The sequence below is a fragment of the Streptomyces sp. NPDC093801 genome (assembly GCF_040701585.1).
GTDB lineage: Bacteria > Actinomycetota > Actinomycetes > Streptomycetales > Streptomycetaceae > Streptomyces.
Genome location: NZ_JBFBDP010000001.1, coordinates 112,509 through 168,742 on the forward strand (window position 1 = coordinate 112,509; position 56,234 = coordinate 168,742).

At 74.7% G+C, this 56,234-nt stretch carries 50 protein-coding genes and 1 pseudogene (2 of these 51 cut by a window edge); 25 read left to right on the forward strand and 26 right to left on the reverse strand.

Translation table 11 applies throughout. The annotated features are described in order from the left end of the window. Positions 1–1,059: the 5' portion of a DUF6596 domain-containing protein gene (locus AB0469_RS00510; RefSeq protein WP_366449064.1), read on the reverse strand. It extends 159 nt beyond the left edge of the window; only the first 1,059 of its 1,218 coding nucleotides appear in the window; the start codon lies at positions 1,057–1,059; its stop codon lies off the left edge, out of view. A gap of 10 nt (positions 1,060–1,069) precedes the next feature. Then, complete coding sequence (locus AB0469_RS00515; RefSeq protein ID WP_366449065.1) at positions 1,070–1,477, reverse strand: YciI family protein; 408 nt, start codon at positions 1,475–1,477, stop codon at positions 1,070–1,072. 209 nt (positions 1,478–1,686) lie between these two features. On the opposite strand from AB0469_RS00515, the gene AB0469_RS00520 reads away from it, so the two are divergent. The 3 genes from AB0469_RS00520 to AB0469_RS00530 all read left to right on the forward strand — a co-directional run bounded on the left by AB0469_RS00520 (position 1,687) and on the right by AB0469_RS00530 (position 5,043). Further along, complete coding sequence (locus AB0469_RS00520) at positions 1,687–3,129, forward strand: amidase (protein WP_366449066.1); 1,443 nt, start codon at positions 1,687–1,689, stop codon at positions 3,127–3,129. An 83-nt stretch (positions 3,130–3,212) separates the two neighbouring features. Then, entirely contained in the window at positions 3,213–3,644 is a 432-nt protein-coding gene (locus AB0469_RS00525; RefSeq protein ID WP_366449067.1) for an ester cyclase, read from the forward strand. Between the two features lie 127 nt (positions 3,645–3,771). Then, positions 3,772–5,043, forward strand: a complete 1,272-nt coding sequence (locus tag AB0469_RS00530) for a pyroglutamyl peptidase (protein WP_366449068.1) — start codon at positions 3,772–3,774, stop codon at positions 5,041–5,043. Positions 5,044–5,202: 159 nt separating this feature from the next. Here AB0469_RS00530 and AB0469_RS00535 read toward each other — a convergent pair whose 3' ends face one another. Further along, positions 5,203–6,687, reverse strand: a complete 1,485-nt coding sequence (locus tag AB0469_RS00535) for a cellulose binding domain-containing protein (protein ID WP_366449069.1) — start codon at positions 6,685–6,687, stop codon at positions 5,203–5,205. A gap of 284 nt (positions 6,688–6,971) precedes the next feature. On the opposite strand from AB0469_RS00535, the gene AB0469_RS00540 reads away from it, so the two are divergent. Continuing rightward, the gene (locus AB0469_RS00540) at positions 6,972–7,436 is read left to right on the forward strand and encodes a type II toxin-antitoxin system PemK/MazF family toxin (protein ID WP_366449070.1); all 465 of its coding nucleotides are present in this window, start codon (positions 6,972–6,974) and stop codon (positions 7,434–7,436) included. A gap of 26 nt (positions 7,437–7,462) precedes the next feature. On the opposite strand, the gene AB0469_RS00545 is transcribed toward AB0469_RS00540, so the two are convergent. Then, entirely contained in the window at positions 7,463–8,287 is an 825-nt protein-coding gene (locus AB0469_RS00545) for a TIGR02452 family protein (RefSeq protein WP_366449071.1), read from the reverse strand. Positions 8,288–8,394: 107 nt separating this feature from the next. On the opposite strand from AB0469_RS00545, the gene egtA reads away from it, so the two are divergent. Genes egtA through egtD form a run of 4 tightly spaced genes read left to right on the forward strand, consistent with a single transcriptional unit; the run spans position 8,395 to position 12,861 of the window. Beyond that, positions 8,395–9,798 (forward strand): ergothioneine biosynthesis glutamate--cysteine ligase EgtA, encoded by a 1,404-nt coding sequence (egtA, locus tag AB0469_RS00550; RefSeq protein ID WP_366449072.1) that lies wholly within the window; start codon positions 8,395–8,397, stop codon positions 9,796–9,798. After that, positions 9,795–11,117, forward strand: a complete 1,323-nt coding sequence (egtB, locus tag AB0469_RS00555) for an ergothioneine biosynthesis protein EgtB (protein ID WP_366449073.1) — start codon at positions 9,795–9,797, stop codon at positions 11,115–11,117. The genes egtA and egtB overlap by 4 nt, the downstream gene beginning before the upstream one ends. Continuing rightward, the gene (egtC, locus tag AB0469_RS00560; RefSeq protein ID WP_366449074.1) at positions 11,117–11,875 is read left to right on the forward strand and encodes an ergothioneine biosynthesis protein EgtC; all 759 of its coding nucleotides are present in this window, start codon (positions 11,117–11,119) and stop codon (positions 11,873–11,875) included. The genes egtB and egtC overlap by 1 nt, the downstream gene beginning before the upstream one ends. Then, complete coding sequence (gene egtD, locus AB0469_RS00565) at positions 11,872–12,861, forward strand: L-histidine N(alpha)-methyltransferase (RefSeq protein WP_366449075.1); 990 nt, start codon at positions 11,872–11,874, stop codon at positions 12,859–12,861. The genes egtC and egtD overlap by 4 nt, the downstream gene beginning before the upstream one ends. 338 nt (positions 12,862–13,199) lie before the next feature. Here the strand turns inward: egtD and AB0469_RS00570 are convergent. The 3 genes and pseudogenes from AB0469_RS00570 to AB0469_RS00580 form a co-directional block, all read right to left on the reverse strand. Beyond that, positions 13,200–13,784 (reverse strand): annotated as a pseudogene (locus AB0469_RS00570) (lysophospholipid acyltransferase family protein); the annotation flags it as partial. Continuing rightward, entirely contained in the window at positions 13,781–14,605 is an 825-nt protein-coding gene (locus AB0469_RS00575) for a GNAT family N-acyltransferase (protein ID WP_366449076.1), read from the reverse strand. The gene AB0469_RS00575 and the pseudogene AB0469_RS00570, both read right to left, overlap by 4 nt. A 279-nt stretch (positions 14,606–14,884) precedes the next feature. Next, complete coding sequence (locus tag AB0469_RS00580; protein WP_366449077.1) at positions 14,885–16,150, reverse strand: extracellular solute-binding protein; 1,266 nt, start codon at positions 16,148–16,150, stop codon at positions 14,885–14,887. Between the two features lie 163 nt (positions 16,151–16,313). On the opposite strand from AB0469_RS00580, the gene AB0469_RS00585 reads away from it, so the two are divergent. From AB0469_RS00585 to AB0469_RS00600, 4 genes are all read left to right on the forward strand, one after another. Next, the gene (locus AB0469_RS00585) at positions 16,314–16,529 is read left to right on the forward strand and encodes a dodecin (RefSeq protein ID WP_366449078.1); all 216 of its coding nucleotides are present in this window, start codon (positions 16,314–16,316) and stop codon (positions 16,527–16,529) included. Between the two features lie 134 nt (positions 16,530–16,663). Further along, positions 16,664–17,167: a hypothetical protein gene (locus tag AB0469_RS00590; protein ID WP_366449079.1), complete on the forward strand. Its 504-nt coding sequence runs from the start codon at positions 16,664–16,666 to the stop codon at positions 17,165–17,167. 53 nt (positions 17,168–17,220) lie between these two features. Then, positions 17,221–18,213, forward strand: a complete 993-nt coding sequence (locus AB0469_RS00595; RefSeq protein WP_366449080.1) for an MsnO8 family LLM class oxidoreductase — start codon at positions 17,221–17,223, stop codon at positions 18,211–18,213. 63 nt (positions 18,214–18,276) lie between these two features. Then, a complete protein-coding gene (locus AB0469_RS00600; RefSeq protein ID WP_366449081.1) occupies positions 18,277–20,694 on the forward strand; it encodes an excinuclease ABC subunit UvrA in 2,418 nt (805 codons plus the stop codon). Between the two features lie 3 nt (positions 20,695–20,697). Here the strand turns inward: AB0469_RS00600 and AB0469_RS00605 are convergent, their stop codons facing one another. From AB0469_RS00605 to AB0469_RS00620, 4 genes are all read right to left on the reverse strand, one after another. Further along, the gene (locus AB0469_RS00605; protein WP_366449082.1) at positions 20,698–21,354 is read right to left on the reverse strand and encodes a hypothetical protein; all 657 of its coding nucleotides are present in this window, start codon (positions 21,352–21,354) and stop codon (positions 20,698–20,700) included. A 143-nt stretch (positions 21,355–21,497) separates the two neighbouring features. Continuing rightward, positions 21,498–22,238: a succinate dehydrogenase/fumarate reductase iron-sulfur subunit gene (locus AB0469_RS00610; protein WP_366449083.1), complete on the reverse strand. Its 741-nt coding sequence runs from the start codon at positions 22,236–22,238 to the stop codon at positions 21,498–21,500. Next, the gene (locus AB0469_RS00615; protein ID WP_366449084.1) at positions 22,235–24,187 is read right to left on the reverse strand and encodes a fumarate reductase/succinate dehydrogenase flavoprotein subunit; all 1,953 of its coding nucleotides are present in this window, start codon (positions 24,185–24,187) and stop codon (positions 22,235–22,237) included. Before AB0469_RS00615 ends, AB0469_RS00610 begins: the two co-directional genes overlap by 4 nt. Positions 24,188–24,189: 2 nt before the next feature. Beyond that, the gene (locus tag AB0469_RS00620) at positions 24,190–24,894 is read right to left on the reverse strand and encodes a succinate dehydrogenase cytochrome b subunit (protein WP_366449085.1); all 705 of its coding nucleotides are present in this window, start codon (positions 24,892–24,894) and stop codon (positions 24,190–24,192) included. A 219-nt stretch (positions 24,895–25,113) separates the two neighbouring features. Here AB0469_RS00620 and AB0469_RS00625 point away from each other — a divergent pair, with 219 nt between their 5' ends. Then, positions 25,114–25,992, forward strand: coding sequence for a LysR family transcriptional regulator (locus AB0469_RS00625; RefSeq protein ID WP_366449086.1), 879 nt, complete (start codon positions 25,114–25,116; stop codon positions 25,990–25,992). A 423-nt stretch (positions 25,993–26,415) separates the two neighbouring features. Here the strand turns inward: AB0469_RS00625 and AB0469_RS00630 are convergent, their stop codons facing one another. Further along, a complete protein-coding gene (locus tag AB0469_RS00630) occupies positions 26,416–27,915 on the reverse strand; it encodes an AMP-binding protein (protein ID WP_366449087.1) in 1,500 nt (499 codons plus the stop codon). A gap of 75 nt (positions 27,916–27,990) precedes the next feature. Then, a complete protein-coding gene (locus AB0469_RS00635; protein ID WP_366449088.1) occupies positions 27,991–28,641 on the reverse strand; it encodes a TetR family transcriptional regulator in 651 nt (216 codons plus the stop codon). A 117-nt stretch (positions 28,642–28,758) separates the two neighbouring features. Between AB0469_RS00635 and AB0469_RS00640 the strand changes: the two genes are divergently transcribed. Beyond that, on the forward strand, positions 28,759–29,853 hold the full coding sequence (locus AB0469_RS00640; protein WP_366449089.1) for an FAD-dependent monooxygenase: 1,095 nt from the start codon (positions 28,759–28,761) through the stop codon (positions 29,851–29,853). Between the two features lie 187 nt (positions 29,854–30,040). Here the strand turns inward: AB0469_RS00640 and AB0469_RS00645 are convergent, their stop codons facing one another. Together AB0469_RS00645 and AB0469_RS00650 are read right to left on the reverse strand one after the other, a co-directional pair. Continuing rightward, positions 30,041–32,206 (reverse strand): EAL domain-containing protein, encoded by a 2,166-nt coding sequence (locus tag AB0469_RS00645; RefSeq protein WP_366449283.1) that lies wholly within the window; start codon positions 32,204–32,206, stop codon positions 30,041–30,043. 131 nt (positions 32,207–32,337) lie between these two features. Further along, positions 32,338–33,168 (reverse strand): SAM-dependent methyltransferase, encoded by an 831-nt coding sequence (locus AB0469_RS00650; RefSeq protein WP_366449090.1) that lies wholly within the window; start codon positions 33,166–33,168, stop codon positions 32,338–32,340. Between the two features lie 324 nt (positions 33,169–33,492). Between AB0469_RS00650 and AB0469_RS00655 the strand changes: the two genes are divergently transcribed. The 3 genes from AB0469_RS00655 (at position 33,493) to AB0469_RS00665 (ending at position 36,071) form a co-directional block, all read left to right on the forward strand. Beyond that, complete coding sequence (locus tag AB0469_RS00655) at positions 33,493–34,152, forward strand: hypothetical protein (protein WP_366449091.1); 660 nt, start codon at positions 33,493–33,495, stop codon at positions 34,150–34,152. Between the two features lie 154 nt (positions 34,153–34,306). Further along, on the forward strand, positions 34,307–35,077 hold the full coding sequence (locus AB0469_RS00660; RefSeq protein ID WP_366449092.1) for a hypothetical protein: 771 nt from the start codon (positions 34,307–34,309) through the stop codon (positions 35,075–35,077). A gap of 202 nt (positions 35,078–35,279) precedes the next feature. Further along, positions 35,280–36,071, forward strand: a complete 792-nt coding sequence (locus AB0469_RS00665; protein WP_366449093.1) for a hypothetical protein — start codon at positions 35,280–35,282, stop codon at positions 36,069–36,071. Between the two features lie 64 nt (positions 36,072–36,135). On the opposite strand, the gene AB0469_RS00670 is transcribed toward AB0469_RS00665, so the two are convergent. Continuing rightward, positions 36,136–36,636, reverse strand: a complete 501-nt coding sequence (locus AB0469_RS00670; RefSeq protein ID WP_366449094.1) for a hypothetical protein — start codon at positions 36,634–36,636, stop codon at positions 36,136–36,138. Positions 36,637–36,988: 352 nt separating this feature from the next. On the opposite strand from AB0469_RS00670, the gene AB0469_RS00675 reads away from it, so the two are divergent. Continuing rightward, entirely contained in the window at positions 36,989–37,654 is a 666-nt protein-coding gene (locus tag AB0469_RS00675) for a class F sortase (protein WP_366449095.1), read from the forward strand. A 103-nt stretch (positions 37,655–37,757) separates the two neighbouring features. Here the strand turns inward: AB0469_RS00675 and AB0469_RS00680 are convergent, their stop codons facing one another. Next, on the reverse strand, positions 37,758–38,660 hold the full coding sequence (locus AB0469_RS00680) for a polysaccharide deacetylase family protein (protein ID WP_366449096.1): 903 nt from the start codon (positions 38,658–38,660) through the stop codon (positions 37,758–37,760). A 99-nt stretch (positions 38,661–38,759) separates the two neighbouring features. Continuing rightward, positions 38,760–42,065 carry a bifunctional lysylphosphatidylglycerol synthetase/lysine--tRNA ligase LysX gene (gene lysX, locus AB0469_RS00685; RefSeq protein ID WP_366449097.1) on the reverse strand — a complete coding sequence of 1,102 codons (3,306 nt, stop codon included), beginning with the start codon at positions 42,063–42,065 and terminating at the stop codon, positions 38,760–38,762. A 60-nt stretch (positions 42,066–42,125) separates the two neighbouring features. On the opposite strand from lysX, the gene AB0469_RS00690 reads away from it, so the two are divergent. Then, positions 42,126–42,587, forward strand: coding sequence for a universal stress protein (locus AB0469_RS00690; RefSeq protein ID WP_366449098.1), 462 nt, complete (start codon positions 42,126–42,128; stop codon positions 42,585–42,587). Between the two features lie 27 nt (positions 42,588–42,614). Here the strand turns inward: AB0469_RS00690 and AB0469_RS00695 are convergent, their stop codons facing one another. Continuing rightward, positions 42,615–43,823: a CapA family protein gene (locus AB0469_RS00695; RefSeq protein WP_366449099.1), complete on the reverse strand. Its 1,209-nt coding sequence runs from the start codon at positions 43,821–43,823 to the stop codon at positions 42,615–42,617. A gap of 329 nt (positions 43,824–44,152) precedes the next feature. Between AB0469_RS00695 and AB0469_RS00700 the strand changes: the two genes are divergently transcribed. Together AB0469_RS00700 and AB0469_RS00705 are read left to right on the forward strand one after the other, a co-directional pair. Continuing rightward, on the forward strand, positions 44,153–44,686 hold the full coding sequence (locus AB0469_RS00700) for a sigma-70 family RNA polymerase sigma factor (RefSeq protein WP_366449100.1): 534 nt from the start codon (positions 44,153–44,155) through the stop codon (positions 44,684–44,686). A 254-nt stretch (positions 44,687–44,940) separates the two neighbouring features. Beyond that, positions 44,941–45,405: a hypothetical protein gene (locus AB0469_RS00705; protein ID WP_366449284.1), complete on the forward strand. Its 465-nt coding sequence runs from the start codon at positions 44,941–44,943 to the stop codon at positions 45,403–45,405. Positions 45,406–45,412: 7 nt separating this feature from the next. Here AB0469_RS00705 and AB0469_RS00710 read toward each other — a convergent pair whose 3' ends face one another. The 4 genes from AB0469_RS00710 to AB0469_RS00725 all read right to left on the reverse strand — a co-directional run bounded on the left by AB0469_RS00710 (position 45,413) and on the right by AB0469_RS00725 (position 50,594). Continuing rightward, entirely contained in the window at positions 45,413–45,793 is a 381-nt protein-coding gene (locus AB0469_RS00710; protein WP_366449101.1) for a hypothetical protein, read from the reverse strand. A 27-nt stretch (positions 45,794–45,820) separates the two neighbouring features. Next, on the reverse strand, positions 45,821–46,681 hold the full coding sequence (locus AB0469_RS00715; protein ID WP_366449102.1) for a DNA-formamidopyrimidine glycosylase family protein: 861 nt from the start codon (positions 46,679–46,681) through the stop codon (positions 45,821–45,823). 135 nt (positions 46,682–46,816) lie between these two features. Further along, positions 46,817–48,883 (reverse strand): SpoIIE family protein phosphatase, encoded by a 2,067-nt coding sequence (locus tag AB0469_RS00720; protein WP_366449285.1) that lies wholly within the window; start codon positions 48,881–48,883, stop codon positions 46,817–46,819. Positions 48,884–48,890: 7 nt separating this feature from the next. Beyond that, a complete protein-coding gene (locus AB0469_RS00725) occupies positions 48,891–50,594 on the reverse strand; it encodes a DUF6777 domain-containing protein (RefSeq protein WP_366449103.1) in 1,704 nt (567 codons plus the stop codon). Positions 50,595–50,761: 167 nt separating this feature from the next. Here AB0469_RS00725 and AB0469_RS00730 point away from each other — a divergent pair, with 167 nt between their 5' ends. Genes AB0469_RS00730 through AB0469_RS00740 form a run of 3 tightly spaced genes read left to right on the forward strand, consistent with a single transcriptional unit; the run spans position 50,762 to position 53,661 of the window. Next, complete coding sequence (locus AB0469_RS00730) at positions 50,762–51,634, forward strand: YndJ family protein (RefSeq protein WP_366449104.1); 873 nt, start codon at positions 50,762–50,764, stop codon at positions 51,632–51,634. A 39-nt stretch (positions 51,635–51,673) separates the two neighbouring features. Next, on the forward strand, positions 51,674–52,204 hold the full coding sequence (locus AB0469_RS00735; RefSeq protein ID WP_366449105.1) for a DUF1990 domain-containing protein: 531 nt from the start codon (positions 51,674–51,676) through the stop codon (positions 52,202–52,204). Positions 52,205–52,215: 11 nt separating this feature from the next. Further along, complete coding sequence (locus AB0469_RS00740; protein ID WP_366449106.1) at positions 52,216–53,661, forward strand: lipase maturation factor family protein; 1,446 nt, start codon at positions 52,216–52,218, stop codon at positions 53,659–53,661. Here the strand turns inward: AB0469_RS00740 and AB0469_RS00745 are convergent. Together AB0469_RS00745 and AB0469_RS00750 are read right to left on the reverse strand one after the other, a co-directional pair. Next, positions 53,635–54,633 (reverse strand): NAD-dependent epimerase/dehydratase family protein, encoded by a 999-nt coding sequence (locus AB0469_RS00745; protein ID WP_366449107.1) that lies wholly within the window; start codon positions 54,631–54,633, stop codon positions 53,635–53,637. The two genes, AB0469_RS00740 and AB0469_RS00745, sit on opposite strands and share 27 nt — an antisense overlap. A gap of 206 nt (positions 54,634–54,839) precedes the next feature. Continuing rightward, the gene (locus AB0469_RS00750; protein ID WP_366449298.1) at positions 54,840–55,007 is read right to left on the reverse strand and encodes a hypothetical protein; all 168 of its coding nucleotides are present in this window, start codon (positions 55,005–55,007) and stop codon (positions 54,840–54,842) included. A gap of 290 nt (positions 55,008–55,297) precedes the next feature. Between AB0469_RS00750 and AB0469_RS00755 the strand changes: the two genes are divergently transcribed. Next, positions 55,298–55,705 carry a hypothetical protein gene (locus tag AB0469_RS00755; RefSeq protein ID WP_366449108.1) on the forward strand — a complete coding sequence of 136 codons (408 nt, stop codon included), beginning with the start codon at positions 55,298–55,300 and terminating at the stop codon, positions 55,703–55,705. Between the two features lie 80 nt (positions 55,706–55,785). On the opposite strand, the gene AB0469_RS00760 is transcribed toward AB0469_RS00755, so the two are convergent. Next, positions 55,786–56,234, reverse strand: the end of a protein-coding gene (locus AB0469_RS00760; RefSeq protein WP_366449109.1) for an SDR family NAD(P)-dependent oxidoreductase. The gene runs 1,033 nt beyond the window's last position; the window shows 449 of its 1,482 coding nt (coding positions 1,034–1,482); the start codon falls outside the window, past its right edge; its stop codon occupies positions 55,786–55,788.

Consider the following 56,234-nt stretch of genomic DNA (forward strand, 5'->3'; position numbering starts at 1 on the left):
GTGGCGGGGCAGTCCGGGGTCGAGCCCGGCCAGCGCGGCGAGGCCGGCGCGCGGCCCGTCGGCCTCCCCCACGGCCACGGCCCGGTTGAGGCGGGCGACGGGGCTGCCGGTGAGGCGGACGAGTTCGTCGTACCACTCGACGATCTGCGGCCAGTCGGTCTCCGCGGCCGTGGGGGCGTCGGCGTGCAGGGCGGCGATCGCGGCCTGGGCCTGGTACTCGCCGAGCCGGTCGCGGGCCAGCGCGCCGTGCAGGATCCCGATGCCCTCGGCGATGGCCGCCGTGTCCCAGCGGCCGCGGTCCTGTTCGGCGAGCGGGACCAGGCTGCCGTCGGGGGCGGTCCGGGAGGGGCGGCGGGCGTGGTGGAGCAGCATCAGCGCGAGCAGTCCGGCCGGCTCGGGGTGGTCGACGGCGGCGGCGAGCCGGCGGGTGAGGCGGATGGCCTCGGCGGCGAGGTCGACGTCCCCCGAGTACCCCTCGTTGAAGACGAGGTAGAGGACGCGCAGCACCGTCCCGACGTCGCCGGGCCGGTCGAGCCGGACGCCGGAGACGGTCCGCTTGGCGCGGCTGATGCGCTGCGCCATGGTCGCCTCGGGCACGAGGTAGGCGCGGGCGATCTGGCGGGTGGTGAGCCCGCCGACGGCCCGCAGGGTGAGGGCGACGGCCGAGGACGGGGAGAGGGCGGGGTGCGCGCACAGGAAGTAGAGGCCGAGGGTGTCGTCGGTGCCGGACGCGGGGCCCGGCTCCGGTTCGCGGTCGACGAGCTCCTCGCGGCGCCGGCGGGCCGCGTCGGCGCGGGTCGCGTCGAGGAAGCGGCGCCAGGCGGCGGTGACGAGCCAGCCCCGCGGGTCGCGGGGCGGGTCGGCGGGCCAGGCGCGGACGGCGTCGAGGAGGGCTTCCTGCACGGCGTCCTCGGCCGTCGCGAAGTCGGCGCCGCGCCGGACGAGGATGCCGAGGACGGCCGGGGTGAGCTCCCGCAGCAGGGCCTCGTCGACGGGGCGCGGCGGGGCCCCGCCCGGGACGGCGGGGTCCGGGGCGGGGCGGGGGCGGGGGGCGGTCATCGGGGTCCGGTCACTCCGTGATCGTGGGCGGCTCGGACATGAAGGGGCGCAGCTCCAGCCACTCGTGGATCGGCCGGCCGCCCGCACCGGGGGCCGCCGACAGCTCGGCCGCGAGCTCCAGGGCCCGGTCGTGGGTGTCCACGTCGATCACCATCCAGCCGGCGATCAGGTCCTTGGTCTCGGCGAACGGGCCGTCGGTGACGGGCGGGCGCCCTTCGCCGTCGTAGCGGACCCAGGTGCCCTCCGGGGCGAGGGCCTGGGCGTCGACGAACTCGCCGGTCTCCTCCAGCTTCGCGGCGAAGTCGCGCATGTACCGGATGTGCGCGGAGACCTCCTGCGGGGTCCAGCGGTCCATGGGGACGTCGTTGCTCGGGGCCGGGGCGCCGCGGTAGTGCTTGAGCAACAGGTACTTGGCCATGACGGTTCTCCTCGATCCGGTCCGACGCGTCCATTCTGGCCGCGCTCACCCCTGGGACGGAGCCGGCGCCGCGTTCTCGACAGGCCCGCCGAAGATTTTTTCCGGACCGGGGAGAGCGCCCCGGGGGCACGCGGGTGGGGCCGGGCCTGGTCCTGGCGGGCCCCTTGCCCTTACCGTCGGTATTACCGGTCGGTAGGGGGAGGTTGTCCGTGGGGGACGTCGTGTCGGGGCTCGGGGAGATGGCGGCCGCGCTGGCCGAAGGGCACGTGACGGCACGGCAGTTGACGGAGCGTTCACTCGCGCGGATCGCGGCCTCGCAGTCCTCCCTCAACGCCTTCCGGATCGTCCGCGCCGAGGCCGCGCTGGCCGAGGCCGAGGCCGCCGACCGGCGGCTGGCCCGCGGGGAGCGGCTGCCGCTGCTGGGCGTGCCCGTCGCCGTCAAGGACGACATGGACGTCGCCGGGGAGCCGACGGCGTTCGGGTGCGCGGGGGACTTCCCGCCGAAGCGGGCCGACGGCGAGGCGGTGCGCCGGCTGCGTGCGGCCGGGGCGGTCGTCGTGGGCAAGACGCAGACGCCCGAGCTGGGCCAGTGGCCCTTCACCGAGGGGCCCGCCTTCGGTGCGACCCGCAACCCGTGGGACACGGCGTACACCCCGGGCGGCTCCTCGGGCGGTTCGGCGGCGGCCGTGGCGGCGGGGCTGGTGCCGGCGGCGCTGGGGTCCGACGGGGCGGGGTCGGTGCGGATCCCCGCGGCCTGGACGCACCTGGTGGGGGTGAAGCCCCAGCGGGGGCGGATCTCGACGTGGCCGGAGCCCGAGGCCTTCCACGGCCTCACGGTCAACGGCGTGCTGGCCCGTACGGTCGCGGACGCGGCGCTGCTGCTGGACGCGGCGAGCGGTCCGGCGCCGGGGGACCTGCACCGCCCCGCCCCGGTGTCGGCGGTCGAGGCGGCCGGGCGGCAGCCGGGCCGGATGCGGATCGCGCTGTCCTTCGGAACGGCCTTCACCGCCACGGCGGGCACGTCCCCGGACCCCGTGGTGCGTTCGGCGGTGGAGCGGCTGGCCGCACGGCTGGAGGGGCTGGGGCACGAGGTGGTGCCGGAGGACCCCCGCTACGGCCCGATCGGCCTCACCTTCGCCCCCCGCGCCACCGCCGGCGTACGGGAGCTGGCGGAGCGGGCGCCCGACCCCCGCCTGCTGGACCCGCGTACGCACGGGGCGGTGCGCACGGGGCGGCTGCTGGGCGGGGCGGCGCTGCGGGTCTCGCGGTGGGCCGAGGCGGCGCTGCGCCGCCGGGTCGGGGAGCTGTTCGGCCGCTTCGACGCGGTGCTGACCCCGACGACGGCCACGGGGCCGCTGCGGATCGGGGCCCTGGCGGGGCTGGGGGCGCTGGCCACCGACCGGGCGATGATCGCGGCCTGCCCGTACGCCTGGACGTGGAACGTCCTGGGCTGGCCGGGCATCAGCGTCCCGGCCGGCTTCACCCCGGCCGGCCTGCCGGTCGGCGCCCAGCTGCTGGGCCCGGCGGACTCGGAGCCGCGGCTCCTGTCGCTGGCGGCGCAGCTGGAGGCGGCGGAGGGCTGGGCGGCGCACTGGCCACCGGCGGCGGCCGGTGCGGACCGGCCCACCAGACAGGTGTTTGACGGCAGTTGACGCGGCCTTGACCGTCCTCATACCCGGTCCGCCTATGCTCACGGCGACTTGGTCCACACCATGATCGACAGGGGGTGCACGCGATGAGCGTGCAGGACGACAACAAGCGGGCGGTACTGGGCTTCTTCACCGCCGTCAACGAGCGGCGCACCGAGGACCTGCCCGCGTACATGGCTCAGGACGTGGTCGACCACAACCAGATCATCCACGGCGAGCCCGACGAGCCGGGCGCGGCCTTCGAGGGCCTGCGCCAGCAGCTCGCGGCGTTCGATCCGCTGGCCATCCGGGTGGAGGAGCTGGTGGTCGAGGACGACCGCGTCGTCGCCCGCGTGATCCAGTCCGGTACGCACGGCGGGACCCACCCGCGCATGCCGGAGCCGACCGGCCGGTCCTTCGAGAACGAGGCCATCTGGTGGTTCACCCTGGACGGGGGCAAGATCTCGCAGATCCGCGGGGTCAGCGACCGGCTGGGCCTGTTCCTCCAGCTGGGCTGGGACTGGCCCACGGCGGACTGACCCGCACCGGGTCGCGCGGGCGGGGTCCCGGCGGTACGCGGGCGGGGCCCCGCCTCGTCCACGGCCGCCCGCGGGGCCGCGCCGGCGTACTGCCGGACCCCGCACCCTCTGTGTAATGTCACACGGCATGATGTTCTTACGCCGCGCGGCGCTCGCCGCCGCCCTCCTCGGGGTCACCGCCCTCCTGCCGGCCACCGCCGCCCGCGCGGACACCCCGCCCGCCTGCCCCGCCGCCCCCGGCGCACAGGCGCCAGCCCGGCCCGACGCGGAGCAGGGCCGGCTGTCCGACCCCCGGGCCGCCGCCTTCCCGGAGCACGCCGGGCTCGACGGCTTCGTGCGCCGCTTCCCGGCCGCGCTGTGCGGCGTACGCGACGCCGCCGGGGCGGAGCGGCTGGTCGGGGCGTGGGGCGAGGCCCTGTGGCAGGCCGCCGTGAACCGGGCCCAGGGGCGCCGTCCGGGCGGCGACCTGCCCGACCGCGACGACCGGCCGCTGTACTGGACCCGGCTCGCGATGACCGTCCGGCTCGACGGCTGGCGGCCCGGGTTCGCGGTGGACCGGGCGGCGCTGAAGTCCCGCTTCGAGGACGCCTCGCGCGGCCTGACCGACAACGAGTTCCGCGGCACCCGGGGCGTACGGCGGATCTTCGTGAGCGGGTTCGACCCCTTCGGCCTGGACACCGAGCTGCGCCGGGCCAACCCCTCCGGCTCGGCCGCCCTCCAGCTCAACGGACGCCGCGTCACCCTGACCGACGGCACCGCCGCCGAGATCCGGGCCGTCGTCCTGCCGGTCCGCTACGCCGACTTCGACGCCGGGATCGTCGAACGGGCCTACGGACCCCGGCTGGTGGCGGGCCCGCGCTCCGCCGACATGATCACCAGCATCAGCCAGGGCTACCCCGGCCTCTTCACCCTGGAGGCCTGGGCGGGCCGCAACCGCTCCGCCGACCCGTACCCGGACAACGTCCGGGCCCTGTCGGGCGGCACCCGGGAGAACCCGGCCACCGCGCCGGGACTCGGCCCCGGGGCGGAGTTCCTGCGCACCAGCCTGCCCACGGACGCCATGACCGCGGTCCAGGCGCCCTACCCCGTACGGCTCAACACCGCCGTGACCGAGATACCGGCCGGGTCGGCGGCGCCGGTGGACCGCGAGGACGGACCGACGCCCGGCTCCCGCGCCGTCGCGGGCGGGGGCGGGGGCTACCTCTCCAACGAGGTCGCCTACCGCTCCAACCGGCTCCGGCTGGAACTGCGCCCCGCCCTGCCCGGCGGCCACCTCCACACCCCCGTCCTGACCGGCCTGCCCGCCGAGGCGGACCGGCTGACCGGGCCGGAGTTCGAGGGGAACGAGACCGCGATCACGGCCCAGGTGCTGGAGGTCCTCAGGTCCTCCGGCGGTTAGGCCGCCTCCTTCGGATCCTGCCGGTCAGGCCCGCGTCGCCCGGCGCCGTGCATCGCAAGGCGGAGAGGCTCCCGCGTACCGGACGTACCCGGGTGCCCCGACAGCGCGGCGAGGTGCGGTGCCGGGCGGCGCGGGTCAGGCGAGATCCGTAAAAACGGCCTAGCGCAGGGCGCCGAACGCCTTGGTGAAGGCCAGCGGCTGCTGGAGGACCGAGCTGCACGTGGCGTCCGCGTGGTCCAGGGTGCCCGCGGGGCACTGCTTGTCGCGGGCCGCGGACCACATGGCCAGCCGGCCGATGCCCTTCGCCGAGGCGAACTCGACGAGCTGCGTCGCGTCGGAGACCGAGAAGACCTCCGACGCGACGTCGTTGACGCCGATCATCGGGGTGACGGCCACGGCCTTCCAGGCCGCCTGGTCGGACAGCCCGAGGACTCCCTTCAGCTGGGCCTGGGTCGCCGTCGCGGCCTGGACGGCGTACTGCCCCATGTCCCCGGCGTACGCCGGGCCGTAGTCCATCGCCATGATGTTGACCGAGTCGATCCGCACGCCGTTCCTGCGGGCGTCGGCGAGCAGGGCCACACCCGGCTGGGTCAGCCCCTCGGGCATCACGGGCAGGGTGAACGCCACGTCCAGGCCGGGGTGGGACTTCTGCAGCCGGGCTATGGCCTGGGCGCGGCGGGTGTTGGCGGCGGTGTCGGGCAGGGCCGCGCCCTCGATGTCGAAGTCGACCTTGGTGAGCCGGTACTGGTCCACGACCTTGCCGTACGCCGCCGCGAGCTCGTCGGCGCCCGTGCAGTTGAGCGCCAGCTCGCGGCCGGCGGCCCCGCCGAACGACACCCGGACGTCACCGCCCTTGGCGCGCAGCGCCCCGATCTGCCCGGCCACCTTGTCGCCCGCCAGGTCCGTGACTCCGCCCCACAGGGGGGTGCAGCCGGCGCCGGCGGTGACGAAGGCGAGGTGGAACTCCTTGACGCCGGTGCGGTTCGCGGTGTCGAGCAGGTCGTAGGCGGGGTAGAGGGAGGTGTCCACGTACGGGGCGAAGCGCGCGCCGCCTCCGGGCGCGGGCGCCGGCGCGGTCGCGGTGGGCTTGCCGGTGGGGGCGGCCGTCGGGGAGGCGGTCGCCGTCGCCGTGGGGGCGGCCGAGGCGGTGGGGGCCGGGGTCGGGAGGGTGGTGGGCCGGCCACTGGGCTGCGGGGTGGCGCTCTGGTCGACGGAGCACTTGACCCCGTTGATCAGGCACCCCTTCGGGCTGCCGGGAGCGCCGGCCCCGCTCGCCACGAACCCGACGGTGACGGAGGCCCCGGGCGCGAGCTCCCGGTTCCAGCTCGCGGGCTTCACGGTGACGCGCTGCCCGTCGACGGTGTGGGTGCCGTTCCACAGGGAGTCGATCCGGGTACCGGCCGGCAGCTCGAACTGGAGGGTCCAGTCGGCCTGGGCCCGGTCGGTTCCGTTGGTGATGACGTACTGGCCGGTGTAACCGCCGCTCCAGGAGCTGGAGGTGGTGTACACGGCGCCGACGGCGGTGGCCTGCGCGGTCCCGGTGAACACGAGGGCCGCGCCACCGATCACCACCGCCACCACCATCGCGCCCGCCGCCTTCGCCTTGCCGCTGGCCTTGCGACGGTGACCGGTCGTGCTGCCCATGACGTGCCTGCCTCTGTTACTGGGGAGTCGGTATGCGGCAGCACGCTAGCCGCCCCGAAACAGACAATCCCCCCTTCCGGGACACCACCCACGAACCTTAGGTTCCGCTTAAGGCAGGCATAGGGAGGGGCTCAGGCGGCAGAGGCAGGCGGGCACATCGCTGCTCGGCAAACCGGCGGCCCGCTTCGGCGGACGGCGGGTGGGACCGGGCGTGCCCTTCTTCCCGGCCGTGTCGGCCGCCCCCTTGGCCGGTGCGGGCCACCACACCCGCTAACCTCCCCCGGATGACGGCACTTTCACATCACGGAAACGGTCACGCCGAGCAGCCCGGGCGGGAGGGTTTCGGTGCGACCGTCGAGGCCGATCCGCTCGTGATCGGGCCCGTGCGCACCGAGTACGCGCCCGACCCGGACGGGGATCCCGACCCCGGCGAGATCGTGTGGACCTGGGTCCCCTTCGAGGAGAACGACGGGCGGGGCAAGGACCGTCCGGTGCTGGTGGTGGCTCGTGAGGCGAGTGGGGCGACCCTGCTCGCCGTGCAGCTGTCCAGCAAGCGGCACGACGCCGACCGGGAGTGGGTCCCGATCGGCGCCGGTCCGTGGGACTCCGCCGGGCGGGAGTCGTGGGTGGACCTGGACCGGGTGCTGCGGGTCCACGAGGCGGGGATGCGGCGCGAGGCGTGCGCGCTGGACCGGGGCCGCTTCGGGCTGGTGGCGGACCGGCTGCGCGAGCGGTACGGCTGGCAGTAGCCGGGCGGCGCCGCCCGTCCCGGGGCTCAGGCCCGGGCGAAGGCCCTGGCGAAGGCTTCGCGGGGGGCGGGGTCGCGGTCCAGGACGGCGAAGACGACCCGGTCGAAGGTCCCGGCGAAGCGGCCCGTCAGCGGGCGCCGGAAGGCCTGCGCCACCTCCTCCGGGTCGTTCCGGAACACCCCGCACCCCCAGGCCCCCAGGACCAGCTGCCGGTAGCCGTGCAGGGCGGCCACCTCCAGGACCCGGCCGGCGCGCCGGGCCAGGGCCGCCGGGATCTCGAGGGCGCGCTCCGGCTCCTGGCGGCGGATCGTGCCCGCGTTGGGGGCCGGGGAGGTGAGGAACCCGACCCGGAACGGGGTCTCCAGCAGCTCGCCCCGGTCGTCGCGGAACACCGGCACCCCGGGCGAGTGGATCACCCGGTCGGTGTAGAAGGTGCTCCTGCCCGCGCGGTGGGCCTCGTAGTACTCCGGGGCCTCCAGCAGGGTCTCGTAGAGCGCCGACGCCCGGCACAGCGCCTCCTCCTGCGCCTTCGCCCCGCGGACGTACCCGCCCCCGGGATTGCGGGCCGAGGCGAAGTTCAGCACCGCGACCGCGCCCCGGCCGGTCTCCCCCGCCAGGCGACGCGCTGCGACCGTGCTGCTCTCCCCCGTGACCTCGAAGGCCGTCGGGAGGCTCCCCCTGACGGACTCCCCGTCTGGAATGACCGGGTTTGGCCCATATATTCTGGTTCCGGCCCTGGCTTCCGCCAGGTCGGCGGCGAGGGAGACCTGCCGCCCCGACCGCGTCCGGTACCCGCCGGCCGCCACGATCAGCGCGTTCTCCCGCGCGATCTCGCGCAATCTGCTGCTCACGCCGCAATCCTCCGGTGCAGGCGCGGCAGCGGCAAAGGAATTACCGCCCCGAGGACGGGTAGGCACGGATGACGTCACGGCCGACTACAGGAGACGAGGTTCCGGTCATGCCCGAGAACTCACCCGCTCCACACGTCCACGATCCGGAGGAGTGCGCCCCCACCCCCCTCGACGAGACCGCCGCCGAGGACCTGGTCCACGGCATCTGCTTCAAGACCGGCCCGCCCCGCACCCTCGGGGCCGAGCTCGAATGGCTCGTCCTGGACGCGGAGCGGCCCTGGCTGCCGCTCCCGTCCGACCGCCTCGTCGCGGCCCACGCCGCCGCCCGGGCCCTGCCCCTGCGCTCCCGGGTCACCGTCGAGCCCGGCGGCCAGCTGGAGCTCAGCTCCGCCCCCGCCGACTCCCTCACCGCCTGCGTCGACGGCCTCCGGGCCGACCTCACCGCCGTACGGGGCGCCCTGCGCGAGCGGGGCCTGGTCCTCCACGGCCTCGGCGAAGACCCCCGCAGGCCCCTGCGCCGCCTCCTGGCCAGTCCGCGCTACGACGCGATGGAGGCCTACTTCGACCGCACCGGCCCCGCCGGCCGGGCCATGATGCGCGCCTCCGCCTCCGTACAGGTCTGCGTGGACGCCGGCCACGAGGAGCCGGGCCCGCTCGGGCACGGCCGGCGCTGGCGGCTCGCCCACCTCCTGGGCGCCGTGCTCGTGGCGTGCTTCGCCAACTCCCCCGGCCGCGAGGGCCCGTACGAGGGCTGGCGGTGCGCGCGGCAGGGGATCTGGAGCGACATCGACGCGCGCCGCGCCCTCGCCCCGCCGCTGGACGCCGAGCCCCGCTCCGCCTGGGTCCGGCACGCGCTGGACACCGAGGTGATGTGCGTGCGGTGCCCCGACGACGGTCCCTGGGCGGTACCGCGCGGGCTGACCTTCCGCGACTGGCTGCGCACGGGCGGCAACGGGGCGGGCCCGACCCGCCGGCCCACCGTCGAGGACCTGGAGTACCACCTCACCACCCTCTTCCCGCCCGTGCGGCCGCGCGGCCACCTGGAGCTGCGGATGATCGACGCGCAGCCCGGCGAGGACGGCTGGATCGTCCCGGTGGCCGTGGTGCACGCGCTGTTCGACGACCCGGAGGCCGCCGAGACGGCCTACCGGGCGGTGAAGGCGCTGGCCGACGCCCCCGGGACCGGCGCCGCGCCGCGCAACCCCCTGTGGCGGGCCGCCGCCCGGAGCGCCCTGGCCGATCCGGACCTGCGGGCGGCGGCCACGGCCTGCTTCGCGGCGGCGCAGGAGGCGCTGCCCCGGCTCGGGGCGGAGCCGTACGTCCGGGAGGCGGTCGCCGCCTTCGCCGACCGCTACGTACGACGGGGCCGCTGCCCGGCGGACGACGTGGACGACGCCCTGGTCGCCGGGCGCACCCGGGCCGCCCCGGGCACCGGCCCCGAAGCCGTCGAGCACACCGGCCCCGCGGCGCACCGCCGGCGGCCGCCCGTCGCGAAGGGACCGCGCCCGTGACCACCGAGACCCCTGCCGAGATCCGCCCCGGGCAGCTGCGCGAACACGCCGCGGCGGCCCTGGCCGCCGCCCGGGCCCGTACCGCCGCGCTGACCGACGCCGTCGACGACCGGGACCTGACCGCGCAGCACTCGCCCCTGATGTCCCCGCTGGTCTGGGACCTGGCGCACATCGGGAACCAGGAGGAACTCTGGCTGCTGCGCAACGTGGCCGGCCGGGAGTTCCTGCGGCCCGAGATCAACTCCCTGTACGACGCGTTCCAGCACCCCCGGGCCGAACGCCCGAAGCTGCCCCTGCTCGGGCCGCAGGAGGCCCGCCGGTACGCGGCCGAGGTCCGCGGGCGGGTGTTCGACCTGCTGGACCGCACCCCGCTGGAGGGAACGGCCCTGCTCGACCGGGGATTCGTGTTCGGAATGATCGCCCAGCACGAACAGCAGCACGACGAGACCATGCTGATCACCCATCAGCTGCGCGCGGGCGCGCCCGTCCTGACGGCGCCCGACCCCGGCCCACCACAGGGGCCGCCCCCGGCCGCGGCCGAAGTCCTGGTCCCCGGCGGCCCGTTCACCATGGGGACCTCGGCCGAGCCGTGGGCGCTGGACAACGAACGGCCCGCGCACGTCCGGGAGGTGGACTCCTTCTGGATCGACACGGTGCCGGTGACCAACGCCGCCTACCAGGCCTTCATCGCGGACGGCGGCTACACGGACCCCCGGTGGTGGGCTGCCGAGGGCTGGGAGCAGATCCGCGCCCACGACATCGGCGCCCCGCTGTTCTGGCGCCGCGAGGCCGGCCAGTGGCTGCGCCGCCGGTTCGGGGTGACCGAGCAGGTGCCCGATGAAGAACCGGTTCTGCACGTCAGCTGGTACGAGGCGGACGCCTACGCCCGCTGGGCGGGGCGCCGGCTGCCGACCGAGGCGGAGTGGGAGAAGGCGGCCCGCCACGACCCGGCCACGGGCCGCTCCCGCCGCTACCCCTGGGGCGACGACGGGCCCCGCCCCGAGCACGCCAACCTGGGCCAGCGCCACCTGCGCCCGGCCCCCGCGGGCGGCTACCCGGCGGGCGCCTCGCCCCTGGGGGTGCGCCAGCTCATCGGCGACGTGTGGGAGTGGACGGCCTCGGACTTCCTGCCGTACCCGGGGTTCCGCGCCTTCCCGTACCGGGAGTACTCGGAGGTGTTCTTCGGCCCGGAGCACAAGGTGCTGCGCGGCGGCTCGTTCGCCGTGGACCCGGTGGCCTGCCGGGGCACCTTCCGCAACTGGGACCTGCCGGTGCGCCGGCAGATCTTCGCCGGCTTCCGCACCGCGAGGGACGTCTGATGTGCCGCCACCTCGCCTACCTGGGGCCGGAGATACCCCTGGGCCGGGTGCTGAGCGATCCGGAGCACTCGCTCGTCCGGCAGTCCTGGGCACCGCGCCGGCAGCGGTACGGCACCGTCAACGCGGACGGCTTCGGCGTGGGCTGGTACGCGGACGGGGACCCGGTCCCGGCCCGCTACCGGCGCGCCGGGCCCGTCTGGGGGGACGAGGGCTTCGCCGACCTGGGCCGCGTGGTGCGCAGCGGGGCCCTGATGGCCGCCGTGCGCGACGCCACCTTCGCGGGGGCGGACGGCGAGGCCGCGGCGGCGCCGTTCGCTTCGGGGCCCTGGCTGTTCAGCCACAACGGCGCGGTCCGGGGCTGGCCCGACGCGGCCGCGCCGCTCGCCGCGGCCCTGCCGGCCCGGGAACTGCTGGAGCTGGCCGCGCGCACCGACGCGGCCCTGGTGTGGGCGCTGGTCCTGCACCGGCTGCGGCAGGGGGACGCCCCGGGCACGGCCCTGGCGGAGGCGGTCCGCGAACTGGCCGCCGCCGCACCCGGCTCCCGGCTCAACCTGCTGCTCACCGACGGCGCCTCGATCGCCGCCACCGCCTGGGGCGATTCCCTCTGGTACCTGCCCGAGCACCCGTCGGGGCGCGTGGTGGTGGCGTCGGAGCCCTACGACGACGACACCGGCTGGCGCGAGGTGCCCGACCGGACCCTGTTGACCGCCACCCGGACGCGGGTCGCCCTGATCCCCCTCAAGGAGAGCACCCCGTGAGCGATTTCCAGTTGACCCGGACCCTCGACGAGCACGCCGCCGACAGGGCGCTCAGGAAGGACGTCCTGCGCGGGATGACCCGCGTCCCCAAGGAACTGCCGCCGAAGTGGTTCTACGACGCCCGGGGCAGTGAGCTCTTCGAGGAGATCACCCGGCTGCCCGAGTACTACCCGACGCGCGCAGAGCGGGAGATCCTGCTGGAGCGTGCCCGGGAGATCGCGGCGGTGAGCGGCGCCCGCACGCTGGTGGAGCTGGGCTCCGGCTCCTCGGAGAAGACCCGGCACCTGATCGAGGCGCTGCCGGCGCTGGAGACGTACGTCCCGGTGGACGTCAGCGAGAGCGCCCTGACCGGGGCGGCCGAGTCCCTGCTGGAGGCGCACCCGGGGCTGAGGGTGCACGCGCTGCTGGCCGACTTCACCGCCCCGCTGCACCTTCCCGAGTCCCCCGGGCCGCGGCTGGTGGTGTTCCTGGGCGGCACGATCGGGAACCTGCTGCCGGCGGAGCGGGCCGTGTTCCTGGCGTCCGTGCGGGCGATGCTCTCGCCCGGGGACGCGCTGCTGATGGGCACGGACCTGGTGAAGGACGAGGCCGTGCTGGTGGCGGCGTACGACGACGCGCAGGGGGTGACGGCGGAGTTCGACAAGAACGTGCTGGCCGTGATCGACCGCGAGCTGGGCGCGGACTTCCACACCGCCGACTTCGACCATCTGGCGGTGTGGAACCGGGAGCACGAGTGGATCGAGATGCGGCTGCGGGCCCGGTCGGCGGTGACGGTGAAGATCCGGGCGCTGGACCTGGTGGTGCCGTTCGAGGAGGGTGAGGAGATCCTCACGGAGATCTCGGCGAAGTTCCGTCAGGAGGGCGTGCGGAAGGAACTCGCGGAGGCCGGGTTGGAGTTGTCCCACTGGTGGACGGACGCCGCGGGCCGCTTCGCGCTGTCGCTCTCGGTGGCGGACGGTTCGGTGGACTCGGTCGCCGTGGACTGAGCCGGCGCGTACGGGGCCGGTGCGTGCGGCGTCGCCGCGTACGGGGCCGGCGTCGCCGCGTGCGCGGCCGGCGCGTGCGGCGGGCGCTGCTGGCCGGCATACCCGCCCAGCAGCGCCCGCTGCGGCTCCCGGGTCCCGAGGACGGCCCGCTGCGCCGCCGCCGCGAGCTCGCGCCGGTCGGCGTGGCGGCCGTCCGGGATCCGGGGCAGCAGCCGCACCTCGGCGCGCACCCCGCGGGCGCGGGCGATCCGCCACAGGGAGGCGGTCAGCGTGTCGTCCCCGACGAAGGCGGGCGCCCCGGCGCGTTCCCCGTCCGCCAGCCGGTAGGAGATCCGCACGGGCCGTACGGGTACCCGCGCGTCCAGTGCGGCCTGGAAGGCGGCCCGCCGGAAGGGCCCCTGGCCGCGCCCGCACCAGGTGCAGCCCTCGGGGAAGACGGTGACCCGGTCGCCCGCCCGCAGGGCCCGGGCGATGCTCCCCACGGCCCCGGGCAGGGCCCGGATCCGGTCGCGCTCGATGAACAGGGTCCCCGCCCGGGCGGCGAGCCGGCCGAGCACCGGCCAGGTGCCGATCTCGCTCTTGGCCAGCATCCGGCTGGGCAGGGCGGCGGCGACGAGCGGGATGTCGACCCAGGAGATGTGGTTGGCGACGACCAGGCCGCCCCCGTACGGCCCGGGGGTGCCGCGCACCGTGATCCGTATCCCCAGGGAGCGCAGGAGCGCCGTGGACCAGGCCCGGATCAGCGCGCGCCGGGGCCGGGCCGGCAGCAGCCGCACCGGCGGGGCGGCCGGAACGGCCAGCAGCACCAGCACGAGGGCGCCGGCGAGCCGGAGCACGGCGTGCGGGACGCTCGCGGCCGGTCCCGGGTGGCCGGCGCAGTCCCGCGGGGTGCAGGGCGCGGTGGGCAGCAGCCAGTTGCTCATGCGGACGGGGCGAGCGAGAGGAAGTGGTTGAGGTAGCGCGGGTTGGTCCGGCGCAGGGAGAGCAGGACGTAGAGGTCGGCGCAGCCGAACTCGGCGTCGAGGGCGGGCTCCCCGCAGACCCAGGCGCCCAGGCGGATGTAGCCGCGCAGCAGGGGCGGCAGCTCCAGGCGGGTACCGGGGAGGGCGACGCCCTGCGGGCTCCACGGCAGGTGCGGGGTGACCCGGTACTCCTGCGGGGCGAGGTTGCGGGCCAGGACGGTCTCGCGGGTGGCCGCGGCCAGCACCCCGCCGTCGGCGAGCGGTATCGAGCAGCAGCCGGCGAGCCAGTTGTGGCCGGTGCGCTCCATGTAGCGGGCGAGGCCGGCCCAGATCAGGGCGATGACGGCTCCGTTGCGGTGGTCGGGGTGGACGCAGGAGCGGCCGACCTCGACCAGGTCGGGGCGGATCGGGGCGAGCGCGGAGAGGTCGAACTCGCCCTCGGAGTAGAGGCGTCCGGCGACGGCGGCGCGCTCGGGGGGCAGCAGTCGGTAGGTGCCGACGACCTGGCCGGTCTCCTCGTCGAGGACCAGGAGGTGGTCGCAGTAGGCGTCGAAGGCGTCGGAGTCCAGGCCGGGCTCGGGGCCGTCCAGGCGGGCGCCGAGCTCTCCGGCGAAGACCTGGTGGCGCAGCCGCTGGGCGGCGCGGACCTCGTCCTCGTCGCGGGCGAGGCGGACGGTGTACCGGGGGGCGGCGGAGGGTGTGGCGGGGGCGGCGGGGACCGGGGTGGGGACGGCCGGTGCCGCGGGTGCGAGGGGGGACGGGGACAGGGGTGCGATGGTCATGGCTGCTCCTGATCCGGGCACGGGGAGCCGGGCCGCGGGTGGCGGACCCGGCTCCTCTACTTCTTCCGTGACCGGCTGGATTCGACATGACCGCGCAGCGGCCCCCGGATGTGCGGAGGCTGAACTCGACGGACCGGAGCGGGCCGGGCGCCCAGCTCAGCGGCTCGGAGGACCGGCGGATGATCGGCTGGACGGATCATCCGCTGGACGGACCGACCGACGGACCGACGGACCGACGGACCGACGGACCGGTCCACCGCCAGGAGCGGCGGACCGGGCTCAGCGGTCGGAGCTGAGGACCTGGCTCATGGCCTCCGAGGCCGTCTTGGCCGCCTGCCGCGGGTCCTGGCCGGTGAGCACGGCCGTCATGTACGGCTTGATCGGGTTCTTGGCCTCGACCTCGGCCCAGCGCGCGGACTTCGGCGTGGCCCGGCCCTGGGCGGCTCCGGCGGCCATCGCGGCGGCACCCTCGTTGCCCTCGACCACCCGGGCGAGGGTGGTCTTGTTGGGGACGTAGCTCATGGTGCGGGCCAGCTCCGTCTGCCACTTCTCGCTGACCAGGGCGGTGATCAGGTCGACGGCCCCGGCGCGGTTCGCGGTCTTCGCCGGGATCACCAGGTCGGAGCCCCCGGTGAGGACGGAGCCGGCCTTCTCGGAGGTCTTGCCGGGAATGGGGAAGAAGCCGAGCTTGCCCTTCAGCGCGGGGTTGGCCGCCTCGATCTGGGCCGCCTGCCCGGGCGGGGCGATGATCTGGGCGACCTGGCCGCGGGCGAAGACCTCGGACTGCGGGGGCGTCTCCTCGTCGGCGTTCCTGGGTCCCTTGCCGAGGGCCTGGAGCTGCTTGTAGAAGTCCATCCCGGCCAGGGCCTTCTCGTCGTCGAGGGCGCCGACCCACTGGCCGCCCGTCTCGACGGCGAGCTCGCCGCCCTCGTCCCAGACGAACCCGGCGAGCACGTACCAGTTCTGGCCGGGGAGGTAGATGCCCTGCTGGTCGCCCTTGTCGAGCTTCTGGGTGGCGGAGATCCACTCCTGGCGGTTGCGCGGCGGGGTCTTGATGCCGGCGTTCGCGAAGAGGTCCTTGTTGTAGATCACCACCCGGTTGGCGGCGTACCACGGGACGCCGTACTGGGCCCCGTTGACGCTGCCGGGGTCGGCGAGGCCCTTGAGCCAGTCCTTGCTGCCCCAGCTGCGCAGGCCCTCCAGGGTGAGCTCGGAGAGGCCGCCGGTCTCGACGTACTGGGCCACCTGGGTGTTGCCGACCTCGATGACGTCGGCGTGCTCCGCCCCCTTGCCGGAGAGGACGGCGTTGACCTTGTCGCCGATGCCCTTCCACTCCTGGATCTTCACGTCCAGGTCGATGCCGGGGTGCTGCTTCTCGAAGTCGGCGGTGAACTTCCCGATGAACTCCTGCGACGCGCTGCCCTTCATCAGCCACAACGTCACCTTCTCGGAGCCGCCGTCCGATCCCGCCAGACTGCCGCAGCCGGCGGTCAGGGCGGTCGCGGCCGCGAGGGCCGTGCACACGGCGAGGAAGCGCTTCTTCACGAGGGTCACCTTCTGGGCTGGATCTCAGATGGCTTGAAATTGGCATAGACCAATGGGCCGGTCAAGGGGCTCGGCAGCGGGATTGTCCGCGCAAAGTTCGCGGACGCGGACTTACTGGGGCACCGTGGAACAAGGCAAAAGCGACGACTGGCGGGAGACCCCCATGTCCAACCACACCTACCGGGTGACCGAGATCGTCGGCACCTCGCACGAGGGCATCGATCAAGCCATCCAGAACGGGATCACCCGCGCCGGGCAGACCCTGCGCAATCTGGACTGGTTCGAGGTCACGCAGGTGCGCGGACACATCGAGAACGGGCAGATCGCGCACTACCAGGTCGGGCTGAAGGTGGGCTTCCGCCTCGACGGCGAGGACTGACGGCCGCGGCGGTCGCCGCGAGCGGCGGGCCGGGCGCCCGGCCCGGCCCTGACCTGCCCCGCCCCGCCTGCCCTGCCCTGCCCTGCCCTGCCCTGCCCTGCCCGGACGGAAGGGCACGGCCTAGGCTGGCGGCCATGACCGAGACCACCGCACCGCGCCGTCCGCTGGCCGTCTTCGACATCGACAACACCCTGGCCGACACCGGCCACCGCCAGCACTTCCTGGAGGGCCGCCCCCGCGACTGGGACGGCTTCTTCGGCGCGGCCCCGGCCGATCCGCCGCTCGCGCGCGGGGTGGCCCTGGCGGTGGAGAGCGCGGCCGACTGCGAGGTGGTCTACCTGACCGGCCGGCCCGAGCGCTGCCGCGCGGACACCGCCGACTGGCTGGCCCGGCACGGGCTGCCCGAGGGCCGGGTGTGGATGCGCGGCGACCGGGACCGGCGGCCGGCCCGGCAGACGAAGCTGGAGATACTCCAGCGGATCGCGCGGGACCGCGAGGTGCGGGTGCTGGTCGACGACGACCAGCTCGTGTGCCAGGCCGCCCGCGCCGCGGGCTTCCCGGTGCTGCTGGCGGACTGGGCGGCCCCGTCGGCCGAGCTCAAGAGCGCCCAGGAGAGCGAGGGCGGCAGCCGTACCTGAGGCGGGGACCCCGGCCCGGGAATCCCCGCCGGCGCCAGGCGTTGAAGACGGGTGTGATCCAGAGAATCTCCGTCCTCGACCGGTCCCGCGTCCGCGAGGGGCACCCCGCCGCCGAGGCCCTGCGCGACAGTGTGGAGCTGGCCCGCACGGTGGAGGAGCTGGGCTACCACCGCTTCTGGGTGTCGGAGCACCACGGCGTGCCCGGGGTCGCCGGCTCCGCCCCCACCGTTCTGGCGGCGGCCGTCGCGGCCGCCACCCGGCGGATCCGGGTCGGCACGGGCGGCGTGATGCTGCCCAACCACCAGCCGCTGGTGGTCGCCGAGCAGTTCGGGGTGCTGGAGGCACTGTTCCCCGGCCGGATCGACATGGGCCTCGGCCGCTCGGTCGGCTTCACGGGCGGCATCCGGCGCGCCCTGGGCCGCGACACCGGCGACGCCGACCGGTTCGAGGAGCAGCTGACCGAGCTGCTGGGCTGGATCGACGGGACCCAGCGGGCCCATCCCGAGGTGCACGCCCGTCCGGCGGAGGGGCTGCGGATCCCGCCCTTCGTGCTGGCCACCGGCGCGGGCGCCCCGATCGCCGCCCGGGCCGGGCTGCCCGTGGTGGTGGGGGACCTGCGGGCCCGCGCCCGGGTGGCCGAGGCCGTCGCGGCGTACCGCAGGGAATTCCGGCCGTCGGCGTGGGGTGCCGAGCCGTACGTGGTGGTGTCGGGGACGGTGGCGGTGGCCGGGACCGAGGAGGCCGCACGGCGGATCCTGCTCCCGGAGGCCTGGTCCCTGGCCCACTCGCGCACCCGGGGCAGCTTCCCGCCCCTGCGGCCGGCCGAGGAGGTCGAGGCGCTGGAGCTCGGGCCCAGGGAGCGGGAGCTGTACGAGGGCGCCCTCGCCGGGCACATCGCCGGAACGGAGGAGCAGGTCGCGGCCGAGCTGGCCGGGCTCGCGGAGGCCACCGGGGCGGACGAACTGCTGGTCACCACCTCCACGTACGACCGGACGGCCCTGCTGGACTCCTTCCGCAGGCTGTCGCGGATCGCCGCGCTCCCGTAGGCCGGACGCGTCGTCCGGCCCGTGCCGGGCCGTCGTCCTCCGTACGCCACTAAACTGGGGCGAATGCACCAGCCTTCCACCGACGTCCCCGCCGTCCCCCGGGACGCCGTCGATCCCTGCGTACGGGTCCGCGGTGCCCGGGAGCACAACCTGCGCGGGGTGGACGTGGACATCCCGCGCGACACCCTGACCGTCTTCACCGGGGTGTCCGGCTCCGGGAAGAGCTCCCTGGCCTTCGGCACGCTCTACGCCGAGGCGCAGCGGCGGTACTTCGAGTCCGTGGCCCCCTACGCCCGGCGGCTGATCCACCAGATCGGGGCGCCGAAGGTGGACTCGGTCACCGGGCTGCCGCCCGCCGTCTCCCTGGAGCAGCGCCGCTCCTCCCCCGGCTCGCGCTCCTCGGTGGGGACGGTGACCCTGCTCTCCAACTCCCTGCGGATGCTGTTCTCCCGCGCCGGCGACCACCCGCCGGGGGCCGAGCGGCTGGACTCCGACAGCTTCTCCCCCAACACGGCCTCCGGAGCCTGCCCTTCCTGCCACGGCCTGGGGCGGATCCACCGCACCAGCGAGGAACTCCTCGTCCCGGACCCGGACCTGTCGATCCGCCAGGGCGCCATCGCAGCCTGGCCCGGGGCCTGGCAGGGCAAGAACCTCAGGGACGTCCTGGAGGTGCTCGGCCACGACGTGGACCGGCCCTGGCGGGAGCTGCCGGCCGCGGACCGGGAGTGGATCCTGTTCACCGAGGAGCAGCCGGTGGTGACGGTGCACCCGGTGCGGGACGCGGACCGGATCCAACGCCCCTACCAGGGGACGTACATGAGCGCCCACCGCTATGTGATGCGGACCTTCTCCGACACCAAGAGCGCCACCCTGCGGGCGCGGGCCGAGAAGTTCCTCACGGACGCGCCCTGTCCGGCGTGCGAGGGGCGACGGCTGCGCCCCGAGGCCCTGGCGGTCACCTTCGCGGGCCGGACGATCGCGGAGCTGGCGGCGCTGCCGCTGGGCGAGCTGGACGGCGTACTGGCCGCTGCGGCGCCGGCCACGGAGGCGGCGCGGGTGCTGGCGGCGGACCTGCGGGCGCGGATCGCGCCGGTCGCGGAGCTGGGCCTGGGCTACCTGAGCCTGGACCGGACCGCGCCCAGCCTGTCGGCGGGGGAACTCCAGCGGCTGCGGCTGGCGACCCAGCTGCGGTCGGGGCTGTTCGGGGTGGTGTACGTGCTGGACGAGCCGTCGGCGGGCCTGCACCCGGCCGACACCGAGGCGCTGCTGGACGTACTGGAGCGGCTCAAGGCTGCCGGGAACACCGTGTTCGTGGTGGAGCACCACCTGGACGTGGTGCGGCGCGCGGACTGGCTGGTGGACGTCGGCCCGCTGGCCGGGGAACACGGCGGGCGGGTGCTGTACAGCGGTCCGCCCGGGGGGCTGTCCGGGGTCGCGGAGTCGGCGACCGGGCGGCACCTGTTCCCGCCGGCCCCGACCGGGGCCTCCCCCGCCGCCGCCCGTCCGGTGCGCACGGCCACGGGTTCCGTCCGGCTGACCGGCGTGGAGCGGCACAACCTCCGTGACGTGACGGTCGAGTTCCCGCTCGGGGTCTTCACCGCCGTCACCGGGGTGTCGGGTTCCGGGAAGTCCACCCTGGTCGGGCAGGTGCTCGCGCAGGAGGTGGGCGGGCGGCTGGCCGACCCGGACTTCCCGGTGCGCCGGCTGGTGGAGGTGGACCAGAAGCCGATCGGCCGTACGCCGCGCTCCAACCTGGCCACGTACACGGGACTGTTCGACGTCGTGCGCAAGCTGTTCACGGCGGCGCCCCGGGCGCGCGAGCGGGGCTGGAAGGCGGGCCGGTTCTCCTTCAACGTGCCGGGGGGCCGCTGCGAGACCTGCCAGGGCGAGGGCTTCGTCTCGGTGGAGCTGCTGTTCCTGCCCAGTACGTACGCGCCGTGCCCGGAGTGCGCCGGGGCCCGGTACAACGCCGAGACCCTGGAAGTCCGTTACGAGGGCCTGGACATCGCGGAGGTGCTGGGGCTGACGGTCGAGGCGGCGGCCGTCTTCTTCGCGGAGGTCCCGGCGGCGGCGCGCAGCCTGCGGGCACTGGAGGAGATCGGCCTGGGCTACCTGCGGCTGGGGCAGCCGGCCACCGAGCTGTCGGGCGGCGAGGCGCAGCGGATCAAGCTGGCGACGGAGCTCCAGCGGCTGCGCCGCGACCACACCCTGTACCTGCTGGACGAACCGACGACGGGCCTGCACCCGGCCGACGTGCGGGTGCTGCTGCGGCAGTTGCACGGGCTGGTGGACGCGGGGCACTCGGTGGTCGTCGTGGAGCACGACATGGAGGTGGTGGCGGGAGCCGACTGGGTGGTCGACCTGGGCCCGGGCGGCGGCACGGAGGGCGGACGCGTCACGGCCTGCGGCCCGCCGGCGCGGGTGGCCGCGTCCACGGCCGGCCGCACGGCCCCCTACCTGGCCCGGGCGCTGGGGCGGTAGGGGTCACGCGTCCCCGGGCAGGAGGCGCTGCGGGAGTTCGCGGAAGGTCCAGGTGCCGCGGCTGCGGGTGAGGGTCCAGACGAGGTCGCTGCGGTCGGGCCAGTTCGCGGGAAGGCCCGGGGTCCGGTGGGCACCGAGGGCCCGGACCAGGCGGGGGACCCCGGCGGGCTCCCAGCACAGGAGCACGGGCGCCGGCGCGGCCAGGGCGGCCCGGGCCAGGCCGGCCTCGCCGCCGAGCGCGAACCGGTCCTGTACGGGGATCCGCAGGGCGGTGGCGAGGGGTGCGAGGGTCTGCCGGCACCGGGCGGGGGCGGACCGCGGTCCCCCCGTCGCGAACAGCGCGGCGGGCCGGGGCAGCGGGGCGCCGTGGGCCGGGCCGAAGAGGCGGTGCAGCTCCTCGGCGCGGCGGCGGCCCCGCCCGGCGAGGAAGCCGGGGTCCTCGTTGCCCTCGTCGTCCTCGCCGACGGCTCCGGCGAAGGGCTTCTCCGCGTGCGGGATCACCATGACGAGGGCGTCCTTGACGGGCTGCGGCTGCGGTCCGGGCGCGGGTGCGCGGTGCTCCCGCCCGGCGCACCCGGCCACCGCCGGCAGCGCCAGGGCCGCCAGGGCGGCGAGCACGGTGCGGCGGTGCGCCGCGGGGCCGGCGGGGGCTGCTGGCATGGGCCCACTCTGCCCGGCCGGGCGGACCCGCCGGGCGCACGGCGCGGCACGGCGCCCGTACGTGCGCCCGGTCGGCGGAGCGGGTCGGCCGACCGGGCGCACGCGGCGCCGGGGGGGGAAGGGTCACCGCCTGCGGAACGGGGTCACCGCCTGCGGAGCGCCCGCAGCCATTCCTTGTTCATCGCGGCGATCGACGGCAGCGGGATGCCCTTCGGGCAGGCCGTGGCGCATTCACCGGTCAGGGTGCAGCCGCCGAAGCCCTCGTCGTCCATCTGCGCCACCATGTCCAGCACCCGCGTCTCGCGCTCGGGCGCGCCCTGCGGAAGCACGTTCAGGTGGTTGACCTTGGCGGAGGTGAACAGCATCGCGGAGCCGTTGGGGCAGGCCGCCACGCACGCGCCGCAGCCTATGCACTCGGCGTGCTCGAAGGCCGAGTCGGCGGCGGGCTTGGGCACGGCGGTGGCGTGCGCCTCGGGCGCGGAGCCGGTCGGGGCGGTGATGTAGCCGCCGGCCTGGATGATGCGGTCGAAGGCGCTGCGGTCCACCACGAGGTCCTTGACCACGGGGAAGGCCGCGGCCCGCCAGGGTTCGACGTCGATGGTGTCGCCGTCGGCGAAGGACCGCATGTGGAGCTGGCAGGTGGTGGTGCGCTCGGGGCCGTGGGCGTCGCCGTTGATGACCAGGCTGCAGGCGCCGCAGATGCCCTCGCGGCAGTCGTGGTCGAAGGCGACGGGGTCCTCGCCGCGCAGGATGAGGTCCTCGTTGAGGGTGTCGAGCATCTCCAGGAAAGACATGTCCTTCGAGATGCCGTCGACCTCGTAGGAGGCCATGGCGCCGGGGGCGCCGGCGTTCCGCTGGCGCCAGACGCGCAGGGTGAGCTTCATGCGTAGCTCCGCTGGGTGGGGTGGACGTACTCGAAGACGAGGTCTTCCTTGTGCAGGACGGGTGCGGCGGCGGTGCCGCGGTACTCCCAGGCGGCCGCGTAGGCGAACTCCTCGTCGCGGCGGGCCGCTTCGCCGTCCGGGGTCTGGGACTCCTCGCGGAAGTGGCCGCCGCAGGACTCGGCGCGGTGGAGGGCGTCGAGGCACATCAGCTCGGCGAGTTCGAGGTAGTCGACGATGCGGTTCGCCTTCTCCAGCGACTGGTTGAACTCCTCGCCGCTGCCGGGGACCTTGATGCGCCGCCAGAACTCCTCGCGGATCTCCGGGAGGCGGGCGAGCGCCTTGCGCAGGCCCTCCTCGGTGCGGGACATGCCGCAGTACTCCCACATGAGTTCGCCGATCTCCCGGTGGAAGGAGTCCGGGGTGCGGTCCCCGTCGACGGCCAGCAGCCTGGCGAGGCAGTCGCGGGTCTCCCGGACGGCGGCCGCGGCCTCGGGGTGGCCGTCGTCGACCTCCTCCCGGTGCGGGTGGCGGGCGAGGTAGTCGTTGATGGTCGAGGGGAGGACGAAGTAGCCGTCGCCGAGTCCCTGCATCAGGGCGGAGGCGCCGAGGCGGTTGGCGCCGTGGTCGGAGAAGTTGGCCTCGCCGATCGCGAACAGGCCGGGGACGGTGGTCTGGAGGTCGTAGTCGACCCACAGTCCGCCCATCGTGTAATGGACGGCCGGGTAGATCCGCATGGGGACCTCGTACGGGTCCTCCGCCGTGATCCGCTCGTACATCTCGAAGAGGTTGCCGTACTTCTCGGCGACCTGGTCCCGGCCCATGCGGCGGATGGCGTCGGCGAAGTCGAGGTAGACGCCCTGGCCGCCGGGGCCGACGCCGCGGCCCTCGTCGCAGACGTTCTTCGCGGCGCGGGAGGCGATGTCGCGGGGGACGAGGTTGCCGAAGGAGGGGTAGATCCGCTCCAGGTAGTAGTCGCGCTCGTCCTCGGGGATCTCGGCGGCGGGGCGGGTGTCGCCCTTGGCCTTGGGGACCCAGATGCGGCCGTCGTTGCGCAGGGACTCGCTCATCAGGGTGAGCTTGGACTGGTGGTCGCCGGTGCGCGGGATGCAGGTGGGGTGGATCTGGGTGAAGCAGGGGTTGGCGAAGTAGGCACCGCGCCGGTGCGCCCGCCAGACGGCGGTCGCGTTGGAGTTCATGGCGTTGGTGGAGAGGTAGAAGACGTTGCCGTAGCCGCCGCTGGCCAGGACCACGGCATCGGCGTAGTGGGTGTCGATGCGGCCGGTGACCAGGTCGCGGGCGACGATGCCGCGCGCGACTCCGTCGACGGTGATCAGGTCGAGCATCTCGGTGCGGGCGTGCAGTTCGACGTTGCCCGCGGCTATCTGCCGGGACAGCGCCTGGTAGGCGCCGAGGAGGAGCTGCTGGCCGGTCTGGCCGCGGGCGTAGAAGGTGCGGGAGACCTGGACGCCGCCGAAGGAGCGGGTGTCGAGGAGGCCGCCGTACTCGCGGGCGAAGGGGACGCCCTGGGCCACGCACTGGTCGATGATCTCGACGGAGATCTGGGCGAGGCGGTGGACGTTGGACTCGCGGGCGCGGAAGTCGCCGCCCTTGACCGTGTCGTAGAAGAGGCGGTGTACGGAGTCCCCGTCGTTGCGGTAGTTCTTGGCGGCGTTGATGCCGCCCTGGGCGGCGATGGAATGGGCGCGGCGCGGGGAGTCGCTGTAGCAGAACTGGACCACGTGGTAGCCCTGCTCGGCGAGGGTCGCGCCGGCGGCACCGCCCGCCAGGCCGGTGCCGACGACGATCACGGTGTGCTTGCGGCGGTTGGCCGGGTTGACCAGCTTCGCCTCGAAGCGGCGGCGGTCCCAGCGTTCGGCGATGGGGCCGGCGGGGGCCTTGGTGTCGGCGACGGGGTCGCCGGTGGTGTAGGCGGCGTACTCGGTGCTCATGGTCAGCTCACCACTCCGGTCATGACGGCGACGGGGACGGACACGAAGCCCGCGAAGAGGACGAGGGCCAGGGCATCGGCCAGGAACTTCAGGGTCCGCTCGCGCCGGGCGCTGCCCGCGCCGAGGGTCTGGGCGGCGCTCCAGAAGCCGTGGCGGACGTGGAGCCCGAGGGCGGCCATGGCCACGATGTAGATCGTGTTGCCGTACCAGGTGGAGAAGGTCGCGAGGACGTTCTCGTAGGGGTGGCCGGCCCAGGCGCGCTCGTTGACGGTGAGCGTGGTGAGGTCCAGGAGGTGCCAGATGATGAAGAGGGCGAGGATGACACCGCCCCAGCGCATGGTGCGGGTGGCGTAGCTCGCGCGGCGCCGCTTGTGGGCGTACTTGACCGGGCGCGCCGTGAGGTCGCGGCGGCTGAGCTGGTAGGCGCAGACGGCGTGGGCGACGACGGCGGCGACCAGGACCACGCGGACGGCCCACAGGGCCCACTCGTAGTGCAGGAACGGTTCACCGAGGGTGCGCAGGGCGTGGGCGTAGCCGTTGAACTCGCCGGAACCGAAGAAGATCTTGAGGTTGCCGAACATGTGCGCGACGAGGTAGCCGAGCATGATCAGGCCGGAGACGGCCATCACGGACTTCTTGCCGACGGTGGAGTCCCAGAGCGTGCGCGGGGTGGACGGCCGTCGATCCGTCCGCGTTGCCAGAGCCATGAGATAGACCGTAGGGACGAAGGTCCCGAAAGGTCCAAGACATGGTGGAGCTGATCGCGATAGGCAATCTCTATGGAAGGCCCGCTCCGGGCCCCAGGGCCCACCGCCACCGTCGCGTGGCCGCCCGGCGGGGCGTCGGGGCGTCGGGGCGTCGGAGCGTCGGAGCGTCGGGGGCGGAGGGGCGGAGGGTCTTCCGACGGCAGGCCCTAGCCTTGCGGCATGCAGTTCCAGCAGCTGGTGTACTTCGTCGCCGTCGCCGAGACCCGGCACTTCACCCGTGCCGCCGAGCGGGAACACGTGGCCCAGCCTTCGCTGTCACAGCAGATCAAGGCGCTCGAACGGGAGCTGGGCGCCGAGCTGTTCAACCGGGCACGGGGGAACATCGCGCTGACCGACGCGGGCGAGGCCCTGCTGCCCCTGGCCCGGCGGATCCTGGCGGACGCGGACACGGCGCGGCTGGAGGTGCAGGAGCTCCTCCAGCTGCGGCGCGGCCGGGTCCGACTGGGCGCCACCCCGAGCGTGTGCACGGGGCTGCTGCCGGAGGTGCTGCGCACCTTCCACGCGGCGCATCCGGGCATCGAGCTGCTGATCGAGGAGGGCGGCTCACTGGACCTGGTGCGGGAACTCGCCCGCGGGGTCCTGGACCTGGCGCTGATCGTGCTACCGCTGCCGCCGTCGGCTCCCCCGCTGACCACGGTGGAGCTGCTGACGGAGGACCTGGTCGTCGTCTCGTCCCGCGATCTGCCGCCGCCGGGCGGCGGCGGGGAGCTGACCGTCGCCGACCTGCGCGAGGAGCCCATGGTCATGTTCCGGCACGGCTACGACCTGCGGGACCTGACGGTGGGGGCCTGCCGGGCCGCGGGGTTCGAGCCGGTGTTCACCGTGGAGGGCGGCGAGATGGACGCCGTCCTCGGCTTCGTACGGGCGGGGCTGGGCGTCGCGGTGGTCCCGGCGATGGTCGTGGAACACGGCGGCCCGGGCCTGCGCGCCACCCCCCTCGCGGGCTCCCCCCTCCGCCGCACGATCGCCCTGGCCCACCGCACGGACGTCGCCCCGCCCCGCGCGGCCCGCGAACTCAAACGCATCCTGACCGACTGACCCGGCCGGAACGCATCCTGACCGACTGACCCGGCCGGGCCGCCGGCCGGTCACTCCCGAGCCCCGGCATCCACCACCGGCCCCGAGCCGGAAACGGGCCCGAGCCGGGAGCGGGCCCGAGCGGGCCCGAGCGGGCCCTGCACGACGCCGGGACGGTCCGGCACCACCTCGCCCCGGGCCGGACCTGTCGCCGACCACCGGCCGCCCAAAGCCGGGCGGCACCGAACCCGGGGCGCCCCGGCACACCGAGCCGCGGGGCGGTGCGCCGGCCGCGGGCCCAGGGCGCCCGGGGACGGGGGCGCCTGTTGGACGGGACCGTAGGCAGGTGGACTGCCGCCGTGCGGCCGGTCGGCGTCGGCACCGGACGGGCCCGAGCCGCGTGCGGGCACGAGACACGCCCCCGCTTCCGGGACCCCGCACGGGTCAGCGGCCGGCGGCGGGTGGTGCCGCCGCGCGGGTGCGCAGGCGTCGTTTATCGGGCTTGCCCCGGTCCGTGAGGGGGATGTCGGCCCCCCAGAAGACCGCCGTCGGGCGGTGCGCCGGGGCGAGCTCGCGTTCCACCAGGTCGCACGCTTCGGCGGCCGCCGCTTCGCTCGGGGTGTGACCGGCGGCCGGCACGAGGAAGGCGCAGACCTCCTCGCCGGTCGCCGGAGCGGGCCGGCCCACCACGACGGCCTGGGCAACGGCCGGGTGCCGGGCGAGCGCCGCCTCGACCGGCAGGCTGTAGATGTTCACCCCGTCGACGATCACCAGGTCCTTGCTCCGGTCGTCCAGGTACAGGTACCCGCCGCCGCCGACGTGGCCGAGGTCCCCGGTGCGCAGCCATCCGTCCCGCAGCACCTCGGCGGTGAGCTCCGGCTGGTTCCAGTAACCGGTCATCATCGCCGCCGACCGGACCCACAGCTCGCCCGTACGCCCAGCGGGCAGCACCGCGCCCCGCTCGTCGCGCACCTGGACCTCCACCCCCGCGGCGGGGCGCCCCACGGAGGCCAGCAGCTCGGGCCGGCCGGCCACCGCCTCGTCGTGGTCGGACGGGGTGAGGCGGGAGATCACGGCGGCCTCGTTCATCCCGTAGCCCTGCCGCCAGCGCCCGCCCCAGCCCGTCACCGCCTCGCGCAGCCGCTCGGGAAGGATCGGCGAGGCGCCGTACGAGACCGCCTCCAGCCCCGGAATGCCCCCGGCGGTCGCGGGGTCGTCCAGCAGCCGGTACACCATCGGGGCCGTCAGGTACGTGGACACCCGCCCGAGGCGCAGGCAGGCCGCCGCGAACTCCCCCGGTGCGAAGGGGTCAAGGATCTCCACCCTGCCGCCCGCCCTCAGCTGCTCCAGGCACCGCCCGCCGGCCCGCGGGGCGAGGCTGGTGACCGAGAGGTGCACCGTCTCGGTCCAGGCGGCTCCGCGCCGGCCGTCCCGCGCGGCCATCGCCCCGAACGTGGACGCCACCCCCTTGGGCAGGCCGGTGGTCCCGCCGGTGTACGTCACCCGGGCCACGTCCTCCTCCCGCGCCCGCACGGGGACTTCGACCGGCTCCCGCGCGGCCGCCCTCGCCATCAGCTCGCCCAGGTCCAGCAGCGGCGCCCCCGTCGCCGGTACCGGAACGTCGTGCACCACCAGGACCGGCAGGCAGTCCCGCAGGATGAACTCCAGTCCGTGCACCGCCGGACCGGTCACCACCTGCGTCAGCCGGGCCCCCAGCACATGCGCGGCGATCCGCACGAGCAGCGCCTCCGGCCGGTTGCCGCCCGTCACGCAGGCCAGCCCCGCTCCCCGCCCGACCCCCGCCTCCGCGAGCGCCCCGGCCAGCCGGTGGACGGCGTCCAGCACCTCGGAGGACCGCAGGACTCGGGATCCGGCCCCGATCGCAGGCCGCTCCCCGCACCGCTCCAACGCCCCGACCAGCTCGGTCACATACCTCGCTGCCATCCGCACACCACCTCTCCGGCCCGCTGCCCGGCGGTCTCTCGCCGGGCATCGTGCAGGACCCGGCGGCCCGGCCGCTCAGGCCCGGGATATCAGGAGGCCCAGGGTCCGGTCGAGACCGTCGGCCAGCATGCCGAAGGCCCGGTCGGCGTCGGCGACGGCCGCCGGGTAGGCCTCGTCCGCCGTACTGCCCGCGTCGATGCGGCGCCAGTTCTCCCGGCCCAGCCCCTGACGGACCGCCACCAGGTGCGTCGCGGCGAGGCGGGCGGACAGCGGCTCGACCCGCTCCCCCTCCAGGACGGCGGCGAGCAGTTCCACCTCGCGGGCCGTGTAGTGGGCGATCCGGCCCTCCAGGCTCGCCGTGGAGTACAGCAGGCTCTGGAACGCGAGCACGTTCGGATGGTCGCAGAGCCCGGTGATGGGGTCGCGCTCCGCGAGGGCGGCCATGAAGTGGTCGTGGAGCGCGCCCACCGGGCTCCGACCCGCCGGCCGCTCGCGCACGATCCGCGCCGCCTCGTCCTGGTGGTCGGCGAAGCGGTCGAGGACCAGGTCCTCCTTGCTGGGGAAGTAGCGGAACAGGGTGGGCTTGGAGACCTCGGCCGCCGCGGCCACATCGGCCACGGACACGGCGTCGAAGCCCCGTTCCAGGAAGAGTTCCAGCGCCGTGGCCGCCAGCTGGCGACGCGTACGCAGTTTCTTGCTCTCGCGCAGACCCGTCGTGTTCTCCATGACACCACCTTAGGACCACATCGCAACCGAGTCAATTTCTTGACCGGGTTGCATTTTTCGTCCAGGCGCGCTTTCCTTGGTTCAGCGACGACGAGACGACGAGAGAGGACCCCTCCCATGGCTGACACGGCGACCGGCGCGACGACCGACGTCCTGATCGTGGGCTCCGGCCCCACCGGGCTGACCCTGGCCTGCGACCTCACCCTGCGCGGCGCCTCCGTCCGCGTCCTCGACGGGCGTTCCGGCCCGCACCGCGAGTCCCGGGGCAAGGGGCTCACCCCGGACAGCCTGGAAGTCCTCGACCGGCTCGGGGTCGGGGACCGGCTGTCCGCCACCGGCTCCCGGGGCGTGGTCCTGCGGAAGTACTTCGACGGCGCCCACGTCAACGACACCCCGGTCGACGGGGGCGGCCTGCTGATCGGCCAGTGGCAGGTCGAGGAGATCCTCCGGGAGCGGCTCGCCGGCCTCGGCGTCCGCGTCGAGTACGGGGCCCGGGTGACCGGGCTCGCCCAGGACCCGGCGGGGGTCACCGCCCGCCTGGCCGGCGGTGGTTCGGTCCGCGCCGGCTACACCGCCGGGTGCGACGGCGGCCACAGCACCACCCGCGAGCTCCTCGGCATCCCCTTCGAGGGGTACACCGAGGACAAGCCGACGATGGTCGTCGGGGACGTGCGGGCCCCCGGGCTCAGCCGCGCGTACTGGCACCAGTGGTTCACCACCGAGGGTGGCGGGATCATGCTCTGCCCGATGCCCGGGACGGACACCTTCCAGCTCCAGGCCTCCCCGGAGACCGGTGAGGACGGAGAACCCCTGCCGCCCACCCCGGACGGCTTCCAACGGCTCTTCGACCGGCATGCGGGGATGGCGGGCATACGGCTGACGGAGGCCACCTGGCTCTCGAGCTGGCGGGTCAACGTCCGCCGGGCCGCCCGGATGCGCGAGGGCCGGGTCCTGCTCGCCGGGGATGCCGCCCATGTCCATCCCATCGCCGGAGGACTGGGCATGAACACCGGCATCCAGGACGCGGCGGCCCTCGCCCGCACCCTGGCCGCCGTGCTCACGGACCCGGCGGCGGCCGACACCCTCGACGGATACGAGGCCGAGCGCCTCCCGGTGGCCGAGCGGCTGCTGGCCGACACCTCCGAGCGTCACCGGCGGGTGCTCGCCGCGGTCCGCGAGCCCGGCCGGGGAACGGAGGCCGGGATGAGCTGACGCCGCCCGCACGGCAGGCCCGCACGCACGGCAATCCCACACGCACGGCGGTCCCGCCGGCACAGCGAACCCGCCCGGGCGGGCCGTCACGCCACGGCGGCCGACCCGGAGCCGGGACCGGCGCTCCGGGCCGGACCTCGGGCCGGGCACCCCGGGCCGGGTGGGCCGGGGCCCGCGGCCCACTACCTCACCGGGTGGGGGCCGCGTCGCAGAGCGAGAGGGTGTGGATGCTGTCCGGGGAGCCCGGGCGGGCGTAGTACCAGCCCTGGGCCGTGTCGCAGCCGAGGGCGCGGAGCTGGGCCGCCTGGGCTCCGGTCTCCACCCCTTCGACCGTCACCGCGAGCTCCAGGCTGTGGGCCAGGGCGACGATCCCCTCCACGATCTTGACGTCGACGGGGTCGGCCGGCTCCTGCTGCATGCCCTGGGTGAAGGAGCGGTCCAGCTTCAGGACGCTGACCGGCAGCCTGCGCAGGTTGGCCAGGTTCGAGTAGCCGGTGCCGAAGTCGTCGAGGGCGATGTCCACGCCGAGCGCTGCGAGCCGGCGCAGTGGTTCGAGGAGTTCGTCGTCGGCGCCGATGAGGGCCGACTCGGTGACCTCCAGGCACAGGGCGCCGGGGGCCAGGCCGGAGGACTCCAGGACGCGCAGGGTGTCGGCGACCAGCCCGGGGTGGGTCAGCTGGGTGGGCGAGAGGTTGACGTTGACGCGCAGGGGCGCACCGCCGTGCTGGCGCTGCCAGTTGCGGGCCTGGCGGACGGACTCCTCCAGGACCCAGCGGCCGAGGGGGACGATCAGGCCCGTCCGCTCGGCGAGCGGGATGAAGCGGTCCGGGCCGAGCACCCCGTACTGGGGGTGCGACCAGCGCACCAGCGCCTCCGCGCCGCGCACGCTGCCGTCGTGCAGGTGCACGAGGGGCTGGTACTCGATGAAGAACTCGCCGCGTTCCAGGGCTGCCGGCAGGGCGTTGGTCAGGCCGTGGCGGGTGATGGCCCGGGCGTCGGCCTCGGCGTCGGCGAACTCGAAGCGGTTGCCGCCGGCCGCCTTGGCCCGGTACATGGTGATGTCGGCGCTGCGCAGCACCTCCGCCGGGGTGCGCTCGCCCGAGGCGCCCTCGACGATGCCGATGCTGCCGCGCACGGACAGCTCCCGGCCCTCCAGCCGGATGGGCGTGGACAGCGCGGTGAGGATGCGGACGGCGAGGTCGGTGACCTTCTCCTCGGTCTGGGCCCCGGGGCCGGTGGTGAGGGCCACGAACTCGTCGCCGCCCAGCCGGGCGACGACCTCGCCCGGTCCGGTGGCGCAGCTCTGCAGGCGGTCGGCGACCTCCACGAGCAGCCGGTCGCCCGCGGAGTGGCCGAGGCTGTCGTTGACGGTCTTGAAGCCGTCGAGGTCGAGGTAGCAGAGGCCGAAGCGGCTGCCGGGGGCGGCGTTCAGGGCCTTCTCCAGCCGTTCGAAGAACAGCGTGCGGTTGGGCAGCCCGGTGAGCGCGTCGTGGGTGGCCTCGTAGCGCAGGCGCAGGTTCAGCAGCCGGCGTTCGGTGGTGTCCTCCATCAGGGCCAGCTGGTACTGCGGGGCGCCGTCGGCGTCGCGCAGCAGGGACACCGTCAGGTTGGTCCAGAGCACGGTGCCGTCGTGCCGGTAGTAGGGCTTCTCGACGCGGTAGTGCTCGCGTTCGCCGCGTACGAGTTCCCCGTACATCTTCCAGACGTGCGGGGTGTCGTCGGGGTGGCCCCACTCGCTGACGTTGCGGCTGCGGACGTGCCCTTCCAGGCCGCCGAACATCTTGAGCAGGGTGTCGTTGACCTCCAGGATGTTGCCGTCGAGGTCGGCGATGCCGATGCCGACGGCCGCGCCCTCGAAGACGGCCCGGAAGCGCTCCTCGCTGGCGTGCAGGGCCTGCTGGGCGTCGATGCGGGCGGTCAGGGCGGATCGGGCGATGGCCTCCTGCTCCCGGAGGGTCCGCTCGCGCAGCGCGCGGGCGAAACCGGCGGCGATGCCGTGCTGGAGGCGGGCGCAGCGGGAGCGGTACTCCTCGGTGGTCTCGCTGCCGTCGGCGGCGGTGCCGTCCGGGCCGCAGTACAGGACGAGGTAGGACTCGACGACGCCGAGGGTGCCGGCGAGGGCCTCGGGGTCGGTGCAGTGGACGGCGACGAGTTCGGCGCCCACGGCCTGGGCGACGCCCGCGTCGAAGGGGCGGGCGTGCAGGGCCTCGGTGAGGGTCCGGGCGAGCGGGACGAGGTGCTGTTCGAACTCGGGGCGGGTCAGCGAGGTGGCCGTGACCGGGAAGATGGCCCTCCCCCAGATGGTCGCGAAGCGCGCGATCCGGTCCTCGAGCCCGATGAGCGGCTCGCGCAGCGGCGCCCGGCTGGCGTGCCGGACGGGCGCTTCGGCACCGGTCGCGGGCGCCGGCGCGGACGCGGACCCGGCGCCCCCCGCCGGGTGGGCCTGGCCGGGGGTCGCGGGCGGGGGCGTGGGAGCGGGGAGTCTCACGCCTTGCGTCCCACGCCGCCGAAGCCGGAGAAGGCGTACGGGTCCTCCGGGGTCTCGCCCTCCGCGAGCGGCCCGGTGCGCTCGGGGTGCCAGTCGGGCATGGAGACGAGCCCGGGCTCCAGCAGCTCGAAGCCGTCGAAGAAGCCGGTGATCTCCTGGTGGCCGCGCATGACCAGCGGGTTGCGGATGTCGCGGTAGACGCCGACGGTCCCGGCGGCGACCTCCTCGCTGAGCGGGATGCCCTCGTAGGAGGCGTGGGTGAGGATCAGCATGCTGCCGGGGGCCAGGGCGTCGCGCAGTTCCGCGACGGCCGCGTACGGCTCGTCGGCGTCCTCCAGGAAGTGCAGGACGGCGACCAGCATCAGGGCGACGGGCCGCTCCAGGTCCAGCAGCCGGCGGACCTCGGGGGCGGCCAGGATGTCCTGCGGCCTGCGCAGATCGGCGGCGACCACGCCGGTGCGGTCGTCGCCGGCCAGGACGGCCCGGCTGTGTGCGACGGCGACCGGGTCGTGGTCGACGTAGACGACGCGGGCCTCGGGGGTGGCGGCGCGGGCGATCTCGTGGACGTTGCCGAAGGTGGGGATGCCGGAGCCGATGTCGAGGAACTGGGTGATGCCCTCGGCGACGGCGTGGCGGACGGTGCGGCGCATGAAGGCCCGGTTGGCCTGCATGATCTTGGGGAGGCCCGGCATGAATTCCATGGCCCGGCGGGCGGCCTGCCGGTCGACCTCGAAATTGTGGGAGCCGCCCAGGTAGTAATCGTAGATACGGGACACGCTCGGCACCGATATGTCGATGCCTGGCGGGGCCCAGGCGGGGCGTTCCATCGGGGTCTCCAAGCCGTTGTCGTGTCGTGTTCGTACCTGGTCCGCCCGGGGGTCGGACTCCTGTCCGAGCCGAATGTACTGATCATTGCCCAACAGGGCGAGCAAAAGCGGAAATTGCCGGTCCGTTCTTGGTCACACACCAAAGGTGACCGGGGGCCGCCACCGGCACCACGGAAACCGACAAATACCTTTTGGGAATTGACCAGCGTTCAATCACAAGCGATCAGAATCTGTCTCAAACCTCACCCGTCCAGGATCCGCCCGTTCGGGCGAACCGTTCCCGGGTCCCACGTGCGCGGGCGCGCGCGACCCCATGCTCGCCGGGTGAACAGAGCCTCAGCCAGACGCCTGCTGGCGGTTCCGGTCCTGCTGTGGGCGACCCTGTCGACCACTCCGGCCGTGGCCGATAGCTGCGCCTACGCGACGATCGCCGCCGGGGACGGAACGGCCTCCGTCGAGGTGTACGCGTACGCCGGCAGCGGCGGGAGCGCGGTCTCCGTGGGTGGCGGACATCACGACGGCGGACCCGGGAAGGGCCGCGGCCACGACAAGGGACGCGGCCACGGGCACGGGCACCACTGCCCGCCGCCCCCTCCCCCGCCGTGCCCACCGAAGCCCACCCCGACCCCCACGCCGACCCCGCCCAAGCCGACCCCGCCGCCCAAGCCCACCCCGACGCCGCCCCCTCCCCCGCCACCGGCCCCGGAGCCGCCGAAGCCCGCGCCTCCCGCGCCCCGGCCGCCCGCGCCGAAGCCCCCCGCACCCCGGGTCCAGGCGGAGCCCGCACCTCCTCCGCCCCGGCCCGCTCCCCCTCCGCCACCCGCACCCGCGCCGAAGCCGCCCGCGCCGAAGGCCAAGGTGCCCCGGCCCGCCTACCACACCGCCGCACGCAAACCGCTCGAACACCACATCTCACCGGTCACGTTCACCCTCATGACCGCCGCCCCCGCCGTGCTCGCGATCGTCGCGCTGCGTCCGCGCTAGTCCGCGCGCGCCGCCCGCCGGCCGCCGCCCGCGCCCACCGCCCACCGCCTGCCGCGCACCGCCTGCCGCCCACCGCGCGGCGGCCTGCCGGTGCCGGAGCCGGTGCCGGTGCCGGTGCCCACCGATCGCCACCGCCCACCGATTGGGAGTCGTCTTGTCGGAATGGCTCGTCCTGTCCCTCGCGATGGCCGCGGCCTGTGCCGTGGTGCTGTCCATCGCCTTCTTCAACCACCGCAGGATCACCGAGGACGACGATCCGAACGAGACCCCGGACGTCATCGAGTACATGACGATGATGATCGGGGTGATCTACGCGATCGTCCTGGGCCTCGCCATCGCGGGCGTCTGGGAGGGCCGCGGGGCCGCCCAGGAGTACGTGCGCCAGGAGTCCCAGGCCCTGCACGAGATCAGCGTCCGCTCCGAGGTCTACCCGGCCGAGGTGCGCAAGAGGATCCGCTCCGACGTCGACGCGTACGTGACGTACGTGGTCGACACCGAGTGGGCGCACATGTCCAAGGAGAACGAGCTCACCGACCGGAGCGCGGAGCTGCTGGAGAAGGTCCGCCGCGACGTGACCGACTACGAGCCGCAGACCGACCACGAGGGGCAGGCCTACCAGCCGCTGGTCGACCAGGTCGCGCTGGTGGACGACGCCCGCAACGCGCGGGGCGAGAGCGCCGGGGCCACCATGCCCGGGGTGGTGTGGTTCGGGCTGATCGCCGGGGCCCTGGTCACCGTCGGAATGATCTTCACCCTGCAGATCCGCCGCTCCTTCCGCGAGCTGCTGCTCGCCGGCCTGTTCAGTGCGCTGATCGCCTTCCTGCTGTTCCTGATCTGGGACTTCGACGCACCCTTCGGACGGGGGGTCGCGGCCACCGCCGAGCCCTTCCTCTCGCAGTTCCCGCACCTCGGCCTGAAGAGCTGAGCGGACCGGGCACGGCCGGGCCGCCCGCCAAACCGCGGGAGGGGACACCGTCCCCGGTTCGGCCTACGGCCGTGCCCCATTCGCCCGTCCCTGATCGCGGGCCACCGGGCCGGGACCTAGCGTGGCGGACATCGAGGCGCACGACCCCACACGTGCGGAAACGCTGCGCGACTGCGCCTCGGAGATCCGGAGGAACGCGACCATGGGTGCGATACGCAGCTCCGCCACCACCCTGCTGAGCGCCGGCGCCGCGGGCCTCGCCCTCGCGCTCGGCGCCTTCGGCGCGCCCGTCGCCCTCGCGGCCGAGGAGGCGCCCGTCACCTCCTTCGCCTTCGCCGTCACCCCCTCGACGGTCGCACCGGGCGGCACGGTCACCCTCTCCGTCAGCAACTGCGACGCCGCCTTCGCCACCGCCTCCTCCGGGGTCTTCGACACGGTGACCATCGAGCGGGACAAGACCGTCAAGGTCCGGGTCGACCGCGACGCCCGGCCGGGAGCCCTCTACTCGGTCACCTTCACCTGCAACGGGGAGAACGGATCGGCCGACCTCACCATCTCCGGCGGGACGACGCGGCCCAGCACCAGCTCCACCTCCGGTCCCCGGCGCAGCCCCTCCCCGACCGCCACGACCGGCACGGGCCTGAGGCCGCCGCCCTTCACCACACCGCCGGCGCGCACCCCCGCGCCCGCACGCACCACACCGCCGGCCCGCACCACCCAGCCGGCCCGCACCACCCAGCCCGCGCGCACCACGCAACCCGCACGCACCGTACAGCCCTTCCGCACCGTCCAGCCCGTCCGGACCACACCGCCGGTCCGCACGACCACCGCGCCCCGCGCGACCACCGCCACGCTCGGTGTCCGCGGCGGGCTCGGCGGCAGCATCGCCGGGGCCGACCCGGTCGAACTCGCCGCGGGAGCCGTCCTCTTCGCCGCCGCCGCGGGCGGCGCGGCGTACGCCCTGCGCCGGCGCCGCACGACCCGCGGCCACTGACCCCGCCCGGGCCCCGGCGGTCGCGGCCGGGCCCGGGGGGCGGCGCCGTGCACCACGGAGCGCGTCAGCTGCGGGCGGCGGCCGGACGGCGGCGGCGCACCACGTGCACGCCCGCGCCGAGCGCCGCGGCACCGACCAGACCCGCACCGATGGCCGTCTCGGCGGTGGACGGGCCGAAGGAGCCGCCGAGGCCGCCCTGGGCTCCGTTGCCCGCCAGGATCGTGAAGCGGTGCGTGGCGACGAGGCTGTTGTCGTGGCACTTGACCGACAGGGTGTGGTGGCCGGGCGAGGCGTGGTTGAAGATCCGGACGGTCGCGAAGCCGATGGAGCCAGCCGACAGGTTGGTCTGCGGAAAGTTGCCGTGGGACCAGACCGTGCCGCCGTGGCCGCAGCCGGCCGCGCTGACCTGCATCGAGGCGCCCTGGTGGACGGAGTACGGGTTGACCGTGACGTTGCTCGGCCCGTTGCCGCCGCCGTTCGGGTTGTTCGCGGTGGCGAACGGGGCACTGAGCCCGAGCGCGGCGCAGGCGGCCGCGGTCACGGTGAGAGCGCGGAAAGCACGCATGGTGGAACCTCCAGCGGGAGACGCCCCGGAGCGGTGGCCCGGGCAGATCGACGAGAACGCCTCCCATCACGAACCCTCCCGGCGGCGCGCAACCAGCGCATTTCCGCCCTTGGGCCGCCCGGTTGAGCGACACGCCGAGGCACGCCCGGCACATCTGACGGATCCGCAGGTCACGAGCCGTCAGGCATTTATGTGATGATTACCTGGATGGCCGCACCCCGTCCGGCGGCACCACCCGTTCGCCCCTCCCCGATCGCCGTCCCGCCCTTCCGCCCTTAGCGTGCGGGAAGAAGGGCGTACAGGGGAGGGACTGGAACGCGGGTCGGGACCCCCGCGTCGGGAAGGGAGAGCCATGCTCGAGGACGAGACCGAGCAGCGGCCGAGGAGACGCTCCCCTTGGGGCGTGCTCGCACTGGCACTGCTCAGCGGCCTCGCCATGATGCGGAACGGGGCGAACGTGGAGGACGGGCCGCCGCAGCCCACCGCCGCCGCGGCCGTGGCCGCACGGGCCGACCGGCAACCGGCCGGCGCGCCCACGCCGCCCGCGGACATGGAGGTGCTGGACCACTCGTCGGTGCAGCGCATCCGGATTCCGACGATCAACGTGGACGCGCCGGTGATGACGGTCGGCCTGGACGCGCAGGGCTGGATCGACGCCCCGCCGCCGCAGGACCGCAACCTGGCGGGCTGGTACCTCAACGGCATCTCGCCGGGCCAGCAGGGGTCGGCGGTGATCGTGGGCCACGTGGACAACGCGCAGGGCCCGGCGGTCTTCTACGGCCTGGGCTCGCTCAAGCCGGGCAACCACATCGAGGTGGAGCGCTACGACGGCCGGACGGCCGTGTTCGAGGTGTACGGGGTGGAGGTGTTCGCGAAGGACGCCTTCCCCGGGGCGCGGGTGTACGGGGACACCGGGCACCCGGAGCTGCGGGTGATCACCTGCGGCGGCGGCTACTCGAAGGCCAAGGGCTACGACGGCAACGTGGTGGTCTTCGCGCGGATGGTGGAGGCCCGCTGAGCAAACGTTTCACCTGGTCCGTCGGGCGGGCCGCCGCCCCGCGCGGCGGCCCGCCGGCGGCCCCCGGCCCGCGCAGGCCCCCGCCCCGCGCAGGGCCCCGGCCTCAGCGCGGCGGCAGCGCCGGGAGGGTCATCCGGTAGCCGCGGGCCAGCAGCTGGGGCAGGTACGTCTCCACCGCCCTGACGCTCTGCGACCGGTCGCCGCCGGCGTCGTGGTTCAGCACGATCACGCCCGGGGCGGCCCCGTCCAGGACCCGGGAGACGATGGCGGCCGTCCCCGGCTCCGTCCAGTCGAGGGTGTCCACCGTCCAGGCGAGGGGCTCCATGCCCAGGTCGGCGCCGATCTCGAAGGCGGCCCGGTTCCACGCCCCGTAGGGGGCCCGGAACCAGAGCGGGGGCTGCCCCACGGTCTGCTCGACGACCTCGCTCGTGCGCCCGATCTCCTGCTCCAGCGCGGACCGGCCGAGCTTGGGGATCAGCGGGTGCGTCCAGGTGTGGTTGCCGATGACGTGCCCCTCCGCGGCCATCCGGCGCAGGAGGTCGCGGTTGTCGGTGGCCATCTCCCCGCAGACGAAGAACATCGCGCGGACCCCGTACCGGGCGAGGGTGTCCAGGATGGCCGGGGTGTAGCGCGGGTCGGGGCCGTCGTCGAAGGTGAGCACCATGGCCCTGGCACCCGCGGCCGCCCCCTGGGGCAGCTCCAGGATGGGCCGGGTGCGGACGGCGGGTTTCACGGCGGGCGGCTTCGCGGGGGCCTCGGCCGTCATCGGCTTCAGCCGGTAGGACGCGTCGGGCAGCCCCTCCGGGCGCAGGCCCGGTGCTCCGGCGGCCCCGGCGCCCGGTCCGCCGGCCGGCGCGGGAGCGCCTGCGGAGGGCGTGCCGGGCGGGCCGCCCGGTGAGCCGTCCTCGCCCCTGCCGAGCAGACCGGAGGAGGCGGCGGCGATTCCGAGGAAGACGGCGGTGCGCAGGAGCACGCGCCGCCCTACTGTCGGCTCGTCATTTGTCATTATTACTACGTATCAACGACATCGCCGAAGATGTCGAGAGGCGCGGACGCGCCCCGTCCCCCTCACCCGCTCGGACCAGCCGCCCGCCGGACGGTCCGGTCAGCTCTGGCGCACCAGTGGGAACGGCAGCGTCTCGCGGATCGTCAGACCCGTGAGGAACATGACCAGCCGGTCGACGCCGATGCCCAGCCCGCCGGTGGGCGGCATGGCGTACTCCAGGGCGTCGAGGAAGTCGTTGTCGAGTTCCATCGCCTCCGGGTCGCCGCCCGCCGCCAGCAGGGACTGGGCGGTGAGCCGCCGGCGCTGCTCCACGGGGTCGGTGAGTTCGGAGTAGGCGGTGCCCAGTTCGGTGCCGAAGGCCACGAGGTCCCAGCGCTCGGCGAGGCGGGGGTCCCGGCGGTGCTGCCGGGTGAGCGGGGAGACGTCGGTCGGGAAGTCCTTGTAGAAGGTGGGGAGTTTCGTCCGCTCCTCCACGAGGCGCTCGTACATCTCCAGGACCACGTCGCCCCGGGTGTCCTCCGGCCCGTGCGGGACGCCGGCCCGGTCGCACAGGAGGCGCAGCCGGTGCTCCTCGGTGTCGGCGTCGACCTCCTCGCCGAGGGCCTCGCTGATGGCCCCGTACATGGTCTTGACCGGCCAGGGCCCGGAGATGTCGTGGACGACGAGCTTGCCGTCGGGGTCCGCCTTGTGGGCGACGGGCGAGCCGAAGGCGGCGGTGGCGGCGCCCTGGATCAGCTCGCGGGTGAGGTCGAGCATCACGTCGTAGTCGGCGAAGGCCTGGTAGGCCTCCAGCATCGTGAACTCGGGGTTGTGCTTGTAGGAGACGCCCTCGTTGCGGAAGGTGCGGCCCATCTCGAAGACCTTCTCCATGCCGCCGACGCAGAGCCGCTTGAGGTAGAGCTCGGGTGCGATGCGCAGGTACAGGTCGAGGTCGTAGGCGTTGATGTGGGTGCGGAAGGGGCGGGCGTTGGCGCCGCCGTGGATCTGCTGGAGCATCGGGGTCTCGACCTCGAGGTAGCCGCGGTCCAGGAGTCCCTGGCGCAGCGCCTGCACGGCGCTGGAGCGGGCCCGTACGACGTCGCGCGCGTCGGGGCTGGCGACCAGGTCGAGGTAGCGCCGGCGGACCCGGGCCTCCGGGTCGGCCAGGCCCTTGCGCTTGTCGGGGAGGGGGCGCAGGCACTTGCCGGTGAGCTGCCAGGAGTCGACGAGGACGGACAGCTCCCCGCTGCGGCTGGCGGCGGCGGTCCCGGCGGCGACCACGTGGTCGCCGAAGTCGACCTGGGAGGTGAAGGAGTCCAGTACGGCCGGCCCGGACTCGTCGCGGGTGAACATCAGCTGGACGTCGCCGGTCCAGTCGCGCAGGACGGCGAAGACGGCTCCGCCGAGGTCGCGCACGACCATCACCCGGCCGGCGAGGACGACCGCTTCGCCCGTGCGGGCGCCGGCGGGGAGCCGGCCGGGGTGGTCGGCCCTGAGGCGCGCGGCGGTGTGGGTGCGCTGCCGGATCCCCACGGGGTACGGGTCGGTGCCGGCCGCGCGGATCCGCTCCAGCTTGGCGTGGCGGACCCGGACCTGCTCGGGCAGCCGCTCGGCGGGCTCCCGCTCGCCCTCCTGCACGAGGTCCAGGCCGAGGGAGTCGATGGAGGGCAGCCCGGCGGTGTCGGCGGGGGCGGTGAGGCCCCTGGGCTGGTGGCCCTTGCCCCACAGCTTGCGCAGGCTGGGCACGGAGACGAAGCCCTCGGCGATGCCGGAGGCGAGGCTGACCCGGGCGAGCGAGCCGGCGTCCTGGTAGCAGAGGAAGCGGGGGTACCACTCGGGCCCGTACTTGACGTTGGAGCGGTAGAGGGCCTCCAGCTGCCACCAGCGGGAGAAGAACAGCAGCAGCCTGCGCCAGAGCTTGAGCACCGGGCCGGCGCCGATCCGCCCGCCCTCCTCGAAGGCGGAGCGGAACACGGCGAAGTTGAGGGAGATCCGGCGGACGCCGAGGCCGGGGGCGGCCGCGCAGAGCTGGGCCACCATGAACTCCATGACCCCGTTGGGGGCGGCGCGGTCGCGGCGCATCAGGTCGAGGGAGATGCCGTCCTTGCCCCAGGGGACGAAGGAGAGCAGGGCGATCAGCTCGCCCTGGGCGTCGAAGGCCTCCACGAGCAGGCAGTCCCCGTCGGCGGGGTCGCCGAGCCGGTCCAGGGCCATGGAGAAGCCGCGTTCGGTCTCGGTGTCGCGCCAGTGGTCGGCCCGGTCGACGATCTTCTGCATCTCCTCGTCGGTCAGGGCCGAGTGGCGGCGGATCAGGGTGGTGGCCCCGGCGCGTCTGACCCGGTTGACGGCCTGCCGTGTGACGCGCATGTCGCGGCCGTCGAGGTCGAAGTGGGCGACGTGCAGGATGGCCTCGTCGCCGAGCTGGAGGGCGCTGAGCCCGGAGCGGGCGTAGGCGGTCGCACCGTCCTCGGAGGCGCCCATGACGGCGGGCTGCCAGCCGTAGCGGCGGGCCACGGCGAGCCAGGCGTCGATGGCGGGCGTCCAGGCGCCGGGGTCGCCGACCGGGTCGCCGCTGGCGAGGCAGACGCCGGCCTCGACGCGGTAGGTGACGCCGGCCCTGCCGTTGGGGGCGAAGACGACGGCCTTGTCGCGCCGGGTGGCGAAGTAGCCGAGGGAGTCGGCGCGGCCGTAGGCGCCGAGCAGGGCGCGGATGCGGGGCTCCTCGTCCCCGTGGAGGGCGGCGGTCAGGCGCTGCGAGCGGAAGAGGGTGGCGGCGGCGTTCAGCAGGGCGAGGGCGCCGAAGAGGCCGAGGAGGAAGTAGAGGAAGCGGGGCGGGCGGCCGTCGAACTGCCGGGCGGAGAAGAGCCCGCCGAAGACCTGTTTGGCGGCCCAGTCCAGCCACTGGTCCTTGGGCAGGGTGCCGGGGAACAGCGCGACGAGGGCCCAGCCGAGGAGGACGGCGGCGAGCAGCCCGAGGCCCAGGACGAGCAGCGCGCGCCAGACGGCGCCCGGGCGGGAGGCGGCGTAGAACTCCTTGCGGGCGGCGATGAGCACGATGAGGCCGGCGACCGCGAGGGCCATGGACAGGCCGCCGACCCAGAGGTCCCCGTCCGCGATGATCAGGACGTCGACGAGGATCAGCAGGGCCAGATAGGTGACGACGATCCACCAGGCGATCTTCTTGCGGATGCCGAGCGCGGCGGCGAGCAGGAAGAGGAAGACGGCGTACGCGAGGTTCTCGCTGACCGGTACGACGAAGTCGTCGAGGAAGTGCACCACGGGCCGCAGCAGTCCCCGCAGCACCGGGGAGAGTGCCAGCAGCGCGCACAGCAGGCCGAGCGTTCCGAAGAACGCCCCGAAGGCGTCCGGGACCCGGTTCAGGAACCTGCCGCGGGCACCGCGGGTCTGCTCCAGCGTGGCACTCATGCCATGCACTGTAGGGAGGGCCGCGCCGCCGCGCGCGGCGAACGGGATAGCCTCGGCAGGGTGACGGAGCACGCCGGTACGGCATTCGAACGGGGCACGGACGGGCCGAAGGTCATCCTCGCGGGGGTGGACGGCTCGGAGTCCTCCCTGCGGGCGGCGGCCTACGCGGCGGGGCTGGCCCGGAGGCAGAACGCGCTGCTGGCGCTGGTGTACGTGCAGCCGGTGCTGGCGGCCGGGGCCTCCCTGGGCGCGCCGGTGGCGGAGGCGACCGGGGAGGTGGCGGAGGAGATCGTGGCCGGGATCCGCGCCTCGGCGGAGCGGCTCAGGGGGGTCTTCGAGGTGCGGTGGGAGTTCCACACCTTCCGCGGCGACCCCTTCTCTGGTCTGGTGGACGCCGCGGACGGGCTGAAGGCGGACGCGGTGGTGGTCGGCGCCTCGGAGCGGGCCGGCCACCGCCTCGTCGGCTCGGTGGCGGTGCGGCTGGTGAAGGCGGGCCGCTGGCCGGTCACGGTGGTGCCCTGAGCGGCGCGCCCGTCCCCGCGGTCCGGGCTACCGGGCGGGCGTGAGGCCGTCCTTGGCGGCGTCGCGGCTGAGGACGGCCTCGGTGACGGTGTCCTGGGCGCTCTCGTACGCGGCGTTGCCGGGGTCCTGCGCGAGGGCGGCGGGGAGGTTGACGATCCGGCCGGTGGACAGGTCCATCATCTGCGGGACGAACTCGGCCTTGGTGACCTGCCAGCGCTGCCCGGGAGCGGCGGGCGGGGCGAAGGTGAAGCGGCCGATGGAGCCGTAGTTGCCGCGCATGTCGCGGTCGCCGGTGTGGTTGAACATCTCGCCGGCGACCTGGTCGCCCATGCCGTAGACGATCCAGGTCCCGTTGACCTTCTCGTAGGCCTGCGGGATGTGGGCGTGGGTGCCCAGGATCATGTCGATGTCGGGGCGGCCGGCGGTCTGCGAGGCGGTGAGGGCCCTGCCGAGCGAGAGCTGGGTCTCGTCGGGTTCGGTCTGCCACTCGGTACCCCAGTGGAGGCTGACGAGGACCACGTCCGCCCCCGCCTTCCGGGCCGCCCGCGCGTCGGCGACGATCTCGTCCTGGCGCATCAGGTCGACCGCCCACGGCCGGCCGTCCGGCATCGGGTAGCCGTTGGTGTCGTAGGTGTAGGCGAGGTGGGCGACCTTGGCGGAGCCGGCCGTGTAGAAGGCGGTCCGGGCGGCCTCCGCGGCCGTGCGGGCGGAGCCGGCGTGGCCGAGGCCGACCTTGTCGAAGCGGTCGAGGGTGCGCTTGATGCCCTCGGCGCCGTCGTCCAGGGTGTGGTTGGAGGCGGTGGAGCAGCCGTCGTACCCGGCGTCCTTGAGGGCGTCGGCCACCGTCGGCGGGGAGACGAAGGCGGGGTAGCCGCTGAAGGGGCCGTCGTCGTCCCCGTAGATGGTCTCCATGTGGCACAGGGCCAGGTCGGCCGCCGAGACGAGCGGTTTGACCGCGGAGAACATCGGCCGGAAGTCGTACCCCTCGCCGCCCGCGTCGGCCGCCGCCCGCTGGATGATCGAGGTGTGCGGGAGGACGTCGCCGCTGGCGACCAGGGTGAAGCCGCGGCCGGGGGTGGCGGGCGGGGCTGATCCGGCCGCCGCGGCGGGCGCGCCGGCGGCGCTGGTGCCGAGCCGGGCGGGGGCGGGGTGGCCGCTGCCGGAGCAGCCGGCGGTTGCGGCGGACAGCAGGGCGGCCGACAGCAGGGCCAGTCCCCTGCGGGTGCGCTTGGTCATCTGACCCGGCTCTCCTTGAGTGGATTATCGGATTATCTGCAATCCCTACGAATCCATAAGAGAGGGCGCCGCAAGTCAAGGAACGGCGCCGTCCGCCCGCCCCCGCCTCACTCCGACGGCCCCGGCCGTTCGCCGCGCCGTTCAACCGTTCGTCGTCCGGCGCGGCCGCCCACCGGACCACCCGGGTGCTTGGGCGCAACGCCGGCGCCGGACGGTTCCCGGGTGGCCCGGCGCAGGTGAGGGTGGGTGCAGACGGACCACGAAGCCCCCGCGGGCCCCTCCCCGAAGCCCCCGTCGCCCGCCCCGCGGATCCGGAAGGAGCCACTGACGTGCCGCCCTCCCCCACTCTCCAGCGCACGGAACCCGAGGCGCTCGCCGCACTCCAGAGCGAGCACGGGCGGGCCCTGTTCGGCTTCCTGCTCGGCCTCACCGCAGGGGACGCACAGCGCGCCGAGGACCTCGTACAGGAGACCCTCGTCCGGGTCTGGCAGCACCCCGAGGTGCTGGCGACCGGGCACGAGTCCATGCGGCCCTGGCTGTTCACGGTGGCCCGGCGGCTGGCGATCGACGCCCGGCGGGCCCGGCTGTCACGGCCCCAGGAGGTCGAGCCCGACGGCCTGGAGCAGGCGCCCGCACCGGTGGACGCGGTGGCCGGATCGGTCACGGCGATCGACGTACGCCGGGCGGTCGGCAGCCTGGGACAGGAGCACCGCGACGTGCTGATGCAGGTCTACTTCCAGGACCGCTCGGTGGCCGAGGCCGCGGCGGAGCTGGGCATTCCGGCCGGCACGGTCAAATCCCGCACGCACTACGCCCTGCGCGCCCTGCGCAAGGGGCTCCAGGGGTACGGGCTCGGAGCCTGAGCCGCGGGCGGGAGAGGGGGAACGCCCCGGCCCCGCTGGAGGAACACTCAAGGAACGCCCTCCACGCGCACGAACCGGACACAAACCACGCCGAAATCGGCATCAGTCCGTTCAAGTTGAGTAAACATCCCCCGCCCCGCGAGCCCGCCGGTGAAGGCTCGGGGATGACGGCGGCAGGCTCAACGCGCGGGAGAGGTGGAACGGTGCAGCCCGAGGGTTCGAACGGCACCAGTGACGGCGGGCTGGCAGTGCCCATGGCCTGGCTCTACGCGGAGTACATCGCGGACGAGCTGCTGCGCACGGGCCGGCTGATCCCGGTCAGCACCCTGGAGTTCCGTGCCGGGCGGGACACGCTCGCGCTGACGATCTACCTCTCGGACGCGGCCGGCGAGCTCTCCGGGATCCGCGTCGTCTCGCAGCTCGACGAATGGCTGTCCCTCACGGCGTACGGGCACCCCTGGCGCGACTGGGTCGAGACCCGGTTCCTCACCCTGGGCGAGGAGGCCCGCGAGCGGGGCGGCGGCGAGGACCCCGACCTGGAGCTGGCCCGGGACGCCTGGCGCTGGCTGGACCACACCGAGCTGTTCGCCACCAACCTCGACCCGGACCACCCCGGCCAGTCCGGCCCCCCGCCCGGCCTGGACGAGAACGCCCGCGTCTGGACCCCCGCCTGGCAACTGGGTCTCCCGCTGGGCCACCTGGCGATGCACCTGTTCTGACACCCCGCTAGGCCGTGTCCGCGGGGTCGGTCACCAGACCCGTGAAGTCCGCCTCGTTGCGCTCGGCCCGTGCCACGTAGCGGCGGGCGATCAGCCACATCACCGGGTACGCCACCAGTCCGAGCGCCACCCACACCACCGGCCCCGCGGCCGCCCGGGGCAGCAGGAAGCCCAGCGGGAGCAGCCCGAGCAGCAGGAACAGCAGCGCCACCGCGCCCAGTCCGGCGCGCAGCTGGCTGTGCATCAGGGCGCGTACGTAGGTGGCGCCGAGGGTGGTCTGCTCGGAGATCTCCGAGCGGGCGGGGGCGTGCGCCGGCGGCCTGCGGCGCGCGGCACGCGGGACTCCGGTGACGACCTCCCGCCGGGGCGGCTGCTGCTGCTCGGCCATGGTGCGGGAGTCTACGCAGCGGCCCCGCTACTTGAGGAGGCGGGAGAGCCTGCGGTCGGCGAGCGGCTTGCCGCCGGTCTGGCAGGTGGGGCAGTACTGGAGCGAGGAGTCGGCGAACGACACCGAGCGGACGGTGTCCCCGCAGACCGGGCAGGGCTCCCCGTCCCGGCCGTGCACGCGCAGCCCGCTCTTCTTCTCCGCCTTCAGCCGGCCGGCGGCCAGGCCGCGGGCGCGTTCGACGGCGGTCCCCAGGGTGTCGCGCACGGCCCCGTAGAGGTGGGTGACCTGCTCGTCGTCGAAGGAGGCGGCCGGCTTGAAGGGCGAGACGCGGGCGGCGTGCAGGATCTCGTCGCTGTAGGCGTTGCCGATGCCGGCGATCACGCTCTGGTCGCGCAGCAGCCCCTTGATCTGGCGCCGCTCCCCCGCGAGGAGCGCGGCGAAGGCGTCCCGGCCGAATTCCGCGGCGAGCGGGTCGGGGCCGAGGCGGGCGATGCCCGGGACCTCGCGGGGGTCGCGCACGACGTAGACGGCGAGGCGTTTTTGCGTGCCCGCCTCGGTGAGGTCGAAGCCGGCGCCCCCGTCGAGCACGAGGCGCAGCGCGAGCGGGCCCTTGCCGGGGCGCGGGGGCTGTGCGGGGAAGGCGTCCTGCCAGCGCAGCCACCCCGCGCGGGCGAGGTGGGTGACGAGGTGGAGCTCGCCGACGCCGAGGTCGAGGAACTTGCCGTGGCGGGCGACGGGGCCGGCCGGCCGGCCCTCCAGGGCGGTGAGCGGGGGGTCGTAGGTCTTGAGCACGCTGACGGCGAGCGGGAGGACGCGTGCGACCACCTGCCCGGCGAGCTGTGTCTCGAGGAACTCCCTCAGCGCCTCGACCTCCGGCAACTCCGGCACCCTCCCAGCCTGCCGTGCGCGTCCGGACGGCGCGAGTCGGGCGGGGGTGCGGGATGCCCCTGCACGGAGCCGCCCAGCCCGTCCGCCGACTGCCCAGCCCGTCCGCCGGCCGCCCGGGCTCCGCCCCGGACGGGCTCAGGAGACCACGAACTCGCACCACACGCACTTGCCGCTCCCCCTCGGCTCCACCCCCCACACGTCCGCCAGCCGGTCCACCAGCATCAGCCCCCTCCCCGACACCCCCGCCTCCCCCGCCTCCCGCCGGCGAGGCAGGGCGCTGGAGCGGTCCTCCACCTCCACCCTCAGCCGCCGCTGCGGCCCGCTCAGGGCGCGGAGCGTGACGATCGCCGGGCCGTCCGTGTGCATCAGGGCGTTCACGATCAGCTCGTCCGCCACCAGTTCGATCTCGTCGGCCCGGCTCCGCGCGCCCCACGCCCGCACCGCCGTTCCGATCATGTGCCGGGCCGCGACGAGGGCCTCGGGATCCCCGGGGGCGACGTGCTGCTGGAGCCGGCCGCCGCCGGGCTGCGCGGTGTCGTCGCCCTCGCGGTGCAGCAGCAGGAGGGCCATGTCGTCGTCCCCGCCCCGCTCGTCGGCCACCTCGCACAGCCGGTCGGCGAGCAGCTGGAGGTCGTCCGGTCCCTCGCGGACCAGGCCGGTCAGCACGCGGACGCCGTCGTCCAGGTCGGCTCCGGGCTGCTCCACCAGCCCGTCGGTGCACAGCAGGAGCGTTTCCCCGGGGTCCAGTTCCACCGTCGTCACCGGGTACTCCAGCAGGCCGAACTCCGCCGACAGCCCCAGTGGCATCCCGCCCTCCACCGGCAGGCGCCGGCACTGTCCGTCCCGGGTCCGCAGCAGCGGGTCGATGTGGCCGGCGCGGACCACCTGGAGCACGCCCGTGGACAGGTCGGCCTCCACGTAGGTGCAGGTCGCGAAGCGGTCGGTGTCCAGTTCGTGCAGGAAGACCGAGGCCCGGGCCATCACCGTGCCCGGGGAGTGCCCCTCCGCGGCGTAGGCGCGCAGGACGATCCGCAGCTGCCCCATCACCGCGGCGGCGTGCGTGTCGTGGCCCTGGACGTCCCCGATGACGGCCCCGACGCGGCCGCCCGGCAGCGGGATGACGTCGTACCAGTCGCCGCCGATGTCCTGCCCCATCCGCGCGGACCGGTAGCGGACCGCGATCCTGGCGCCGGGGACGGCCGGTATCCGGCGGGGCAGCATGGCCTGCTGGAGGCCTTCGGCGAGGTCGTGCTCCTGCTCCAGCAGCATCGCCCGCTGGAGGCTCTGCGCGATGCTGCTGCCCAGGGCGACCAGGAGGTTGCGCTCCTCCTGGGTGAAGCCGTCCTTGTCCTCGTAGAGCAGCCCGATGGCGCCGATCGGGCGGGCCTGGGCGATCAGCGGCAGGTAGGCGGCGGCCGAGATGCGCATGTACGAGATCCTCGACCAGAGCGCCGGGTAGCCCTCGGCGAACTCCTCGGCCGACTCCAGGAAGCGGGGCTGGAGCGAGCGGACGACCTCGCTCATCGGGTACTGCTCGTCGATGCGCGTGTAGCGCGTGCCGGGGACGAAGCTGCCCGACGGGCCTTCCGCCACCAGGTGGATCCGGCCCGCCTCGACCAGGCCCATGACCATGCCCATCGAACCGAGCCGCTCCAGCCCGTGGGCGTCGCCGATGACGTCGATGACGTCCTTGACGGTACGGGCGTGGGCGAGCGCGGCGGTGGTGGACTCGACGACGGAGGTCTGGCGGCGGCGCTCCTCGTCCAGGCCGAGGCGTTCGGCGGAGTGGCTCAGCTCCTCGGTGGCGTCGCGGACGATGCCGATGATCCGGTACGGGCGGCCGTCGGAGTCGCGCATGACGCGGCCCTGGGTGTGCGTCCAGCGCAGCCGCCCGTCCCGGCAGCGGATGCGGAAGTACGCCCCGTAGCTGTCCGAGCCGCTCTTGAGGGCGCTGGAGACCATCGCGTCGAGGCGGGTGGCCTCGGCGGGCGGGACGCGCCGGCCCAGCGACTCCGGCCGCCCGTCGTACTCCTCGGGGGGCGTGTCGAAGACGTCGAGGGCCGCCGTGTCCAGGTGCATGAGCCCGGTGACCAGGTCCCAGTCGAAACTGCCCATCCGGTTCAGTGACAGGGACCGGTCCGGGTGTGCGGGCCAGTCCTCCGGCAGCGATACGGTGCTCGGCACCGATCCACCATGACACAGCCCGGGGTCAGGCGCTCTCCAGGTAGGGGGCCTGGTCGGCGCCCTGGTCGGAGCCCGGCTGCCGGTCGGGGGAGGCGTACGGGTCGGCGGGCGCGGTGGGTCCGGTGGTCGGTACGTCCTCCGGGTCGGGGGTCAGGCCCGGTTCGGTGGGAGCGAGTGAGCCGGGGGCGTCCGAGAAGGGGTCGGAGGGCGTGGCGGGCGGCAGGCCGGGGGTCGTGGCACCGCCGGGGAGGTCCCCGGGCGGGGTGGAGGGCGGGGTCTTCGGGGAGGTGGGCCGGCCGGGCGTGGCGGCGCCGCCCGCGGTGTCGGACGGGCAGGGGGCGGGGCCGGTGGCGGACGGCGGTCCCTGGGGGCCGGCCTCCGCCGGAAGGCCGGGGGCTCCGGGGATCGGCAGCTGCTCGTCCAGGGGCCCGGCCCGTCCCGCGGCCGGCGCCCCGGGCGGGCCGGCGGGCGGTGCGTCCAGCGGGGCGGTCTCGGCGGGCGCGCCCATGGGGACCTGCCCGGGAAGGTCCGCCGGCGGCGCGGTCTCCGGCAGCTTCCGCGGCCCGGCGGCGGGGGGTGCCTGCGGGGGGACGTCGAGCGGGGGGTCCGTCTCCGCCAGGTGCCGGCCGCCCGCGGCGGACGGAGGCCCGCCCTGCCCGGGTACGTCGAGCGGGGGGTCCGTCTCCGCCAGGTTCGGTCCCGCGGCGGACGGGGGACCGCCCTGCCCCGGTACGTCGAGCGGGGGGTCCGTCTCCGCCAGGTGCCGGCCGCCCGCGGCCGGGGGCTGGTCCGCGGGCGGACCGGAGGGGGCCGCGGGCGGGACGGTGCGGGCCGGGCCGTGCGGGGCCGCGGTGGCGCAGGGGTCGGAGGGGTCGTCCGGCGGGGTCGGGGGGCCGTTGGGAATGCCGTCGGCCGGGTCGTAGGGGGGCACCACCTTGGGCGCCTTGTCCTGGGCCCCGTCGTCACCGGCCTTCCGCTCGATCCAGGTGTTGTCGGCCACGTTGACGATGACCAGCCTCTTGATCGGCTGGATGGTGGGCTCGATGACGATGACCTGGTTGGGCCGGTAGCCGTTCCACTGGTCCCCCTTGAGCACCGGGCTCCCCTTGGCGGAACGGGGCGCGCCGAGCGGGTTCCCGCAGCCGCAGCGGACCCTCGGCATGCCGTGGTCGTCGACGAGGACGGCCGTTCCGGCCTGGAGGACGGCCTGGTAGGTGTCGGCGCGGCCGTCGCGGAAGCCGTGGCTGGTGATCCGGGTGTCGGCGCGCAGCACCACGGGGGTCAGGCCCCGCAGGAAGTCGGGGATCTTCTCCTGCTCGACGCCGGTGGCCTGGGCGAAGGCGCGGGCCTTGGCATCGTCGGAGGTCAGGTAGGCCGCCTGGCGCTCGACGTCGCAGCTGCCGAGCCGGTTCGTCCCGCCGTACAGGCCGGGGGTGGCGGCGCCGACCGTGCGGATGCCCTGGCCGCTCGGGTTCGGCAGCGGGGGCTGCACGGGTGCCGACTCGGCCGTCGAGGTGGAGGCGGTGAAGGGGTCGGGTCCGGCGGCGCCCACCGGCTGGAGGGTGAGCTCCACGCTCTCGGCCGCCGCGCCCTTGGTCTGCTCGGGCTCCTGGGCGCCGCAGCCCGCGGCGATCAGGCCGAGGAGCGCCAAGACGGCTGCTCCGGCCGGTACATGACGGCGCGGCGCCTGACGGGGTGTCGGTGCGGGCACGTCGTTCACGTCGTTCACGCTGGCTCTCCCTTTTCGCCCCGGTTGCTCCCTCTTGTCTGCCGCATCCTTCCGGGGGCCGCAACCGGAGTTCCGGCAGATGCGCACCGCGCACGCATTGAACACGTTCAAGAAAGGGCCTAGAGTGGCGGGTGCCGCATACTTGAACACGTTCAAAGGAGTGGCGCGTGACCGTGCTCGTGAACCTGATCATCGCCCTCGGGATGCTCTACGCCGTCCCCGTCGGCCTGCGCCTGATCGACCCGGCCGGGCTGGGCACGGCGGCCCGGCTGTGGCCGTGGGCGGCAGCCCCGGGGGCGCTGTCCCCGTGGTTGCCGCGCGGAAGCGCCGCCACCGCGCTCGCCGCCGTGTACGCGGCCGCCGCCCTGGCCCTGCTGGGCGCGGCGTGGGCCAGGCTGCGCCGCCGTCCCGCCCGGTCCGGGGGCAGCCGCCTCCCCGACCCGTCCGAGGTGGCGGTGCTGACCGCCCTGGCCTCGCCCTCGGTCGCCGGGACCGCACTGGTCGCCGAGCGGGCCGGGCACCGGCTCTTCGGCTTCGACCTCGACGTCCTGGCCCTGACCGTCCCGCACTTCCACTTCGCCGGTTTCACGGCAGCCCTCGTCGCCGGCCTCGTGTGCCGTTCGGCCGCCACGGGCCACCGGGCGCGCTGGGCGGCGTACAGCGTGCCGGCGGGGACCCTGCTCGTGCTGGCCGGGTACTTCGTGGACGACTGGGCCGAGCTGCTGGGCGCGGTCGTGCTGACCGGGGGCATGTGGACGGTGGCGCTGGTCACCTACCGTGAACTGCGGCCAACTGCCCGCGACCGGCCGACCGGCGCGATGCTGGCGGCGTCGGCGGTCGTCCTGGTGGCCACCATGCTGCTCGCCCTGTGGTGGGCGGCCGGGGAGGCCACCGGGATCACCCACCCGACCCTGACCTGGATGGCCGCCACCCACGGCCTCGGCAACGCGCTCGGCTTCGGCCTGTGCTCGCTGCTGGCGTGGCGGCGGCTCAGCGCCGGCCCGGCCCCGGACCCCCGGCCGGCCACCGCCCTCTCCTGATCCCCGCCTCCGACCGCAGCCACCCGAACGGAGACCCCCGTGAGCCGCCTCATCAGCACCGGCCGACGCGTCCTCAGCTACCCCGAACACGGCGCCAGCCTCCGGCGGCCGCTGCCCGACGGCTACCGCCACCTGCACCACCGCACGCGCCTCGGACACGGCCGGGAGGTGTTCGAGGCCGCCGGCGCCGCGGTCCGCTGCTTCCGGATGCACCGTGCCGCCGGGGCGAGCGTCCGGGCGGACGGGCCGGCCGTCCCGGGGGCGCGGGTGGAGATCGGCCTCGGCCCCGGCCCCCTGCGCATCAGCGTCCCGTGCGAGGTGGTCCGCACCACGGACACGCCCGACCTGGCCGGATTCGCCTACGGCACCCTCACCGGGCACCCGGCGTGCGGGGAGGAGTCCTTCCTCGTGGAACTGGCCGCCGACGGCACCGTGTGGTTCGAGGTGACGGCCTTCAGCCGCCCCGCCGCCTGGTACGCGCGCCTCGCGGGGCCGCTGCTGCCGGTCCTCCAGCGGGCCTTCGTCCGCCGGCTCGGCCGCCGCCTGCGCGCGCTGGCCTCCGCAGTCTGATACTGGAGTCGATGGACTGGTTCACCGCGCCCGGGTACTGGCTGGGCCGGCTGGTCTTCCAGCGGGCCCTCGCCGGCGTCTACCTCTTCGCCTTCCTCGGGGCCGCCCTCCAGTTCCGGGCCCTGATCGGCGCGCACGGCATGCTGCCCGTCCCGCGCCACGTCCGGTACGTACGCTTCCGGGACGCCCCGAGCCTGTTCCAACTGCGGTACTCCGACGGGCTCTTCGCCGGCTGCGCCTGGACCGGCGCGGCCCTGGCGGCGGCGCTCGTCGCCGGGGCGGGGGACCTGGTGCCGCTGGGCGCGGCCATGGGGATGTGGGCGGTGCTGTGGCTGCTCTACCTGTCCATCGTCAACGTCGGCCAGACCTGGTACTCGTTCGGCTGGGAGTCGCTGCTGCTGGAGGTGGGGTTCCTCGCCGTCATCCTGGGCAACGCGCGGACCGGGCCGCCGGTGCTGGTGCTGTGGCTGCTGCGGTGGGTGCTGTTCCGGGTGGAGTTCGGCGCCGGGCTGATCAAGATGCGCGGGGACGCCTGCTGGAGGCGGCTGACCTGCCTCTACTACCACCACGAGACCCAGCCGATGCCGGGGCCGCTGAGCTGGTTCTTCCACCACCTGCCGAAGCCGCTGCACCGGGTGGAGTGCGCCGCGAACCACGTCACGCAACTGGCCGTGCCGGTGCTGCTGTTCACCCCGCAGCCGGTGGCCTCGTACGCGGCCTGGATCATGGTGGCCACCCAGCTGTGGCTGGTGCTGTCGGGGAACTTCGCCTGGCTGAACTGGCTGACGATCACGCTGGCCCTGTCGGCCGTCGACTTCACCGGGCTCGCCGGGCCGCCGCCCGCCGAGGCCTCGCGCGGGGCGCCTGTCTGGTACGTGGTCCTGGTGTGCGCGCTGACCGCGCTGGTGCTGGTGCTGAGCCGGCATCCGGTGCTCAACATGGTCTCGCGGCGCCAGGTGATGAACCGCTCCTTCGACTCCCTGCACCTGGTCAACACCTACGGGGCCTTCGGCACGGTGGGCCGGATCCGCGACGAGGTCGTCGTCGAGGGCACCTCGGACCTCACCCCCAGGGAGGACGGCGACTGGCGGGAGTACGGGTTCAAGGGCAAGCCGGGTGATCTGCGGCGGATCCCCCGCCAGTTCGCCCCCTACCACCTGCGGCTGGACTGGCTCATGTGGTTCGCGGCGCTCTCCCCCGGCTACGCCCGGGACTGGTTCGGGCCGTTCGTCGAGCGCCTGCTGGCGGGCGACCGGGACACGCTGCGGCTGCTGCGCCACAACCCGTTCCCGGACGCCCCGCCGCGTTACGTGCGGGCCAGGCTGTACCGATACCGGTTCACCACCTGGCGGGAGCTGCGCGAGACGGGCGCCTGGTGGCACCGCAGGCCGGTGCGGGAGTTCATGCCGCCGACCCGCCTCGCGCGGGCCTCATCGGCCGGGCCCGAGCCCGAGTAGCTCCGCCTCCCGCTCGGGGCCGAGGCCCTTCTGCGGCCGGTCCGGGCGCTGCGGGGCCTCGCCTCCCAGGGAACGCAGCCAGGCCCAGGTGTCGGCGACGGTCTCCTCGACCGGGCGGCACTCCAGGCCGGCGGCGAGGGCCTTGGAGACGTCGCCGCGGAACATGTGGTCGTGCAGTTCGCCCGGCGGCAGCCAGCACGGCAGCTCGGTCCAGGGCTCGACGCCCGCCTCCGCGATGCGCCGCGGGTCGGTCCAGCGGAGGTCGGCGACGCCCCCGGTGACGGCCGCGCAGGCTTCGAGGAAGGAGCCGGTGGTGGCGTGCCCCGCCGGGGAGACCACGTCGTACGGGCCGCCGAGCCCGGCCTCCGCGGCGTCCAGGGTCCAGCGCGCGAGGTCGCGCACGTCGATGTACTGCATCGGCAGGTCGCGCGGGCCGGGGGCCAGGGTGGGCCCGCCGCGCGCGGTCCGGTTCAGCCACCACGGCAGCCGGCCGACGTTCTCGTACGGGCCGAGGATCAGGCCGGCGCGCACCAGCAGGGCGCGGTCGCCGAAGGCGTCGAGCGCCGCCAGCTCGCCGCCGCGCTTGTCCTCGGCGTAGGCGGTGGCGTCGGCGTCGGGCGAGCCCTCGACCAGCGGGCCGTCCTCGGCCTGGCCGGCGGGGGCCGGGTAGGCGTACACGGAGCGGCTGGAGACGTACGCGTAGCAGCCGGCACGGCCGGCGAGCAGGCGGGCGGCGTCGCGCACGGCGGTGGGGGCGCCGCTCCAGGTGTCGGCGACGAGGTCCCAGGCGCCTTCGGCGAGCGCGGCCAGGCCCCCGGGCGCGGTGCGGTCGCCGTACACGGCGCGGACGCCGGGCGGCGGGTCGTGGCGGCCCCGGTGGAAGACGGTGACCTCCCAGCCCCGCTCCAGGGCGTCCTCGGTGATCGCGCGGCCGACGAATTCGGTCCCGCCCAGCATCAGCAGCTTCTTCATGCCGTTCAGCCTGCCCGGGCGGGCGGGGCGGCGGAAGCCGTGATCGCCGGCAGCGATGACGCTCAGGGCGTAGGGCGAGCGGGAACCCGGGGCGGGGTCCGGCCGGTCGTGCCGCGCCCCCGTCACCGTGGGGTGCGGGGGCGTGGAGCGCGGGGCGCGCCGGGGGCCGGTGGCTCTGGCGGGTCCGGCCCCGACGGCTGCGGACCCTAGTCGATGCCGGGCAGGATGTGCGGCTCCGCGAGGTCGTCCTCGTAGCCGGCCAGCCTGATGGGGGCGGATCGGGCCCAGACCTCGAGGCTGCCGAGTTCGTCGGACCGGGTGTTCGCCCGACCCGTCAGCTCCATGGTCGGGTTGGGCTTGGTCGTCTCAGTCACCGCGCACTCCCTTGTGTCGCGTAACCCGGCAGGCTCGACCGCTTGCCGGATAGGGAAATTAAAAGGTCTTCCGGACGCGGTGGCGCCTTGGTGGAGCGGAGCCCGGGTGGGGTTCCTTGCGCTTCAGGGTACACATATGAGCGGGGGTCCGCTCGATGGAACGGTAAAATCCACGCTGGACCGCTTGTTTTCGCCGCGAGTTCAGGAAGTCGTACTCCGGCGTGTCCGCCGGCGCTGATCTGCTCGACGGTGGCGGCGGCGTGCGTGCGCGGACGACGGAGGGAACGGCGATGGCCTGGTCAGGGGTGCCCGCGATCGGCAGTGTCGACGAGCTGATGGAGCTGCTGCACGCCCGTCACGGCGGCCCCGACACGCCCGACCGGGACCTGGGGCTGCGGACCGCGGCCCTGCTGCGCCGCTCGCACCCCTACGACAAGGAGCTCCAGGTGGCCGGGCTGGTCCGGGGCCTGGAAGGGCCGGCGCACGCCCCGGGGACGGGGGCGGCCGAGGCGGTACGCGGCCTGCTGGGCCCGCGCGTGGCCGGGCTGCTGGAGGGACGCGCGGCCGGCGCCGGTACGGACGAGGAGGCCCTGCACCAGGCCGCCCAGGCGGGGCGGGGCGCCGGGCTGGACGCCGGGGTCGTGGAGGACTGGCGTCCGGTGCTCGAACTCGTCGCGGCGGGGGCCTACCGACTCTGACGCCGGGGTTGACCCGAAAGGATGACGGGCCGGCCCCGTCCCGCTCGGACGAGGGGGACGGGGCCGCCCCGCGGGCGCCGCTACCAGTTGGCGGGCGAGTAGTCCTTGAGGAAGATCCCGTAGAGGTCCTCGCCGGCCTCGCCGCGGACGACGGGGTCGTAGACCCGGGCCGCGCCGTCGACCAGGTCGAGGGGCGCGTGGAAGCCCTCCTCGGCCAGCCGCAGCTTGTCGAAGTGCGGACGCTCGTCGGTGATCCATCCGGTGTCGACCGAGGTCATCAGGATGCGGTCGGCCTCGAACATCTCCTGGCCGCTGGTCCGCGTCACCATGTTCATCGCGGCCTTGGCGGCGTTGGTGTTCGGGTGCCCCGCGCCCTTGTAGCCGCGGCTGAACACGCCCTCCATCGCCGAGACGTTGACCACGTACGCACGACCGCTGGACGCCTTGCGGGCGGCCTCGGCCATCGACGGGCGCAGCGCGCTGATCAGGATGAACGGGGAGGTGTAGTTGCACAGCTGGGTCTCGAGCA

Coding starts and splice junctions, on each gene's coding strand:
- AB0469_RS00515 (WP_366449065.1), bottom strand. CDS start 1,477: ATGGCCAAGTACCTGTTGCTCAAGCACTACCGCGGCGCCCCGGCCCCG.
- AB0469_RS00525 (WP_366449067.1), top strand. CDS start 3,213: ATGAGCGTGCAGGACGACAACAAGCGGGCGGTACTGGGCTTCTTCACC.
- AB0469_RS00530 (WP_366449068.1), top strand. CDS start 3,772: ATGATGTTCTTACGCCGCGCGGCGCTCGCCGCCGCCCTCCTCGGGGTC.
- AB0469_RS00535 (WP_366449069.1), bottom strand. CDS start 6,687: ATGGGCAGCACGACCGGTCACCGTCGCAAGGCCAGCGGCAAGGCGAAG.
- AB0469_RS00540 (WP_366449070.1), top strand. CDS start 6,972: ATGACGGCACTTTCACATCACGGAAACGGTCACGCCGAGCAGCCCGGG.
- egtA (WP_366449072.1), top strand. CDS start 8,395: ATGCCCGAGAACTCACCCGCTCCACACGTCCACGATCCGGAGGAGTGC.
- egtC (WP_366449074.1), top strand. CDS start 11,117: ATGTGCCGCCACCTCGCCTACCTGGGGCCGGAGATACCCCTGGGCCGG.
- AB0469_RS00575 (WP_366449076.1), bottom strand. CDS start 14,605: ATGACCATCGCACCCCTGTCCCCGTCCCCCCTCGCACCCGCGGCACCG.
- AB0469_RS00585 (WP_366449078.1), top strand. CDS start 16,314: ATGTCCAACCACACCTACCGGGTGACCGAGATCGTCGGCACCTCGCAC.
- AB0469_RS00590 (WP_366449079.1), top strand. CDS start 16,664: ATGACCGAGACCACCGCACCGCGCCGTCCGCTGGCCGTCTTCGACATC.
- AB0469_RS00600 (WP_366449081.1), top strand. CDS start 18,277: ATGCACCAGCCTTCCACCGACGTCCCCGCCGTCCCCCGGGACGCCGTC.
- AB0469_RS00605 (WP_366449082.1), bottom strand. CDS start 21,354: ATGCCAGCAGCCCCCGCCGGCCCCGCGGCGCACCGCCGCACCGTGCTC.
- AB0469_RS00610 (WP_366449083.1), bottom strand. CDS start 22,238: ATGAAGCTCACCCTGCGCGTCTGGCGCCAGCGGAACGCCGGCGCCCCC.
- AB0469_RS00615 (WP_366449084.1), bottom strand. CDS start 24,187: ATGAGCACCGAGTACGCCGCCTACACCACCGGCGACCCCGTCGCCGAC.
- AB0469_RS00620 (WP_366449085.1), bottom strand. CDS start 24,894: ATGGCTCTGGCAACGCGGACGGATCGACGGCCGTCCACCCCGCGCACG.
- AB0469_RS00625 (WP_366449086.1), top strand. CDS start 25,114: ATGCAGTTCCAGCAGCTGGTGTACTTCGTCGCCGTCGCCGAGACCCGG.
- AB0469_RS00630 (WP_366449087.1), bottom strand. CDS start 27,915: ATGGCAGCGAGGTATGTGACCGAGCTGGTCGGGGCGTTGGAGCGGTGC.
- AB0469_RS00635 (WP_366449088.1), bottom strand. CDS start 28,641: ATGGAGAACACGACGGGTCTGCGCGAGAGCAAGAAACTGCGTACGCGT.
- AB0469_RS00640 (WP_366449089.1), top strand. CDS start 28,759: ATGGCTGACACGGCGACCGGCGCGACGACCGACGTCCTGATCGTGGGC.
- AB0469_RS00650 (WP_366449090.1), bottom strand. CDS start 33,168: ATGGAACGCCCCGCCTGGGCCCCGCCAGGCATCGACATATCGGTGCCG.
- AB0469_RS00665 (WP_366449093.1), top strand. CDS start 35,280: ATGGGTGCGATACGCAGCTCCGCCACCACCCTGCTGAGCGCCGGCGCC.
- AB0469_RS00670 (WP_366449094.1), bottom strand. CDS start 36,636: ATGCGTGCTTTCCGCGCTCTCACCGTGACCGCGGCCGCCTGCGCCGCG.
- AB0469_RS00675 (WP_366449095.1), top strand. CDS start 36,989: ATGCTCGAGGACGAGACCGAGCAGCGGCCGAGGAGACGCTCCCCTTGG.
- AB0469_RS00680 (WP_366449096.1), bottom strand. CDS start 38,660: ATGACAAATGACGAGCCGACAGTAGGGCGGCGCGTGCTCCTGCGCACC.
- lysX (WP_366449097.1), bottom strand. CDS start 42,065: ATGAGTGCCACGCTGGAGCAGACCCGCGGTGCCCGCGGCAGGTTCCTG.
- AB0469_RS00695 (WP_366449099.1), bottom strand. CDS start 43,823: ATGACCAAGCGCACCCGCAGGGGACTGGCCCTGCTGTCGGCCGCCCTG.
- AB0469_RS00705 (WP_366449284.1), top strand. CDS start 44,941: ATGGCCTGGCTCTACGCGGAGTACATCGCGGACGAGCTGCTGCGCACG.
- AB0469_RS00710 (WP_366449101.1), bottom strand. CDS start 45,793: ATGGCCGAGCAGCAGCAGCCGCCCCGGCGGGAGGTCGTCACCGGAGTC.
- AB0469_RS00740 (WP_366449106.1), top strand. CDS start 52,216: ATGGACTGGTTCACCGCGCCCGGGTACTGGCTGGGCCGGCTGGTCTTC.
- AB0469_RS00745 (WP_366449107.1), bottom strand. CDS start 54,633: ATGAAGAAGCTGCTGATGCTGGGCGGGACCGAATTCGTCGGCCGCGCG.
- AB0469_RS00755 (WP_366449108.1), top strand. CDS start 55,298: ATGGCCTGGTCAGGGGTGCCCGCGATCGGCAGTGTCGACGAGCTGATG.